This window comes from Streptomyces odonnellii, assembly GCF_000981895.1.
In the GTDB taxonomy this organism is placed as follows: domain Bacteria; phylum Actinomycetota; class Actinomycetes; order Streptomycetales; family Streptomycetaceae; genus Streptomyces; species Streptomyces odonnellii.
In genome coordinates, this window is sequence record NZ_LATD01000033.1 from 1 (window position 1) to 40,508 (window position 40,508).

Below are 40,508 nucleotides of genomic sequence, written 5' to 3' on the forward strand. Positions count from 1 at the left end.
CCACCACCAACCGCACGATCAAACCAACCTAACGAAGCACTACTAGATGAGCAGGGCGCACTGTGGTGATCGGCTAGGGTGCTGCGATGGCAACGCCCCCTGCTTCGGAGCCCTACGCCCGGCACGTGTTAGCCCGGATGGCGGACTACTTCACTGACGAAGGCACACCGTGGGCGCGTCGGCTGTGGGACATAGGGTCCGTGCTGGCCCTGGAAGAGTTGTGGGAGGCGGGTTACTGGCAGGCCCACGGGGTGCTCTCACAGACCGCCTGTGACTGGCAGCGTAATGAGCTCAACGCCTTGATCGGTCCCGATCGAGGCCTTGGTGACAGGGAGCTGCGCAAGGAGCTCACCGAGCTGCTGAAAAAGTCGCTGCCGGATCCGAGCCCCGCCCGCCGCCGACTCAAGGAGATCATCGGCCACGTGCGGGCCGGCTACCTGGAACGCTGGGCAGCCGCCGTGAATGTTCCGGTCGAGGAGCGCGTCAAGCCGGAGCGCTACTCCCGCACCGTCGCCTCTCATCTCCTGGACCTGGGATACAGCGCCAGCCATCTGAAGGCATGGGCGAACGATCTTTACCAGGCGCGCGCAACCACGGCGGACATCGCAGACAGCGCCGCAGAACTCGCCAGGACCCCGGCCAGCATGTTCGAGGTGCTGGTGGTGCTGGAGAAGGTGCCCAGGCGGGAGCTGGCAGAGCCGCTGGAGAACTGGCTGGGCAAGGGCAGGGTCGTGAGCTGGCTGCGCGAGCAGGGCCACGACACATCGGGTGTCCGCCCCGGAGGCGGGTTTGTCTACCAGGTCCGGGCCCGCGACCCCTTCAGCGCCGCCGAGCAGGCGCGGCAGCTGGTGGAGCGCATGACCGCACGCGCCCAGTTCCTGCGCAGGGACCGGGGAGGTGTAGAGCCTCTTCCGTATATCTGGGTCGCGGGTCACGCGAAGCCTGTCCCGCTCGAACCCCCGGCCCGTGGCGCGGATGTCCTGACGCTGGTCAACGAGGGGCACCTCTACCGCATCACGAGTCAACGCAGCCGGACCGACGATGCGCTGGAGCTCGCGGCGGCGGTCAACCGTGGTCCGATGGCTCCGGCTGTCGCCGGGGCCTGGGCCGCTGTGGAATCGCTGCTTTCGCATCCGGATGATCCCAAGGAGAACGAGCGCTCGGGCAAAGCGGTGGCAGCCGACCGGATGGCGGCCATCATCGCCTGCTCTTGGCCCCGCGCCGAGCTCACTGCCCTCGCACACCGACACAGGCCGCGGGAAGCTGATGACCTCACCCGCGCAATCGCGGCTTGCACGGCGAATCAGGAACGCGCCAGGCTGGTCGTCGAGGCATTGCGCACCACAGGAGCCGGGGCACTGGACTTCACCCGGACGCCCACCAAATACTCCGACAACCCCGCTGCCCAGCGCATGGCCGACCTGGTCCAAGACCCCCGACCAGTTCTGAACGACGTCGCGGGAGCCTTTCGGATCGCGCTGCGGCGCTTGTACCGCACCCGGAACATCATCCTGCACGGCGGCGCCACCCAGGGCGTGGCACTGGAAGCGTCGCTTCGCACCGCCGCGCCGCTGGTAGGCGCAGGCCTGGACCGCATCGTGCACGCCGCGTACGCCGAGGACCTCGCTCCTCTAGACCTCGCTGCCCGAGCCGAGGTAGCCCTCCAGCTTGTCAACGGCGAAACCGGACTCTCCGTGGTCGACCTACTGGAGCCCGTCTAAACACACCTGAATCGTCGGCAGTCACGCTTATGGGGGACATGAGTAGGCCGGACGGTAAGAGAAGTGGCCGCCGCTGCGGAGGCCCAAGGCGTCCGTCAGCTGCTAAGCCGGTCAGCGGACTCCCTGTCCAGCCGATCCCGGGACAGGTGCGATGGCCGCTCTCGGGAGAGCGGCCATCGCGGACCGCTATCGCCTCTGCTCGAAAAGGACGAGGAAGGGGGAGACATACCCCGAGGCTTCCAGCGGGGTGGTGTGCCCGAAGATGATCAGCACGACTCCGGCCAGCAGCGCGCTGCTGTACATGTAGATGATCGCCGGATCGGTTCCGTGATTGCCTTCGGCGGTGGTGCCGCTATCGGACATACTGGAGAAGCTCCTGTTCAATGCTGGACATGGGTGCGGTTACTCACAGCGACTAGGAACCCTGTGAGACCGGGAAGGCGGTCGGGGTGGCATCGCATGCCCGTGCGATTCATCCCGACCGTCAGTCATGGGTCGATACGAAACCTCCGTCTTCGCGTGGCCATACGACCTCGATGCACAGGGATGCACAGAGATCGAGCAGGTCCTCTCGCGGCTGCGAGGGCAGGAGTACCGCGAGGGTCGGCGTGGGGTTGAAGAATCGCCGGAAGTCCAGCAGCTTCCCGATCGCCTCACGCACAGCCGTCCGGGTTGCGCTCCCCTTCGCCTCGATCAGCCGGTTCTCCGTGGAGTCGAGGAGATCCACCCGGTAGGGCGTGGTCTCGCCAGCCAGTGTCAGCTGAGCTTGGGTGAGGCTGCGCCCCGATGCCCGCAGATGCGCGGCGTAGCTATCTACCAGCTGCGCTTCGGTGTGCGCACGCGACGGGCGAATCTCCGAGGTGTGCCTGGCCTGGTAAGTCGGTTGCAGTTCGACGATGCGCACCGTCGGCGCTGGCGTCCTGGGGAGCTGCGGGCCCCCATCGGCGATTGCGCCGACGGGCCGAAGCCGAAAGATGATCACGTTGCGGTTGGCCCCCTCCTCGTCCGGGGCGTCCGCAGAGTAGTACGGAGTCTCGTCGTCCAGGCGGAAGCGACCCAAGTGGCGATACAGAGGAGCCCCATCGGTCTGCCGATTCGGGAGCCGGTGGAACACGTGCAGCGTGCGGTTGTCTTCTTGGTGGCGCAGAAGGGAGCGGTTCCCTTGCGTCATCGTCTGGTTGCCGCGGGCGCCTTGCCCCATGAAGTGGAAGGTCCCGTCGTCGCCCCACCCCGTGTAGTCCGAGGCGGGCGAACTGTCCATGGTGAAAAGCATGACCATCCGCGACGCTGAGGAGGGAGCGATGCCTCCCTGCGGGGTCCCGCCGAAACGGCGGTGCAGTTCGCGCCGTGTCAGTTCCTCGCCCACTATCAGCTCTGCATCGGTCATGCCCTCACCTCCCAGTGCAGAGGGTACCTAAACCAGGTTGGTATTCGACCCTGCTTTCCTCGGAAGGGAGCTCACATGAGGCCCATTCCATGCCGATAATTTATGGATGAATCTGAATAAAAGGTGCACTTGTGCATCCGGTCTAGTTATTGATTTGTTATTAAGCGTGACGGTCGGCTGGCCCGCGTCGCCGCGTGGTCCGGTGTGGGCGTGTCGTTGCGCTCGCGCGGACGGGTTCCGTTGGGGGAAGTGGCTGATTAATGGGCGTCGATTGCCGATCGAACAACGTGATCGGGACATTCCCGAGAAGTGATGTAGGCCTCAACTCATCTGGTCTGTCCTGTATTCAGTGCACCGATAGCCTCAATGGGGCACAAGCCGCTGTTGGTCAGCACCCTGCCGTATCGAGCGGGGGAGGCCTAGCGACAGGGTTGCTGGCGAAGGCCACGGCCGGGGGGAGAGACCTGTGGGAGTCGCCGCGCGTACCGGGGGCGGACTGCTCTTCGGAGAATCGTTCGGGCGGGTGCCGGTCGTACTTGAGGGAGTGCCGGAGGGACTGCATGCCGTCACAGTCCCTACACGGCGAGACGGACAGGACAGGCTGCCTCGCGACCGACGGCGGAAACTGAACGTCACGCGGGTGGACTTGGTTCCAGCTGGCGAAGTGCCCCTGTTCGGAGCGCCCGAAGGGCTGTCGCCGTCGCACCTGGTGTGGGTCCTGGACTCCGGTCGACGCGAATGGTCCTCCGTCGTCAAGCGGTTCGGCGCGCAGGCCTTCGAGGTGACGGCCGATCTGGTCCGCTGCGGGGCGGTGATGTTGCGTTGCGAGGTCGACGAATTGCTCCAACTGGGGCGCCCCGTGCGCTGGACGTTGACTCAGGCATGGCAGGAGCAGTCGGAAGATCGCCTGGCGGAACTGCGTGGGGCCCGTGATCCGCGCCGTGCGCGTCGCGAGCTTCTGCAGGTGATGGAACCGGTTGAACAGCTCGCACAGGAGCGGCAGATTCTTGCCGCAGTCCCCGAAGTAGCGGGGCTGGTCGTTCCCGCTGGAAGCCGCGTCCGGACGGCGGCGTGGTCGGTCTACGAGGCCGCGGTCCGGGCCGCAGCGCAGTGGTGGGAGCTGCGTGGTCAAGGTGAGAAAGAAGTGACCTTGAAGCAGCTGGCCGCGCACGCGCTGGGCGGCTCCAAGACGTGGACGGCGCAGCAACAGGTCGGGTTTGCCAACCTCATCGGCATGGACTTCGAGGACGCAGTCCGTGAAGAAGACACCGACCTTCGGGTGAAGGGGCCTCTGTCGTGGCACATCGGCGAGGTCGCCGCAGACGCCGCGGTCGCCCGGCCCTGGGTCGGACTGCCCTCGCAGGGCATCCGAGTGATCGGCCAGGCCCAGTGCAGTGCCCGCGGTGTACTGGTGATCGAGAACTCCGACACCTTCGGAGCCGTGTGCCGCAGACTGCCGGAGCTGACTGAACACTGGCTCTGTGTCTGGGGCGCCGGCTACGCACGCGATCAGCTCGTCACGTTCCTCCAGTGGCTGCAGCCCAGGCCGATCGTCGCCTGGTGTGATCTGGACGCTGACGGCATCGGCATCATCGATGACCTGTCCCGTCGGCTCGGCACACTGGTGCACGCCGTCGGAATGGACGTGGACCTGTGGCGCGAAGGCCCTTACCGGCGGCGTAAGAATCCTGAGCAAGACAAGGCCCTTGACGCCGAACACGCCGCAGAGCTGGCACAGCGCGTGACGGGCCCTCTGCGCGAGCTGGCCCTCGCCGTCGCCGAGAGCGGGGAGTCGCGAGAGCAAGAGACGCTCTACCTCTCCGTTCTCCCCCGTCTGCCCGAGCTGCTGGAGCCCTTCCTCCACCTGCCCGTACCTGGGCCCGCCCAGCCGAGCCAGGAGAAGACACGGTGACCAGCGGCCAGCTGCCCTTGGACGAACAGGACCAGGTGCTCCTCGCCCCCGGTCAACGGCTGATGAACTGGCGTGCATTCTTCGCACCGTTGGCAGCCCACCGCGAGGCACTGGTGACGGACCCGGAACTGGTCCGTCTGGCCGCGGACGTCGTCGCAGTGTTCGCCGAACACGCCGCCTCCAGCGGACTGACACGAAACCAGATGCGGGAGCATCTGGGACCTGGCGGAAGGGGGTGGCCCTCAGCCGTCCTGGATTCACGGCTGTCGCTGATGATCGACATGAGTTTCCTGGAGCCCTACGTACTCAAGAAGCACCAGGACCGCTACGTCATGCGCCCCGCCGGCCTTGCCGGCGCCATCGCCGCCGAACGCCTCGCCCTGCACGGGGGAGTCGACGAACTCATCGGGCTGCTGGACCGTACACGCGAGTTGCTGGAACGAGACGACCCAGATCCCGCCCCCGTGCTGCAAGCACTGCGCACATGCCGGCACGGACTGACGGTCTTCGCACTGGACCTGCAGCGGCAGGTCATCATGGCCACGCCCGCAGAACTCATCAACGCCCAGCGCCAGCACGACCACACCGACTTCTCCCGTCAGGTGACAGACCTGAACGAGCTGGTCACCCGGGCCTTCTCCGGCGACCTCGTCCTGGAGGACGCGGCTACCGCGCTGATCGAGGCCGCACAGTTCTACCGCGAACAACTCCTCGCGGCCATCGACAAAATCCTGGAGCACGGCGGCGGAAGCCTCAACCTGGACGTCCTCACCCCCGCCGAGTACCTCCACCTCGCTAAGACCGCCGGCGTCGACCGCCTCGGACACTTCGGCGAGTTCCTCGTCGCCGACACACCCCCGGTGTGGATCGACGGCCAGCACGTGATCGACACCGCAGCCTCGTACACCCCGCAGCGGCCGCCACGACCGCGTCCTGCCCCGCCCCAGCCGACACCCGATGACGACGCCGATCCCTTCGCCGCCCTGGACGACGCCACCCAGCACGAGATCCTCCGCCAGGAGATCCTCCTGGAGGATCTCCTCGGCGGGCAGCAGCACACAGACCTTGCCGACGTACTCGAAGCACGAGGCTGGCCCGGAGCCGGGCGACTGCTGGTCGAACTCCTGGCAGCCGATGCTGATCCCCTCGTCGACTGCCACATCGAGATCGCCGTGCCAGTACGCGTCGATCCCGCTGCCAAGGTCACCTACCTCCACGACATCACCCTCCACGCCGGAGCCGACGCGGGAGGCCACGACCATGACAGGTGACAGCGCCCCACCGTCCCCGTCCGCACTCCTGCTGGCCGCCATCCGCGCCGCGGGATCAGTCGCCGCCCCCCGCAGTGCAGCCCTGCTCAAGGAAACCGCCGATGCCGCCCAAAGAGCGGGCCGGACCGTGCTGCAGCTCCGGGCCGCAGGGGAAAGCATGATGACGCTGCGGCTGGGGTGGCCCGCCGGCAGCGCCCCCGACATCGAGGTGCTGGGGGACCAAGCTCCCGCCGCTCTGGCCCGCATTCCCACTCTGGTCTGGGCTTTGTGCCTGAAGGCCGCATGGCCCGATCCCACGCTGCCGCACTACCCCGGCCAGCCCTTTTCCGCCCAGCTGATCGAGACCGCCTGCGCGCACCTGGGCGCGGATTCCAAGAGCGTCTCCACCGCTCTGGAGCGCCTACTGCCCGGGCGCGGTCTCATCGTGGCGGTCGGCCCGATGCTGCATCTGGGGCCCGCCGTGGCCACGCTGCCCGGTCCCACCATCGCCGCGCTCCGCAGAGGCCACCACCGGCTGCCGGACCCCTATCAACAGCACACCGCACACTCCTCACCCCATCCCCCACAGGCGCACGCTGACGATCCGAACACCGCCACCTCGCCGCACGAACTCACCCCGCCCGACGAAGCTCAACACAGCAGCGAGCACATCAGCCGCAGCATCGTCACTGCCCTGGAAACCGCACGAGGTCCACTGCCCCCACGCGACCTGCCGGCCCTCAACGACCCCGACATCCGTGCCCACGTCCAGGCGGCCTTGGCCGACATCGGCCGCACACTCATCCGCACACCCCAGGGCACCTGGACCACCGGATACCCAGACCCTGTCGCCGAAGCACTCGCCGCGGCCGGGATCGGCACCCTGAGCCCGGCCGAGCGAACCGTCCTCGCCCTGGTCCTCCTGCACACCGTCGCTCTGCCACGAGCCCAGGGACGCCACACGCACCCGCAATGGAACGCCACCCAGCATTCCGTCACCCTGCGCGAACTCGCCCGCAACCGCACGCTGACCAAAACCACGATCCGCGAGGCCCTGCGCACCCTGACCGCGGCAGGGATGCTCGACACCACAGGCCAAGGAAACTACGTCCCCGGCCCGTGCCTGCAACGCCTGAGCGAACCCAGCATCGCCTCCCTGTGGGAGGACCTCATCCTCGCCGGCCGGCCCGACGGCCACCTCGCCCGAGCCATCGCACGGCGGCGCCAAGCCGCCCGCCCCACCGCCCCGTTCCAGGAGCACCCGTGACCATCCCGACCGGCCCCGACAGCCAGCTGTCCACCGGCATCATCGGCAGCCGGCAACTGGTCGCCGTCCAGACCTTCGCCATCGCCCGGCTCACCAGCGACCCGGTGGCACTGATTCCCGGCACCTTCATCGCCGTGACAGGCCGAGGCCCCAAGGACTCCAACGAGTCAGGCAAGACCAGCTTCCTCGCCGCCGTGGCGCTGCTCCTGGGCGACCCCGAATGGCAGATCACCAGCAACGGCACAGCCAATACCGTCAACCTGCTCTTCGAACCCGTCATCGCCGGGGCTTCCACCCAGCTGGTCGACGCAGCCGACCGGGGCTACATCGCCGGCGTCTTCGCAGAATCCGACGGCAGCCGCCCGCATACCGTCTGGCTGCAGATCAGCAACGACTCACCCCATGTCCAAGTACGCCACCATACCGGCGTCCACCTGCTCACCGACGGAACCGACGACGAGCGTCACCGCGCAGCACCGGCCTTCTACCAGCAACTCGGTGTCGAGGCATTGGGCTCCAGCGAATACGCCACACAGCTTTACGGCCGATCCCCGAAGGTGCTGGCCTACGTGGCGTCCCGCGGGCAGGTACGCTCACGGCCCTCCCTGCTCAAGCTCGAAGCCGGCACCTACTCACCCGACCACATCGGGGATGCCCTGATCACCCTGTCCGGCCGCTCCAGCCTGCTCGAACACGACAAAGGGCAGCGCAAGGCACTGGACGACAAGCGAGACAAGTACGCCAAGGCCCTTCAACGGCACGAACAGGCACTCGCCCGGGAGGACACCATGCTCCGCGAGGCAGAGGCCCGAGACGAACTCCGCCGTAAGGTCGGCAGCGCCGAAGCAGACCGCCGCGCCGCCCTGGCCCGCATCCTGCTGGACGAAACCGCACAGCTGCGCAGTGCCGAGATCCTCCTGCCCCAGACCGCGGCAACCCTCAAGACGACGACCGATCTTCTGAGAGACCTGGAGTCTCAGAAGACCGACGCCTCCAACCTCACCGGACTCGAGCAGGCCTGCGAAACAGCCGAGCAGACCAAGAACCAATGCCTCACCGACTTGACCAACGCACAGACCGAAGAACGCCGCCTGGTAGAAGAACTCGCCAAGGCGCAAAAGGTACTGGACGAGGCCCGGACCCTCAGCGCCGCCCATGCCGGCGAATCCGCGGCCGCGCTCCAGGAACAGCTGACCCTGCTCGCCCAGCAGACGGCAGAAGCGGAGATCAACCGCGGCATCGCCCAACGTGACACCCTCAACTACGCAGACCAACTCAGCAAAGCCGAGCAGGGACAAGCAGGACTCGTCGGAGCGGTCCTGCACGTGCTGGCCGCCGAGGAGGACATCACCGGCGTCGGCCTGCTCGACCAGATCGACCTCGATGACCAGATGCGGGACAGGTGGGAAGCCGCCCTTCACCCGTGGCGCGACGCCGTCTGCGTAGCACACGCCGACCTGCCCGCCGCCCTCACAGCATTGACCGCTCTGCCCGGCGCCGTCCTGATCACCGAGGACCCAGACAAGGCCCCAACCGCCACCGCACCCACCAGCCAAGCGACCACGTGGCCAACCGGCATCCGCTCGGCGCCAGAACCTGCACACCAGTTCCTGCACGCACTCGCCGCCCAGACCCAATGGACCCAACAGCCCCCGCACTCCAGCGTCGACGCCCTCGGCGTCCACATCGTCGGAGCCTTCCCCAACCCGACCGTGGGGCGGGAAGCCTTGTGCGCCCAGCTGCGCGCCCGACACGACGAGGCCCTGCTCAGCCAGCAGAGAGCGGAGAACCTCCTTGAGCATCTCGCACGCCGCGTCACCCTGGCAGAGGCTGAACTGACGCGCGCCCAGGCCTTCGAAGCCCTACCGCAACTGCTGAAAGACCACAGCGAAGCCACTGACAGACTCACCCACAGACGTCACATGCTTCCCCAGGTCGCAACCCTTCTCGAGGAGGCAGTGGACGCCTGGGCCATGGCCAAAACAGCCCTCAGCGGCCGAAAGCAACGGATCGAAGAACTCGAGCGGCGCATCCGGGAAACGAAGATCACACTCCAACACTGCGACCGTGAGTGCCGCGACCAAGAGGCGGTCATCGAACGAGACGGCGCCAGCACCGCGGCAGCCGACCTGGGACTGGACGCTGAAGCTGCCCGTACGTTGCTGAACTGGCCCGCAGACTGGCTACCCACGCAGTACACGCAGCTTCTCACCGAAGCACCGCTTCCACCCGCCGCGCCCCACGGCGAACCGCCCCGGGAACGGCGCTCCGCCGTCCAACTCCACATGGCCGCCAACGCGACCGTCGACGGCTGCATGGTCGCCCTCTCCCTTCGGGCGGCAACCAGCGGCTACCCCACCGTCACCCTCGCTCACGCCAGCCGCCTCGACGACGCCGACCCCGATGCGAAAGCCGACACAGCACTCCAGGCACTCAGCGAGTGGCTCACCGACAACGAGGCCGCCGACGCCGACATCCACACCACCGTAGAGAAGGTGCGTGCCGAACGCCTTGAGGAGAACGCCTTCATCTCCCGCTCGGTGGAGACCCTCGCCGAGGAACTCCGCCGCACCCAGGAAGTCATCACCCAACGCGTCGCCGGAGCCCTCGACAACATCACCACAGCCCTGGACCAACTGAACCGCGACGCCGGCCTCTTTGGCGCAGACCTGCACTACCAGATCGACCCACCCACGGACACCGACCACAGCTGGCGCTGCTCCGTCACACCACGGTGGCGACGCAACCCCAACGGCCCGATGCTCGCGTACGACACCGTCACCAACACCGCCCAGGAAAAGCTCTTCTCCATCCACCTCGTTCTCGCCGCTCTCCTGGCAGCCCCTCACGCCCAAGGCCGAGTGCTCGTCCTGGACGAACTGGGCGACTCCCTGGGCCAAGAACACCGACGCGAAGTGCTCAGCGCGATCACCAATGTCGCCACTGCCCACGGCATCACCGTCCTGGGTACGTGCCAAGACACCCTCATGCGAGACGTAGCCCCTGTATGTGGGCAAATCCTCTACTTTCAGTACCCGTCAAAGTCCGAATACCTCAACCGGCCTACACGCATGTTCGGATATGACTCTCAAGTCGGCCGAGTGGAGCTCACCGCTGAACAGCTGACACGACGACTCACTCGCTGACACGGCCCTGACGGCAAACGCGACATTTGCTGCCAGATGTAGCGAAGCGGTTGTACCTCCGAATCAGGGCGCGCGGCGGGTGCTATCGGCCCGTCCCGGAGCAGCGTGATCAGGCTGATGCCTCAAGGGCGCCGGCCTGAGAGATGCCCATGACCTCATAGAGGGAGTCGCCCCATGTAGCCCAGCGTTCCAGCTCCGTTGCACCGATCAAGTGGATCGCGTGATCGTTGGCGAAGTCGCGAGCCGGCTCGGAGAAGGAGCCGTTGGTGACCATCAAAGCGATGTCAGCCTTGTGCTCAAGACGAGCGGTCCCATTGAACGTCTGGACGTTGGTGCTGGTCACGGTCTGCCTAGCCGCCCTGCTGGTCTGCTTGCACTGCACCACCACACGCCGGCCATCCGGAGTCTCAGAGATGACGTCCGCTCCCCTGTCCCCGGTACCGCCATGATTCCGGATCACCTTCATTCCGTCGCGATGGGTGAGCCACGCGACGAGAACCTCGAAGTCCTTGCCGTCGAACTGCTGGATACGCCCCAGGGAGTAGCTCTCCTTGCCCTGGGCGAAGCGGGCCCGTCGGTCGTCGACAACGGCCAAACGGTCGATCTCCGCGAGTGTTCGTTGGTGCATGGTTTCAAAGCGGTCTGTGCTGGGCGCGATCTCGTCCCACTGTTTCGTGATGGTGTTCAGCGGGGAATCGACGCGGCCTGGAGCGTAGAGCGTGGACAGGTCTTCCTTGGGGAGTCTGCTGAGTTCCTCGAAGGCCAGGGTTGCCTGCTGCAAGCAGCCTCCGATGAGGTCGAGTTCTTCGTTCATCGTTGTGGCAAACGCCGCGAAGGTCGAATCAAGTTCGACCCGAGTGAAGTCCCAGGTGCGCCCACGAAAGCGTGAGCCGCTCTTGAGTTCCTCAAGCTTTTCAAGATTCTTGCGGAGGGCGTCTGCGTGCCCGCGCAGCGCGGTGCAGCCTTCGCGGCCAATGGAGATCTCTTGTACCCACAGGTACGCAGCGAGCAGGTCGGCTTCGTCGGCTTTGCCCAACGCGTCGCCGATCCAGCTGCGTACGTTGCGGTCCGGATAGCGGGGAGGGACGACACGAGCGCTACGATCAATCATCACCGGGGGAGCGTATACGCGGCCACTGACACCCCGGTGCGGCTTCCCCGGGGCGATACCTGATGTGTGAAGCGGACCCTGCTTTGTCGCTGGTGTGTAGGCGACGACCGGTCGTAGCCCAAAGGCATTGCCGTCGACTATGTCCAGTCGGCTATGGCCTTGGCCGAAATCTGGGCTGTGTCGAAGTGCCTGACCTCCGCGACCAAGAAGGCTGAGGAAGCTGCCGTGCCGGTGCTGGAGGTAGTCAGCCAGCCATTCCGATCCCACGGAAGCAACTCGTCGCGATCCATAGGGAGCGTCAGGGCTGGCTGAGCAGGCGTTGTTGGACAGAGCTGACGAATGAGGCGCGCTCTTGGGAGTCCACGGTGTCCTTGGCCCAAACCGCGGCGATGGCTTCCCAAACTCGATCAGTGCGCACGCGGGGCCCTAGGCGCTCGGCCACGCGGCGGGTCCAGGCGTGATGGTTATCGATCTGTCGCGCGTCGTCAACGGCTTGCAGTAGTTCACCTGCTCTTACATCCAGGCGCATGGCTACCTTCTCCCACGCGGGCTCGTCCAGCGCGTCGAACACCTCCTTCTCTGGAGCCTGGGACCCCGGCAGAGTGATACAGCCCGCCTCGGCACGCTGGTCGGCGTCCAGTACCCCGAGCGACACGCCTGGAAGACGTCCATGTTCCGCAAGTCCGCCCAGGGTAGTCACCGTGGAAGCGGCTCCTACAGCAAGGATTTCGATCCGGCGGCCCAGATCGGGATCCTCTTGGTTGATCAAGGCATCGATCAGAATGCCCGCGTAGTCGTCCTCGCAGAACAGCACAAGCTCTGGGTGATCTATGTCGTCCATCAATGACATAGCAAACTTGGCGGTCACGCCATAAAGAACATCGCGCCCTCCTCCGCGATGGGTCTGGATGTACACGCGGGCCTCAGTAGGTAGCTGTTCCATGATCGTCGCAGAGTGGGTGGAGAGGATGAACTGCATTTTCCTCTTTTCGGCGATCTGGAAGAGTTCTGCCATAAGCCGCCGCTGAGCCCGAGGATGCAGGGAGGCTTCCACTTCGTCGATGATGATCAATGAACGGTCGGGAGCGGCACGGAGCAGCTCGACAAGGTCGGCGGTTGCGTCCTCGCCGGCGCCTTGATGGAAGTTGGAATATTCGCCTGCGCCCGTGTTCGGAACGCCAACTTGCTTGTTCTGGTACGTGGCCATGCCGCTGGCTGTGTAGGGCCTGTTCATGATCCGGGACAGCAGGCTCCGGTCCGCGTCACTGAACGGAGTAACTGCAGCAGTGAAGTTGGCCTGCGTGGCAGCCTTGCCGTAGCCGATCTGGGTATTGACGGGCTGGGTGCGGCTGATGTCGAGGAAGTACAGAGGGCGAGGAAAGCGGTCAGGCATACCCCGCCAGCGGCTGGTGAGCTTGCGCAAAGTCTGAGTATCGATCTTGCTGCCCCTGCGGATCTGATAGGTCAGAGTCACACCCTGAACCGTTTCCCAGGGAGTATTGGGAAAGAAGTCGTCGGGGTAGAAGGTCGCTCCGCCGCTCTGCTCGGCGGTGTAAGCAGCAGCTGCAGCTTTAAGGACCGTACTCTTACCTGCGCCGTTTTCTCCAGCGATGGCGACAACCGGGAACCGGAATTCGATGTTTTCCCCGTTCCAGCCGCGCAGGCCTTCAATCTGGACCGCGTCGAGGAACAGAGGCCATCCCTTGCCTGTGTTTCTGGCCGTGTTCCATTCGTGAGTCAAGGAGTTCAGGGTGGGCAATGGCCGGGGGCGAGCGATGTGCACGTGTGTCTCTTTCCACTGGTCTCTGCCAGACGATGCAGTTCAGTTCGCCAGCACCGGAGGCGGGGATGTTGCGCAGGTTGAGTACGCACGGACTGCAGTCTGGGACGCAACAGTAGGTGCGGGTGATCGCGGTATGCATGGTCGTTGTGGGCGTAGCAAGGAGTTCGCCTCGGACGAGCGCGATGACGGTTCGAGTGGCCTCGTTGAGGGTTGCGAGGAATGGGTCCGCCACGAGAAGGGAGGGTATCGCGCAACAGGCCGGGGAAAGGAGTGAGACGGGTGTCGGCAGTGGTGCGGTGCCCGAGCCGTCTCTTGGAGCAGATTCAGCCCGCAGCGGGGGCCAGGGGCGGGGTGGGCTCGTTGACGGCCCGTAGCAGTTCCCGCAGGCGCTGGCGGTCGTCGGCGAGGTGGAGTAGGCGGTACGACTTCTTCGCGAAGAAGATTCCTTGCACCGGTGCAGCGAGCGCTCCGACGCGTCGGGCTCGCTCTTGGAGCGGCAGCTCAGACAGCCACACACCACGCGCGGCCACGACGAACCCTGTCATCAACCCATGCAGGTCCAGTGGCCGCGAGGGGTAGGTCAAGACGTATTGCTCGGCGTGGTCGATGAGATAGCGGGTTGACTCCTCCACCTGCGACGCCCAGCGGTCGCACTCGCCTTGCATCCGGCCGCGCAGTGGTTCGTCTGTCTCCTCAGGGTTCACGTTCTCCAGTCGGGCTGTGGCGGAAAGGATCGTCAGGAGGTGTCCCGAGAAGGCATCCCGCGCGGCCCAAGCCGCCTTGATCCGGACTGACCTGGCCTCAAGGCGCGGAGCGAACCGCGACAACGCGAACGTGGTCACCATCGCGGTAATCACCGCGATGAGCATCGTCTTCATCCAAGGGTCAAGCACGGGTACTCCGAACGTAGTCCCGGCGTTGTTGCCGGACGTGGTGTACACCGGGGCGATCGGTTTCTACCACGCCCGGGGCCGTCACGCTGGCAGCTTCGGGCCTCAGCGTCACTTGGCCCGGGAGTCGCCGAATTGCCGGCTGGCTCGGCAGGTCGGTGCGCTTCACGCCCCTCGACACGCCGGAGTGGTTCACTCTGGCACACAAAATACTGGCCATGGTGTAACTTCCTCATCGTGAGTGAACACCAGGATGTCATCATGGAGTTCGGTGACGCCGGTCTCCTGGCTGGCGTGCGCTGGGCGTATCTGGCGGCTACCTCTCGGGCTCTGGAGACATACTCCGAGGCCGACGGTCACGACGCGGCCTTGCTCGGCAGCCTCAGGTACACATTGTTCCGTGATCGACTCGACCGCGTGTTCGCTTGTGAACGTTACGCGGTGCGTTCCGGCAACGACGACGCCGACCTCGACCTGCTGTACGACCAGCTGTCCGAACGTGACATCGACACCATGCCGCAGCTGGATGCGGGGCTGGTACGACGAGCCGACCTCAACGGCAGCCCCGGCTGGGCGCATGGTGAGCGTCGATTCCTGCTCGCCTCGTGTGACTTCGGAGAACTTGACCGACTGCCGTGGCCCCGCAAGAGCCCGACCAAGCAGCAGGTAGCCAGGCAGCGTACTCCCGAGCCACCGCAGCCCTCACTGTTCGACGGCTTGGAGGCAGAGGAGTTCGGCGGTCTGGAGATGCTGGCGACAGAGCCGGAACTGGACCTCGAAACGTATGTCGTGGCCCACAGTCTCGACCCCCTCAGCGGACGGATTGAACTGGTTCTCGGGCGTCCCCGCCTCAATACCGGCGGGGGACAGGCATGGCACTGGCGGCACGACATCCTCAGCGCCCCGCCGTCCGACGGCGGACGCCGCACGGATGACACCCCGCTCCCGACGGGGCCGAACACCGTGCCGGACGCACCCGTTCGTCTGCGCCGGCCGATGCACGAACGCCCAGGCAACCGTGCTAGTGGTGAAGGGTGAGTACTCGTACGTCTACGCTCGACCGAGCGGCGGAGGTCGCCGCGCTCTTCGACAGTGCCCGCCTCAAAATGGCGAGGCACCTGGCGGGCCTGCGCAAAAGCGACCTAGCCGCTCTCGTCGACAAAAGCCCAACCGCGGTGGCGGCCTGGGAGTCCGGAGCCAAACGGCCGACAGCCGCCACAGTGGCACAACTGGCACTGAGTCTGTCAGTCGACCCCGGGTTCTTCGCGATCCGTGCAGAGGACGTCGCCGCCCTCTGCACGGCACCGCACTTCCGCTCGCTCCGCTCCACCAGCCAGCTGGCCCGAGACCAGGCCTACGCCTACGGCCAGCTCGCCGTGGACATCACCAACAGCCTTGAACGGCACGTCGAGTTCCCCGATTCTGCCGTCCCCAGCTATCCCGTGCCAGTGGACGACCCGGACGGCAACGGCCCGGAACGTGCCGCCCAACTCCTGCGCCAGGAATGGGCGATGGGGGATGGCCCTGCTGGACACCTCGTCAGAATGCTGGAGAACCACGGCGTGCTCGTCGTCTTCAGCCCTCCACAGACAGCATCGGTCGACGCCTACTCGTTCGACAGCAAACTGCGCCCTGTGGTCGTCCTCAACCCCATCAAGCGGGACTACTACCGGCAGCGCTTCGACGTCGCGCATGAGCTGGGACACCTGATGATGCACAGCGACGCAGAGCCGGGCGGGCGCATCGTTGAGGCCCAAGCCCATCGCTTCGCCGCCGAGTTGCTCATGCCGGCCGATCAGATCCGAGACCTGCTTCCCGCCACCATGGGCGGCGCTGCCTGGCAGACACTGGCCCGGCTCAAAGAGCAGTGGGGCGTCAGCATCCAGGCACTTCTGTACCGTGCGCGATGGCTCGGCAGACTCAGCGACACGTCCTACCGCAACGCTATGACGACCATCTCGGCCCGTGGTTGGCGCCGGAACGAGCCGGGCTTGATCAGCGCTATCGAGCAGCCGTCCCTCTTGCCAAGAGCCGTGGAGTTGCTGACGCAAGAAGGCATCGACGAGTCCCAACTGGTGACGCAGTGCCGCATGCCGACGGAGCTGTTCCGCACGGTGACGGCCCGGACGCCGGACAGCGAATCGCCTGCCCTGGCACCGTCGCCAGGCAGCCGCCAGCAGGCGAGCGGACGAGTGGTCTCCCTGCTGGAACACAGAGGGCGCCCCTAACTCCACGGAACCGCACAAAAGTGCCACCAGTCCGCATGCGGAAGGCAGCTGGAGCAACCTGATCGTCACTGGCCACTGACGTCCAGCCCCGTACGTCTTTCGTCCTTCGAATCGGGCGGATAGCCCTTGGCGCGCAGCCAGCTGTCAAGGGCGAGCGCGACGATGTCGCCGTGGGGGATGTCGGTGTCGGCGTTACAGCGGCGGATGCGGCGTTGGAACTGGAGGACCTTGGGGACGGCGTAGTTGAGCTGTCCGCGTTTTGTGTGCCGGTTACTGATGATGTCCATGGTGTCGGCGTGCGGCGTGAGGACGTCGTCGCGCGGCTGGAACTCGGCGTCGAGGGCGTCCGCGATATCACGTAGTCGGGCGGCGTAGGGGGAGCGATCAGGCACGAGAGCTGCTCCAGTCGGTCTGGCTAGACGGATAGCTATCCGCCTATTGGGCTATTGGAATAGTCGGCAGGGGCGGCCGCACCCCGACACGGGGGCGGCCGCCTTGTGTACTGCGGTCGGGTTTAGAACCCGCGAGCGGTGAGCCACTCGTCCAGCGCGACAGAAACGATGTCGCCGATGGGCAGGTGGTCGAGTTCGTTGTCCAGCGCGAAGCGTTTGATCCGCTTCTTCAGCTTCAACGCGGCGGGGACCGACGAGTCGAGACTCTCGCGTGTGATGATGCGCTGGTTGAGGACGACGGCGGCCTCGGGGATGTTTTCGGGACGGCCAGGACCGTGGGCGTAAGGTGCCCCCTCGCTGGGCGCCTCCTGCGGTCGAGTGTCCTGTGCCTGTTGGGGTGCAGGAGCGTGGGGCCTGAACGGGAACGCCGTGCTGGCCGCCGCCGGAGGGACCGCCTGGCGGACGGCGACCTCGGCGGTCGGCGCCGTGCCCGAAACTGCGGACGCGGCATGGAACGAGCTGTGCAGCCCATCGAGTTCGGCTGACTGATCGGGCTGGCTCCCAAGCGCTCCAGACTGGGGAGCCGAGGCCACCGGCGGTGGCTGCCGCTCGGCCAGGCCGTCGGCGGATTCCGTCCCCGCCTCGGCAGTATCGACGGTTTGTGTCAGATCCTGAGCCTGTGCCTCGAAGGCAACCGCAGCAGGAGCGTGCTGAACCCGCGCTGCGCCAGCAGCAACCACTTCGCCCTGGTCGGTGGCCTGTTCAGCGGCGAACTGCTCTGGCGTGAGCTCGGCAGCCGGCGGAGGGGGCGGCGGGGTCGTCTTCTTGGCCCCGCCCAGGGCCCGCCCGCTGGTGCGACGGGCCGGAGGCCTCTGCCTCTCGTTCTTCTCGCTCATGCCTCGGTCAGCTCCTTCACCAGCTCGGCGTACTCGCTCAGCTCCGTCGGGATCTCGCCGAAGGCCTCCATGTAGTGCACCCAGGAGTGGATGGTGGTCTCGGCGAGCGGGAACGCTTCATCGCGGCCCGGGCCGATGCCCTCGCCCTCGGCGGGCTCCAGCAGCTGGCCCTTCGCCCGGCTGGGCAGGCTGGTGCGGTCGTCGGCCTTGACCATGACCACGTGGGCGGTGACGCCCTGCTCGTTGCGGGCGGCGGCGCGCTCGGCCTCGTCGAAGGTGGCCACGAGCTTGCGGCGCTCGATCTTGGTGGGGGCGACCGGTACGAGCAGCAGGTTCGCCTCGGTAACAGCCTCGTGGAAGATCCGGGCGCTGCCGCCGCCGGCGTCGACCACGATCGCGCCGAACTCGGCCCGCTTGGTACGGATGTACTCAGCGATGTCGTCGAACGGGTACCGCTCGACCACCAGGTTGGCGGGGATCTCGAAGCCGGCGGCCTGAGCGACCTTGAACCAGTCGTAGGCGGACTGGCTGGTCGCGTCGGCGTCCAGCAGAAGGGTCGGTAGGTCGAGGACGACGGCGTAGTAGAGCGCGATGAACCAGGCGGAGGTGGTCTTGCCGGTGCCGCCCTTGAGCATGCCGACGACGATGACGAAGGCGTCCCAGGCGCTGGCTGTGGCTGCGGCCAGGGTCTTGGTACGGGTGTTCTCACTCACGTGTTGTTGATCTCCTGAATCGGGAAAGGTGCGTTGACTTGGGCGCGCCAGCCAGAAGGCCGCCGTCCAGGGGGACGGGTGCGGTCGGAGGAGGGGCTCGTGCTGCAGGGCGGGATCCGAGATGGCATGCCCTCGGTCCCGCAATCTGCCGGGCCTGGCCGGGGAACCGCGCGGGGGTGCTCATGACCGCCTTTTCGGGGTGCGGGCCGGTCCGTGGTTGTGCTGGGGCCGCATGCGGGTGCCGGCTTGGTGCAGGAGCCGGTAGACGGTGGCGACGGAGTAACTGCACTCCTTGGCGAGTTCCGGAACCGTGGTCCCGGCCTCGTAGCGCGCCCGCAGGGACATCGCAAGCCTCTGCCGCTCGGCGTTCTGTGCTGCGGAGCGCATCCGCAGCGTCTGCTGCGTGGTGCGCACGGTGCCGCCGGCCTCGATCAGCAGACGTCGGGCAGCACGCCTCGTCTCTCCCGCAACCGTGGAGAGCTCGGTGAGGGTCGCGCCGTGCTGCTCGTACAGGGTCCGCAGATGGGCCGCGAGGCGTTTGCGTGCCTGCGGGTCCTGATGCATCCGACGTGTTTGCCACGACGTGCGCATCATGGTGCCGGCCTCGTGTAGCCGATTGAGGACCGTGCCATAGGACAGGCCACTGCTCGCCACGAGTTGGTCCACGGTGGAACCGGACTCGTACTGCTCCCGAAGTGCTTGCGCGGTGTCCTGATCGTCGTGATCGGCCTTGGGTGGAGGGGGTGGGTTCACGCTGCGGACTCCCATTCGCTGCGGGCTTCGGCATGGGCGTCGGCCAGCTCGTCGTAACTGCGCTGGTCGGCAGGGGTGATGAGGATCAGCCGTCCATCGGTGGCGATCCGCCAGTCGGGAGCGGCGCGGCCCGTGACCGGATCGAGGACACAGCCGTCCGGGGCGTGCCACGCGGTGGGAACCTCGTCGGGGCGTGGCGCGGGGACCACGACCTGGCGTCCGTCGCGGACGAGAACCACGGCCTTGCTGCGGTGCTCCGACAGCAGCTCCAGCGCCCGTTGGTACGCCGCGCGCTCGGCGGCATGCACCGCCTTGCGCCGGGACGCGACGCCCGCGGTCCCGTGTCGCGTCGCGACTGCGTCCCAGCCGCGGGCCGGCTCGGCGATCTCTTCGGCCGCAGCCTCCGGAGGGAGGTCACCGAAGCCCTCCAGAGCATGAGGTGCCAGGGTCCAGGTCTCACCGCTGTGGTGGACAAGGCCGTGGTCGGCCAGGCGCCGCAAGGCGCGGTAGAGGGTGGCGCGGGAGACGGAGGACGAACCGACAAGCTCGGCGACCGTCTGCGCCGCACGGGCGTGCAGTGCAGCGATGATCACCAGTGCGGCGCTGCCCAGACCGTGGTGGGCGAAGGCGTCGTGGCCCATTAGCCGGCTGATGACGGTGGAGTCGAGGTCGGCCGTCGTGCCCGTCTCAGGGGTGGGCCACTCCTCAAGTGCCGGGTCGGGGGGGTACTGAGTGGTCCGGAAACGAGATTGGGGAGCGGGGGTGCTGTGGTGGTCGGCCTTGCCTTCGGCGAGGTACCAGGTCGAGCCCTCGCGGCCTTGGCCGACTCGCAGACGTCGCAGCCAGCCTCGCGGTTTGAGGACGGTCTCGTAGACGACCCGGAGGGTCGTGCGGGAGATGCCTGCCTCTTCTGCCGTCTGCCGCTCGCTGGCGTGGTGCAGAGGGCCGCCTGCGATCTCGGCGAAGTTCAGATGCGCACGCAGTACCCGCAGCGCGGTCCGCCCACGTTCCCCGCGCCAGGGCGTCGTCTCAATCCGGTCACGTAGCGCGGAAAGAACTTCGTACGTGTGCTGGCGCGACTCCATGAGTCTCGTGCTGCTGACCGCGGCCGAGGCGCTGGTCCATACCCGGCGGATGTAGTCCAAGGCGCGTGCCTGCCCAGAGCGCAGCACGATGTGCCGAGCGTGCCGTCCGCCCTCGTGGTCGGGATGCAGCAGCAGCCGCGTCAGCTGGTCGACGGTGCCGCCGGCGCGAGCGACATGGCAGGCGATGGCCGCCGTGATTCGGTGCCCGTGTTCGGCCGCGCCCTGACGGTCCGCGCGCAGGACCAGGGTTTGGCCGTCGGAGGCGAGCTTGCTGTAACTGCCCGCCGCATAGCGGCCGGTGAGGTCGCCGAGCAGAATGAGATCGGCTGCGGCCGTAGGCAGCTGGTGAGGGCCCAGTCGCTCGCCTGGGTGAAATGGCCGTCGGGAAGAACCTGTCTGGTGGGTGCTGTGTGGCACTGTGGAGCCGTCCCGCAAGGACAGAGACGCCACCCAGGCCCGCTAAAACCACGGGTGGTGTCCGGTACCGACCTCCAATCGGTGCCAGCGATGCCTCCAGGATGGCCATCCTGGAGGCATTCGTATGCCTGGCCCCGGTGCTGGAGGCAGACGTCCCCATCGCGGCTCGACCGAGGTCGATTCGGAGTGCGGTCAGCTGGTTCACGGCCTGATCAACACCGTCCGACCTGGGCCGACTCGGAGCCAGATCAGAGGGCGATTGCCTCTGACCGGCTCCGAGCGGCTCGGTTCGAATCGGGGTCGAATCAGAGCGGTTTCCTCTGACTGCCTCCGGTCGCCTCTGCAACCCGACCTAGCAGGTCACAACCGATACGCCCCACGAAGCCGCAGGTCAGAAAGGTGCGTCAGGAATACCCGGCGTACAGCCCGACTCGTCTGCCATCACCTGCGGCTTTTCCTTGGACAGGGCCTCCGACCTGCGTCGGAGGCCCTGTCCGATCTTGCGGGAGTTTGCCGCGTCAAGGCGGCGGAAGGTCCCTGGGAAGTCCCTCGGATAGGACTGAAAGTCCCTGAGAAGTACCTGGAGCGGAGGGGCGGATGTCGGCTTTGAGCTGGGCTGGGTGGCGTTGAGGGTCTCGTAGGCACGGGTGAGGCGACTGTTGACGACGACCTGCTTGCCCAGACCTGCCGCTGTGCCGGCCTTGAACAGGACACTCTGGTACGGCCCAGGTCCGCCTCAGTTCTGCCTCTTCGTATGTGAGCAGGCAGCTTGCTGGCCGCCCTGATCCATCTGCGTAACGAGTGTGAAAATGGGCCGCGTATCACCCGACGCCGATGACGCCCTGTCGATCCCGCTCGGCTGACGCGGATTACATCGCTGCACAGGGGCTTCCTGTAAAGGAGGCAGCGCACCGGCCGGGCGTCTGGCGAAATGGGCTCGCCGTCCTTGCACACGGTGCCGACGAGACAGCAGGCCATGGCCGTCTGGTTGATGACCTTGCCGCAGTCGCGGCCGTGTACCCAGCACAGTGGGACGTACGTGAGCGGCTGGTGATCGCCCCCCGTCCATGGGCGTGGTCGAGGCATATCCGGACCATCCCCGGCTGAAGCCCGAGGATGTCCTTGGCGTCGGGGTCGACGAGCTGGGCGGCCGTGTGGGACAGCAGGGTGCGGGCCTGGGCGACTGTACGCCTGACCGACTGCATGGCGCTGACTGTGCGCTGCAAACGAGAACTTGATGAGCATTACGGACTCGCCGCCCCGCGCGTCCCTCGCCACAAGGGCGTCGCCGACAAGGGGATCGGCGTCTCGCGATGAGGCGAGGGCTGCTGCACATCCAACGAGGCAACGTCGGTTCTGATGCCTGTGTGCCGAATCTGCTTGCCATTATCGGTTGCGCAGATAGATGGCCTTGCTTCATGGAAATTTGGATTGGAGTTCATCGAGTGGCGGGTTTTTCTGCTGCTTGGGGAGTTTTTCTGGATATGTCGTTGAGTCATCTCCCGTCGGCCTTCATAAAGTGCTTGTCATGTGCAGGAAGTTGATGTTGTATGGGCCTGCTCCTGGGGGGGGCTTATCGAAGTTTGATATGGAAAGAGGGGTGTGCCTGGTGCGTGGGCGTGCGCGAAGGCAGCGAGGATCTGCCGACGGGCAGGGCTGTCGGGCGCCGTGGTGTCTGGTGAGGACGGCTTTTTGTGCCTTGCGAAGGCAAGAAGTGGATTCTCTCCACCCCCGGCCCAAGGATGGCCACGGTCCTGCCCGTCCACCGGGCTACTGGCCAGGCAGATCGGATGGGCTGGCGCGCAGGGTGGCGCGGGGGTACGGAACTCAGGAACGGTCTGGAACCCCGGCGAGCAGACGAGGCGCCTGACGTCGAGCCGGGCCAGTAGACCTGTGGAGGCTTGAAGTGACGCACGGTAAGGTGCAAGCGTACTATCGGCGTGAGCACGGAGATAACCCAGTTTTGATTCAAAGTCCAAGTGACGTTGACTCTTTGATCGACGTGCTCCTTGCAAGTCGGCCATCGGAGAACTTGGCCGCGCTGCACAGCTTGGAACGTCCGCTCATGCCGGCAGGGGTTCCGGACCACGAGCTGCTCGTTGGAGTTGACGGAGACCTTCAGGTCGGAGTCCTCAGCTTCATGGACGACGGAAATTTCGTCTCGCTTGATTCTTCGAAGGGGCGAGGAGAGATTTCCTACTCTATTATGGGGAATGCGACAGAATTTCCGAGTCGTTCGGAAATCCCCATCGCTCTTGTGCGTCAGGCTGTAAAGGAGTTCTTGTCCTCCGGGGGGCAGCGTCCAACGTGCATTCAATGGCAAGAGCCAGAGCTCTGGTGATCTGTCCTTCAGTTGTAGACCTGCTGCGGCGGTGATCGGGGTAACTGATCGCTGTTGGTAGGTGATTGGGCCGATTTGGCCTGTTGGTGACGGACGGTGAGCGGAAGGCGGTCAACCGGAACAACTTCAACTCCTACGTGTGTGGAAGCCCGCTCTGGCCAAGGCGAGTCACGCGGACGGGTCCAGTATGTGGGAGCCGTCCCGGGAGCATGGCTTCCACGATCTGCGCCCTTCTGCGCCTCTACCTGGGGCGTGTGGAAGACTCATAGAGCAGCCGGGCTGATTCCCAACCTCTGTGGGAACCAGCCCGGTTTTTGCGTTACCCGGTCGGCTGTCGTCTGACAGCACCGGGGTGTGCTTCGAGGTGATCGATGACCATCTGCCGCAGTGCTCCGGGGCGAGCCGCTTCTTCTCACCCGGAAGGGTGATCGGTTGTGTGGGTGCCGTCTGCCGCTCGGTGCTTGGCTGTGGGGCAGGGGCGCCCTCCTCCGAGTTGTCGTTGCTGCCCTCGCCATGGTCGTCGTCTTCGCGGTGTCCGGTGTCCTGCGGGGGTGTGTCCTTGGGCGCCTGGGTGACAGCGGCGTCCGTGCCGCGCCGCTGCGGTCCAGGTGGCAGGGGCACGCACGGGGCGGGGCTGTCGCTGTCCGGCTTCGGGCTGTCCGGGATGGAGGATTCGGGCTGGGCGCTGGGCGGCTCGTGCGTGTTGCAGTTCTCGTCGTTGTTGGTCTGCGGAGCGGGTGCGGCGTGTCAGCGGTCGGGGGCGCGGCGGGGCCGTTGCGGCCGCCGGGGATGCGTACGGCGAGGCCGTTCTGTTCGAGTGTGGTGAGGGCTTTTCCGGCGGTGGAGCGTCCGGTGCCTGCGGCGAGGGCGAGTTCGGCGGCGATGGCTGGTTCGGCAAGGCCGGCCAGTTCGGTGTAGATCGCGGCCGGTGCGCCGGTCAGTCCGGCGCAGTGGCCCGGGGGTGGGGACGGCGTGGAGCGTGCGTGTGCTGTCGGTCATGGTGTCGGACATGAGGGACCTTGTCTTCGTGTAGGTGTGGTTGAGGTCCCCGTCCGGGGTGCGGACCCGCTGTGGGCGGGCCGTGTGTGTCCGCCGGGCGCGTGCGCATCGCGATGTCTCCCGGTGGGCATGGCCGTGGCGCGAGCGGGTTCACGGTTGCCCGTGGTCCCGGTCGGTGCGTCGGCCACGACCATGGATGCTCCGCTCCGGCAGGAAGCCAAGCGGGCCGGACGTGTTGGGATTGGACCAGATCAGAGGGGTTGCCACGGGAGCCGGGGGCTACGGGGCGGCGGGTCACGTCGATCGGTCAGTTGTGTCGGCAGAGGCTCGGTATTAGACCCGATCGGCGTCGGGCAGATCGATCGGGGACGGGCCGGAAGAGTTCATCCAGCCGGTTGTGGCGAGTCCGGGCGCTGGGTCAGGAGTTGTTCACGGATCTGGTGGGCCCGTCGTGGTCCGATGTGTAGATCGGTGCGTGGCCAGACGCTGACCGGTTTCCGGTGGCGTGGAGGGCAATGTTGTTCAGGGTGATGGCGCGTGGCCATACGTCGGCTTCTGTTGCGCCGTCGTTGATCGGTTGGGAACCGCGGGCTGATGGATAGCTGTGCGGTGTGCGGTCGCCTGTGTGGGGCCCAGCGTGGCCTTCGACGTGGGCGGTGAGGGTAGCGGCTTCGGCGCGGTGGCCCGCAGTCCTGTCGACTGCGTTTGGGGTGTTGGGCGGATCGGGCTCGGTGGTAGCCGGATCGGGACGCTCTTCGATCTGTTCGGGTGTGACGAGGGTGTGCAGGGCGGGGGCGTCGGTGCGACCGGCAGGGCCGATCTGGTCCAGGAGGTTGGTGCCGCATCGTCGGTAGGCAGCGATCGTTTCCGTGAGGGCGATCAGGAGCAGGGCCGGTGTCAGGTGGAGCAGCACGGCTGCGGGATCGGCCTGCCGTGGTCAGTCGATCTGCCCATCGGGCCAGAGTCTCCCCCAGCCGTTCATCAACGCAACGAGCGCTCAGGTGGGGTTCGGGATGCGTTAGGCGGGTGCGGGTGAGGTAGTTGCGATCGGCGTACAGACCGAAGGCGGACGCGATCACGTGAGCCTGGTCGCGTGCCGCATCCTCAGCCCGCTCCGTCTTGGGGTGGAGGCGGCGGCGTAGATGAGAGTGCACTGTCGCTGGAGGCCGGACTGCTTCGCGATCGTGTGCCTTGCGCCGGCACCGTGTTCGAGATCGTGCTTGTTGGTGGCGGTGGGCCGAGTGCCGTGGGGGAGGAGCGCGGCCGGGGCCGGCAGTCAGTGTGTCCGGCCTTCAACCGTCCGGCCTGGCGGCGAGTTCGGCGTACGGCTCAGCGGGAGACGGGGGCGGGCCAAGACCTGCACGCGGGCGGACTCGTCCGCCCCATGCCGGTGGCAGCCTGGAGCAGTGTGCGGAGCGGGTCGGAAGCGTGGTCGGTGCGCAGGGGGCCGGATGTCGGGGCGTGGCGGGCCGCAGCCGTCGCGCGGTGACGGTATGTCCGTACAGGAGCATGGGTGCGGGCTCGTCGGCTCGAGTGTGCGTGCCGTGTCGGGCGGCTGTCGCCGCACGGCGCACCAGACCCAGCGGCACCGGGCCGCAGATCCATAGGCACGCGCGGTCCGGTGTGGAACCTGACCTATTCGACGGCGGGGTGTGTCCGGCCAGTGGTGTTGCGACGCCACCACAGGTGCAGCAGCCCCGGCGAGCTGCGCCCACGAGACTTCACCCCCTTGGGGGCGACGGCGGGCGTGACCTATGCCAGCGGGTGCGGTCGTGCACGCGCTGTGCACCGCAGTCGTTCCATGTGACGTCAGTGCAGGTCAGGCGGCCTTGTGGCGAGGTCCTGACTGTCCCCGGCGTACAGCCCGACTCGTCTGCCACGCAGGCAGAAGAAGCCCCTGATCTGGAGAAACATCAGGTCAGGGGCTTCCTTGTCGTCGGAGTGATCCTTGAGACTGCTCACTCTTTGTGACTGGTTCCGGGTGTTTCTGGCTGCCGTGTGGCGATCGTGTGGCGCTGAACGGTCCGCCCGACGCGTCACTGGGACAGGAGTCTGGGCGCGAGCGCAGCCCAGTGCATCGTCCCTTGGTGCCGACACTTATGCGACTGGGGAACGAGTTCCAAGATCCGAAGAGTCACCCTCACGGGCGGCGAGCAGGTCCGTACTCCAGACGTTACATCCGCTGCGCCTGACAGACCTCCGGCCGGGTTCCTCCGGCACCCCTCAAGACGGAGACCAGCGACATGAGCTGCCCCGAGTTTTGTAGCGGCCGATCCTGTTTGTTTCAGGCTGCGTTCGGAGTGGCCAAGGAACGGTAGTAAGCCGCCTCGAACTCCTCGGGCGGGAGGTAGTCGAGAGCAGAGTGCAGGCGCTCGGTGTTGTACCAGCCCACCCACTGCACGACGGCGCGTTCGACCTGGTCAGCGTCCCGCCAGGGGCCTTGGTGTTCGATCAGCTCCGCCTTGAAGGTCCCGTTGAGTGCCTCGGTCATCGCGCTGTCGTACGAGTCCGCCACGGAGCCCACCGATGCGGCGGCGCCGACGTCCATCAGCCGCTCGCTGTAGCGGATCGACACGTATTGGCTGCCGCGATCACTGTGATGGATCAGGCCCGATCCCTTCTTGATGCCCCGGCGCCACAAGGCCATCTCCAGGGCGTCCAGAGGGAGATCGGTGCGCATGTGGGTCGCAAGCTGCCATCCCATGATGGTCCGCGAGTAGACGTCGAGGACGAATGCGACGTAGACCCAGCCGGACCAGGTCCGGACATACGTCAGGTCCGCAACCCAGAGCTGGTTCGGCCGGGTCGCGGTGAAGAGCCGGTCGACCAGGTCCGGCGGGCGCGGGGCGGCCGGCTCGGGGACCGTGGTCCGGCGTCGCCGGCCGCGGATGGACCGCCCCGCGATCCTTGTCGGCCTGCACCTGCGCCAACAGCGTGTCAGTACCAAGACATTCGGAGCCGCCAACAAGACCCAGATGGTCGAAGTCCTCACCGCCCTCCATACACACCCGGATCCGCAGCAGCCCTGGCGCATCAAGATGTACAACCGCCACACGCACTCCTGGCAGTCCCTTCCGCAGGGGGAGTCCGCCTTCGGCGCGGGACCGATCGGTGTGGAAGGACACGCCCGCCACAAGGAAAGCGCAGGGCTGGCCCGCGAGCACATCAAGGCGGCACTGCGCATCCTGCCCGCCCAGACCCCACTCGTCATCTTCGTGGACACCGAAGCCTGCCGGACCATCTGGCCCGGGTTGCAGCACGCCCAGCTCGGCAACGGCCCACTCCCAGGAGACGGCCTTGACGACGACGGCCGCCCGATCGCCGTAGTCAGCATCAACACCTCGTACGGCGAGGTCCCCACCCCAGTCGATCGCTCCGACGCCCGCCGCCGCGACCCAGAGCGGCCCGCAGCTCCCGATGACTGGCTCCACCAGCGCACTACGGCGGACGGCAAGGTCACCAGTTGGTATCTCGCCCAGAAGTCACGCACCTACGACGGTTTCGGTCAGACCGGCAGCAACGGCAGCACATGCACCCGCTTCACCATCCCCGAAGAGCTTCAAAAGTCTCTTCTCCGTAAGGACTGGCACAGCTTCACCGCGACCCAGATCACTGTGCCTCGGCCGGACGGCCACCAACCACAGGACCTAGCCGCCGCACTCTGCCACCAGTCCCTCGCCTGGGACGCCCGCACCCGCCACCCGGTCCCCCTCCACGTTGCGGGCGCGGTTGACCGTAACCATCCGGAGTACCGAGGCGTCAGCTTCGAGACCGAGACAGCAGAGGAGAACGACGAGGACGCGTCCTGACCGGTCCGACGCCGAGGCCGTCAGCCAGCTGCGGTTGCGGAGGAGCCAGCCCAAGCCCGGAGACTGCCGCTCGTCTAGGCCCTGTCCGGCCGATCTTCGCGGGCCCGCGACGCCTGGCACGGCACCTCGCTGCGTTGTCGGAGTCGCCCGAGTACGTCCAGTACACGGGCGATCCTCCGCTTTCCGATGCACCGCACCAGCCGCCCCGGGCTGATCCACGAAGATCGACCGGACAGGACCTAGGGGCTGGATGACACGATGCGTAGCAATCGGTGGGTTGTACGAGCAAGGCCGCCTATCACACGGGGGCGGCCCCTTGCTGAGACGGGGTTTCTGTGTGTTCTGTATCCCGCCGCCCCGCGAACTCACCCGCGTCGGCCGAAAGAGAGGCCGCACAGGCTCCCGCAATCCGTGCAGGATCCAACCGCAGCGTCTACTCACATTCGTTCCCCTGCCCAACTCGCCTCGTAGGACACGGCCTTAACCGAGGCGATGCGTGCGCCATGCGTGGTCCCCCGGCTACGGTTGGTTTCCAGGCCGAGGCGTGTGATCGCCCGGTGGGCGGTGCGTGGGAACGGGGAAGCGCAGGATGCTGGAGCTCATATCGCTGGCGACGGTTACGGCAATGTTGGGGACCGTGGCTGCGGGGATGGGTAACGAGGCGGGAAAGAACGTAGCCCTGATGATCGGCGGGTTGGCACGTCGGATCGCAGGGCGGGAGGTTCCGGCCCCCGAGCGGCCCGCCGAATGGGAGGGACTGGCCCGGCTGTTGTACGAAGGAGCGCTGCGCAATCCCGAGTACGCCCGGGGGCTGGCCGAGGCGGAAGCGGTGGTCAGCAGGGCGTTGGCCCAGGTGCGCATCCGTACTTCTCCGCAACTGCCCGACGGTCTCAGGGGTTTCGTTGATCGTGACAAGCAGATGCGGCAGCTTACGCGTGAGGCGTCCCGCAAGTTCGACGGACGTGCTCGAAGGGTTCATCTGTACGGGCCTGAGGGGATGGGCGGCACATCCCTCGCGCTGCGATGGGGCTGGCGCGAACTGCAGCGGTACCCGGACGGGCAACTGTACGTAGACCTGGCCCGGGTACCGGACCCTGCCATGGCTCTCCGACAAGCCCTGCGCAGCCTCGGACTGGACTCGGAGGACATCCCGCCGGGGTTGGAGGAGCGGATGGATCTCTTCCGCCGGCTTGTCGTGGACCGGCGGCTGCTCATCGTTCTCGACCACGTTCAGACAGCCGCGCAGGTGACGCCTCTGCTCACCTCGGCGCCGGAAGTCTTCACTATCATCGTTGCCCACCGCCGTCTTCCCCAGGCGGACGCCGAGCCGATCGAGGTGGTGCCGCTGCCCGAGAGGTACGCCGTCGAGCTGCTCACCGAAGTGGCGGGCAAGCGGACCGTTCAGGAAGCCCGCGCCCGCGCCATCTTGCCGCAGGTGCTCGCCCAATGCGGCGGATCTCCGTACGCGTTGAGGACGTTCGCGTCGCTGCTGGAGGCGCGCCTGAGAGAGGAAGACGGCCCCACCATGCTCGGGAACGAGCCCGCCTACGCTGCCGCGCAGGAGCAGTACCGCACGCTCGGGCCTACGGCCGCCCGGCTGTACCGCCTGTCGGCAGTCTGGCCCTGGCCGGCGCTCGGACCGGCCGTGGCAGGAGCCATGGCCGAGGTCGGGGAGGCCGAGGCGGCCCGTCTGCTCGCCGAGTTCGTGGAAAGGGGGCTACTGGAGGAGACCGGCACCGGCCGCTACCGCTTCCGCCCCGCCGTACGACGGCACGCCGAGCAGGCCGCCGTACGCGAGGACGGCATTCCTGCCTGCTCCCGGGCCGTGGCGCGCGCGGTGGAGTTGCTGTTGTCGCTCGCGGTGCAGGCCGACCGCGCCGCCCTGCCGGAACGCTGGCACGTGGGCCCCCTGTTCACCGCGCTGCCTCCTGGCGCCTACGCGTCCAAGGGCGAGGCGATCGCCGCCCTCGGCGCCGAGCTGGGCAACCTCGTTCAGGCGGTGTTCGCTGCTGAGGAGTATCGTCTCGGCGACACCGCGTGTCAGCTGTGCGAAGCCCTGTGGGCCTTGCAGCTCAAGGACGGACGCCATGAAGAGATCCTCCCGGCGCTTCGAGTGGGCACGAAGGTCGCTGACGACATCCGTCCCGGCACCCGGATGGCGGGGCGCATGCACACCCTTCAGGCGATGGCCCTGATCGAGTCGCGGCAGTTCGACGAGGCGAAGATCCAGGCGGAGAAGGCCGCGGCGGCCGAGCGGCAGGCGGGGCACCTGCGCGGGCTGGCGACCGCCATCGAGACGCTGGGCCTTGTGCGGCTGGGGCAGTGGAGCTTCCCCGATGCCCATGACTTGTTCGTCGAGGCGGATGGCATCTGGCAGCGTATCGGTCCGGGAGACGACGGCTACGGTGACAAGCCCCGTGCCCGTGCTCTTCTGAAGCGTCACCGGGGGCGCGCGCTGAACGGTCTCCATCTCCTCGACGAGGCCGAGGAGTTGTTGATGGAGGCCCTCGCGTTCTTCCGAGAGGAGGAGCCCTACAACACCGCCCGTACGCTCACCGATCTGGCGGACACGTACATGTGTGCCGGGCGGCAGTCAGCGGCGCTGCCGCTGATCGACGAGGCGACCGACGCGCTCGTGGGCGAGAACGCCCACTACCACGTCAACCACCTGCGGGCCCTGCGCGAGCGCTGTGTCAGCGGGGACCGGGGCCGGCCTGAGTGACCGACACCTGGTGGGCGGTCTGTCCGGTCCACACCGTCAGACCGTCTGTCAGGTCTGCGGGGTCCTTGCCGAGGGCCAGCCAGGCATGCAACGCGGAGGCGTATGCGGCCGGGTCGGCCGCCTGCGGGTCGGCGTCGAGACGCAGGAGCGCTCCGTCCCTGGTCCGCACCACGCAACTGCCGGCGGCCGTGACGTACGTGGCGAGTGCGCAGCCCGGGTGGCGTTCCAGCACCTCTGCGGTCCAGTACTCGGGCGGGCCGAGCCTTGGGTCGTCGGGTGAGCCGTATCTGAAGATCACATCGGCGATGGCAAGGAGACCGGGGTCGAGGGTGTCCTCGTGCACCGCCGTGTGAGCTTCGCCCTGGCCCTGCGGTTCATAGCGTGGATCGGCGTAGCGGGTGACCGATACCTCGGTCGCGCCCAGCACACTCGTCAGCACCCGCAGCGGAGAAGTGCGCACCGGCGGGTCGTACGAGGGCAGCGGCAGTGGGTCGAGCAGCGCCGACGCCGTGGGCTCGGGTATCCCCATGACGTCGTAGAAGACGCGGCGCAGACGGGCGGCTGCCTCACCCGGGGCTGAGGTCGTGAACTCGGCAGGGCCACTCATGGGTTGGTGCGCGGCCAGCAGAGTGTCCAACTGTGGTCGCAGCGGCGCGTATGGGTCCAGCCGTGGTGCCTTCCGTACGAAGTCGGCCACCGGTGAATCGGCGGCCAGACCTGCGAGCGCCGCGGCTCCGAGCAGGACGGGGATGCCGAGGGCCGCGGCGTAGTACGAGACTGACCCAAAGTCCCCCAAAATGACGTCCGCTGCCAGCAGCGCCTGCTGCCACCCCTCCAGCGGATCCACCAGCGTAAGGCCGCCACGTTGCGCTCTGTCCATCCATGATCGGATTTGTCCATGCCCATGGCTATGCCAAATATTGGGATGCAGTACGGCTGCGATCCGGTACTCGTCCGCCGCGAGTTCGGCGGTCAGTTTCGGCAGCAGAAGCGGCAGCACGTCCTCGTCGCCGCCGTCCCCGAACAGTGACTCCGGGTTCCACGTCGAATTCAGCAACACGAGCCGCTGCCCGCGTTTTACGCCCAACGCCCTGCGGAAGCGCTCGCGATACGGGCGCGCTGCCAGCATCCGGTCGAAACAGGGATCTCCCGCGAGTACTGCTGTCGGGGCCGCTTCCGGGCAGGCGTTACGCAACCGCTCGATCTGTTCGGGGTGCGACAGCACCAGCACGTCCGCGACCGGGGAGCCATTCGCCAACAGCCACTCCGGCGAAAGCCCGAAGCCGGTCTCCGGTCTCCGGTCTCCGGTCTCCGGTCTCCGGTCTCCGGTCTCCGGAGCCTTTTATTGTAGCCCGCGCCATGGGAAATTATGATCAATTCACCTTGAATGGCATGGATTTCGCCGCCGAAACTGGCTGCCAGAGCCAGATCCACCGGGGTGCACATTGCCTGATCCCAGGGCAGCACTGGCACACCCACGCGCGTAAGCAACTCGCTCACTCCTGCCTGGAACGGCGAGGAGCCAGTGCAGGTCGCGAGGAGTTGCACCCGCAAGTCATCACGGAACAACGGCAGCACATCCAGCAAGCGGGTGGCCGAGGTGACGTTGTGGACGATCAACAGCACCTTCCGGCAGTTTCCGCGCGTTGCCCAGCCAGCTGCTTGGCGTCCGACCGGCACGCGGAGCCATTCTGTCCGTCCCGCTGTCACTCTGCCCCCTTGTACTCCGCATGGCGCCACCACCCGTATGAGCAGCCTAACCAAGCCGGTGAAACCGCACGTAGGGGCAGCGTGACTGGTTGATGATCCTGATCCGGACGGGCAGCCGGTAACCCCGGTAGGCGATGCAGTCCATCAGTGAGCCACCTCGACCTCGCCCGACGCGGTCAGGCCCTCGTCCAGTTCGGCGTACAGGTCCCGCAGGTAAGCCGAGGGCGCGCCAGGCATCGCCAGGACCGACGGTTCGCTCCCGATGCTGTCTCCGGGCCGAAGCCTGGCTCACAGAGCCGGGGTTGCCCAGTCGTCTGGGCGTTGTTGATCCGCTGACGTGGACGCGGGAGACTCCCCGATGACCGGGGTGCCCCTCGGCCAGCACATGGGCACCGGCGCCACCGTGTGCGGGGATCCCATCTCCTGGTTCACCAGGGCCCCTTACATCTCCAACCCGTCGCTGTCCATGCTCGGCATGCCGGGCCTGGGCAAGTCGACGCTCGTCAACCGTATGCTGATCGGCCTCGCCGCGACGGGAGTCGTGCCGCTCGTCCTCGGCGACCTCAAGCCCGACTACGCCGACACCGTGCGCGCGCTCGGCGGGCAGGTCATCTCGATCGGGCGCGGAGTCGGCGGCAACATCCTCGACCCTGGCGCGCTGGACGTCGTCGGCCGGCCGCTGGCGGTGACGGCGGACGACTGGCGCGAGGAGTACGCGTACGACGCCGCCGGCAACCAGACGGCATGCTCGTGGCCCGACAAGGCTCCCCACTCCGAGAGTCGCGGCGAGCGCGCGTACGACGGCACCCGGCTCCGCACGGCCGGCGGCGTCAGTTACACCTACGACGCGGCGGGCCGGGTCACGGAGCGCCGGAAGAAGCGACTGTCCCGCAAGCCCGACGTATGGCGCTACACCTGGGACTCCGAGGACCGTCTGACCGCGTGCACCACGCCCGACGGGACGCTGTGGACATACGCCTACGACCCGCTGGGCCGCCGTATCGCCAAGGAACGCCGACCGCCGACGGGGCGATCGCCGAACGGACGCTGTTCGCCTGGGACGGATCCCGCCTCGCGGAACAGTCGGGCGGTGCCGACGGGGTCACGTTGACATGGGAGTACGACGGTCACTGGCCGATCGCCCAGTACGAGCGCAAGGCGCTCCCGCAGGACGAATTCGACTCCCGTTTCTTCGCTAAGGGCTGTCCCGTAATCGCTGGTGGGTCAGCGCGCGGCGTCAGATGGAGGGGGTGCCTCCCGTGCCGTTCAGGCTACGGGGGAGCATCGCAAGGCGGAGGGACGTCCCCATACTGGGCGTATGGGGATGTTCCGACAACGCGGCGAGGTGCCGTAGCTGTCGTCGCGCGCCCGCCATGGATTACGGGACAGCCCTTGGCGTCTCGGACCTCGTGGGCACCCCTACCGAACTCGTCGACGAGACCGGGAAGGTGGCCTGGAGCGCACGGTCCACAAGCTGGGGCATCACCGCGTGGAAACCGGGCGGCTCCGCCTATACGCCGCTCCGTTGTCCAGGGCAGTACGAGGATCCGGAAACAGGGCTGCGGGACAACTTCTTCCGCCATTACGACCCGGAGACCGGGCGCTATGTCACGCCGGATCCACTCGGGATCGCGCCCGCGCCGAATTCCCTCACCTATGTGCACAACCCGTATACATTCTGCGATCCGCTCGGACTGACGCCCTGTCCGCAGTTCAAAGGGCTGGGATGGCTGACGGAGAAACAGATCGGCCGTCCTTCCTTCCGCCACCAGCGGACCGTCACGCATCAGGATTACGAACAGCAGTGATCCTGCCGGACGGCCGGGAGGTGCACGTGGACGGCGGCCCGGCGAACGACTGGATCACGGAGGCCAAGTGGACGGGCGGGGACCACGAGAGTGAATGGGAGAAGTCCCCCTACAATCCGGAGCACAAGTTCTACCGGGAATCGAAGATCACGGACCAGGCGGAGAAGCTCCTCGCGCTGAACGAGGGGCTGGGGGGCAAGGGAGTGCGTTACATGGTGTCCAATGAGTGGGGCGCCGCGCATGTGAACGAGGTCCTGGCCAGAGTATTCCCGGAAGCGGTCGCCAGTGGAAAACTCAAGGCTTATCACGTACCGGGCAATGGCATGAGTGGAATGAGCGCATGGCTGTAGTGGTCGATTTGTTGGAAGGCATCCGGAATCGTGTGCCGCTGACCGGCGAGAGCGTGGCGGCGGAGTTCGCGGCCCAGGGCTGGGAGGCCGGCGGACGACCGAGGAACGGCTTCGAGGCGTCGTGGGACAAGGACGACGTCGGAGGCTGGATCCACCCGTACAACGGCGGTGTCCGCGTCAAGTTCACCGTATGGATGCGGGACACGGACGAGGACACCGGCTACTTCGAGGACCTGGACGCGGTGTACGAGGAGGGCGAACGGGCGCTGGCCGCCTTCCTGCCCGAGATCGAGTCCTCCAGCCTGGCCGCCCACCTCACCGGGGCCGAGGGCACGGAGGAGGACGCGGACGAGTTCATCGCGTACAGAAAGTGGACCTTGGACGGCCGAAAGCTGATCGCCGGGGTCATCCAGGAGGACACCGACCTCCCGGTCCGCGTCATCGTGGCCCTGGAATAGCGCGGCGCGCGGTACACCGGTACGGAGGTGGTGGCCGGGTGGGCGGCTTTTGTGCGTCGGCGCTGCCCCGAATTTTGATTGGTTGCGGAACCAGCGATGAGTTCGGTCGGGCCGGACAGTCTCATCATTTGTTGTTGACAGCAGAGGAGGAGCGCATGGCGCAGCTACTGAGAGTTCAGAACTTCAACGTCTCCAGTGACGGCATCGGTGCCGGGCCCGCGGAGGACCAGACCCTGGAGAGGCCGTTCGGGTTCGAGCGGCACGACAGGCTGTTCGCGTGGTGCGGGGCCACCGCGAGCTGGCCCATGCGTACCGATCCCGGGGGCAGCCGGGGCCTTGACGACTACCTCACGCGGGACTACGAACGCAATATCGGCGCCGAGATCATGGGCCGTAACAAGTTCGGGCCGCAGCGTGGGCCCTGGCAGGACTATGAGTGGCGTGGCTGGTGGGGGGAGAAGCCGCCGTTCCGTACGCCGGTGTTCGTCATGACCCACCACACGCGTCCTTCGATCACGCTCTCCGACACCACGTTCCACTTCGTCGAAGGAGACCCGGCGACGATCCTTGAGCAGGCGCGCGAGGCGGCGCAGGGCAAGGACGTCAGGCTCGGCGGCGGGGCCAGCACCGTCCGGCAGTTCCTGGACGCCGACCTTGTCGACACCATGCATGTGGCGGTCTCGCCGCTGAAGCTCGGGTCCGGGGTACGCCTCTGGGATTCGCCCGACGAGCTGCTCGACCGGTTCCACATGGACGTCGTGCCCAGCCCGAGCGGCGTCACGCACCACCTGTTCTGGCGGAAGTAACCGGGTCGCAGTGCCGACCCGGGTCCACGGCGCCGACCCGGGCCGGCCGTCCGCCTCTCGCCAGCCGTCTGCCTCTCGTCGACCGGCGGCGGACAGGACCTAGCGGGGCCCGGAAGTGCGCAGCGACATCGTCGTCAGTCCGATCGCCACCACCGCCATGGCCGCGCCCGCCCAGGCCGTCGACGCGAAGCCGAAGCCCGCGTCGATGACCACTCCGCCCAGCCAAGGGCCGGACGTATTGCCCAGGTTGAAGGCGGCCGTGGTGGTGGCCGCGGCGAGGGTGGGGGCCGCGGCGGCGATGTTGAACATACGGGCGTTCAGCGCCGGGGCCGTGTAGAACGCCGAGACACCGAGCAGGAAGGTCAGCGTCACCACGGCGTACGGATTCGACGCGGTGAGCGCCAGCAGTACGAGCAGTACCGTCGACGCGATGATGCCGCTGAGCGTGACGCCGAAGAGATGGGCGTCCGCGTACCGGCCGCCCAGCGCCGCGCCCGCCAGCGCGCCGACGCCGAACAGCCCGAGCACGCTCGGGACCCAGCCGCTGTCCAGCCCGGCCACGTCCGTGAGCAGCGGGGCGAGATATGAGAACGCGCAGAAGACAGCGCCCCCGGAGAGCGCGGTGACGGCGATGGAGAGCCAGATCCGACGGTCGCGGTAGATGGTCAGCTCCCGCCCGACCCGCGGCTTCTCGGCCGGTGCCGGGATACGCGGGATCAGCGTCACAACACCGGCCAGCGCGACCGCGGAGGCCGCGCCGACGGCCCAGAACGCCGAGCGCCAGCCGAGGTGTTCGCCGAGGAACGCGCCCGCCGGTACGCCGAGTACGTTCGCGATGGACAGCCCGCCGATCATCACGGCCATGGCGCGGGCGCGCGCGTGGAGCGGGACCATCGCGATGGCGACGGCCGCGCCGACCGCCCAGAATCCGGCGCAGGCCAAGGCGCTGATCACCCGGGACGCGAAGAGCACCTCGTACGTCGGGGCGAGCGCGCCCATGACCTGGCCGAGGCCGAAGACGGAGATCAGGGCGACGAGCGTGGCACGGCGGGGCAGCCGCAGGGTGGCGACGGCGAGCAGCGGGGCGCCGACCACCATGCCGATCGCGAAGGCGGATATGAGGAGGCCGGCGGTGGGGATGGAGACGTCCAAGTCGTCCGCGAGCGGCGGCAGCAGGCCGGACAGCATGAACTCGCTCGTACCGAGGGCGAAGACGGCGAGGCCGAGTACGTAGACGGCGAGGGGCATGGGCGTACGTGTACGAGTACGGGTACGCGTGCCCGCATCGGCGCTCGGGGGCTCGCCGGGAAGTTCGCGGGGGAGCTTGCTGGTGCCGGCTTCGGCGTCGGGGCTTGCGGCGTGGGTGCGGGCGTCGGTGTCGGCGGAGTCCGGCATGACATGCGTCAACGTCGCAGTAGGGCGTTACATTCCCGGGGCCCGCTCGTTGCCCGTGGCGTTGTGGCGCTGGAGGATACGTGCCGCCGTGCAGGCCGCTACCACGCAGAACGCCACCGGGAGGAAGAAGGTGAGGTTCAGCGGGATGAAGTGGGTGAGTGGGCCGATGATCGCCGGGCCGGCGAGCATGCCGAGATAGCCGAGGCCCGCGACGCGGGAGACGTTCGTGCCCGCGCTCTCCTGGTCGGCGTGGCCCGCCGCGCTGAAGAGCTGGGGCACACAGCCCGAGAGGCCGATCCCGAAGACCGCCCAGCCGACCAGGGCCAGGGGGATCCACGGGGAGAGCGCGACCGCGGTCAGGCCGACGGCGCCCAGGGCCGCGCCGTACCGTACGACGGCCACCGGGCCGAAGCGCGCCGCCACCCGGTCCGTGAGCAGGCGGCCGACCGTCATGGCCGTCGAGAACGCGCCGTACGCGAAGGCCGCCGTGGCGGCCGGGGCGTCGAGGACGTCCCGCAGGGCCAGCACGCTCCAGTCGTTGGCGACGCCTTCGCAGAGCATGAGCATCAGAGCGAGTGCGGCGAGGGCCCAGATCTGCGGCGGCGTTTTGCGTGACACCTGGTCGCGCGGCCGAGTGGTGTGCGGTGCCGTGTTGCCGCTCGGCCCCATGTCGTGCGGCGTTGTGTCATGCGGCGGTGTGTCGTTGTGGGGTGCCGTGTTGCCCGGCTCCGCGCCGTGCGGTGCCGTGTTGACCTGCCCCGTGTCGTGCGGCGCGGCCGCCGCCGACGGCCGCAATAGCAGCGGCCCCGCGAGCGCGGTTACCGCCAGCGCGAACACACTCACCGCCGCCAGCGTCATGGGCGCGCTCCAGTGCCAGCTCAGTGTGCGGGCGCCGACCAGTGCCGCCAGGACTCCGCCGACCGAGAAGAAGGCGTGGAAGGCGGACATGACAGGGCGTCCATAGCCGCGCTCGACCTGGATGGCATGCGTGTTCATGCTGACGTCCAGACAGCCGTTGCCGAAGCCGAGCACGAGCAGTGCCGCGCCCAGCGTCCAGACGTTCGTGGCCAGTCCCGGCAGGGCCAGCGCCGCCCCGCACAGCGCCGCGCTCACCGGTACGGCCTTCCGCGCGCCGTAGCGGTCGGTGAGCGGTCCGACGAGCTGCATGCCCGCGAAGGCGCCCGCGCCGAGCAGCAGCAGGAGCCAGCCGAGCACGGCGTGGCTGACCCCGGCCCGGTGTTCCACGACCGGGATGTGCACCACCCACATGCCCAGCACGAAGCCGTTGAGGGTGAAGAAGCCGAAGGTGGCCAGCCGGGCGGCCCGCAGCGATCTCGCCACGCCGGACTTCCGTAGACCCGTCTTCCGTATGCCCGTCTTCCGCGTGCCGGACGACCTCTTCACGCCCGTTTCCGCCACGCCCGTTTCCGCCACGCCGGTTTCAGTCACACCAGTCTCCGTCATGCCCGTCTCGGTCACGTCGCTTTCCTCACGCCGCTTCTCTCCATGTCGGCGAACATAACAAACAAACCTGCTGTTCGTAAGATTGCCTATCGCACATCGATTGTGTTCAATGGGGGCATGGCAAGCACAGACCGACTGAGGCAGATCACCGATGCCGTACGCGCGAGCGGCCGGGCCAGCGTCGCCGAGCTGGCCGAGCTGACCGGCGCCTCGGAGATGACGGTCCGCCGCGATCTCGAAGTCCTCAGCGACCAGGGCGTCCTGGAGCGCTACCGCGGTGGCGCCAGAAGCCTGCTGCTGCGCGGCGAGGAGCCGCCGTTCGCGCTCAGGGCGCAGGACGGTGCGGAGGCGAAGCGGCGCATCGCCGCCGCCGTCGCCGAGCTGATCGCCGACGGCGAGTCGGTCGTCGTCGACAGCGGTACGACCTGTCTGGAAGTGGCCCGCGCGCTGGAGCACCGCAGGCTGACCGTCATGCCGCTCTCCCTCCACGCCGCCAACGCTCTGACCGGCGCCCCCCGCCTGAAACTGCTGCTGCCCGGCGGAGAGCCCCGTACGGGCGAACTCGCCCTCACCGGCCCCCTGACCGAGGCGTCACTCGCCGCGCTCCGCTTCGACACCGCCGTCATCGGCTGCTGCGGACTCTCCACCGCGGACGGTCTGACCGCGTACGACCTGTCCGACGCCGCGGTCAAACAAGCCGCGATCGCCTCAGCCCGCCGGGTCATCGCGGTGGCGGACGCCGCGAAGTTCTCCCGTACCGCGCTCGCCTTCGTCGCACCGGTCTCCGCGCTGCACGCCGTCGTGACGGACGAGGAGGCGCCGTACGAGGAGACGGGAGCGATGGCCGCGGCGGGTGTGACGGTACGGCGGGTCTGACCGTGTGACGGTACGGCGACTGCGCGGCGGCCGTGACCGCGGCGGGCCTGACCGCGTGACAGGAGTGCCCGTACGGCGGGTGTGACCGCGCGACCCGTCTGACCGTGCGGCGGGTGTGACCGTACAGCGGGTGAAAGGGATGATCCTCCAGTGGTGGGAGGAGCCGCCGAGCCATGACAATGGGGACGCGACGGCGGCCCGGTACCGGCGGCGGCCCTCGCGTACGACGGGCAGGTTCCGCGTACCCCATGTCACGTCGGCCGAATGCGCGAGGAGCGACCATGGCTGGACAGTTCGAGGCGACCACGGAGATCGACCGGCCCATCGAGGAGGTGTTCGCCTTTCTCGCCGACGGTACGAACGACCCGAAGTTCAGCCCCCGCGTACAGGCGATCCAGAAGACCCCGGACGGGCCCACCGCCGTCGGAACCGTCTTCCGCAGCACGGTCAAGGACGCCGGCATGACGACCAAGCGGGAGATCCGGATCACCGAGCTGGAGTCGCCCACCAAGATCCGCTGGACCGAGACGTCCAAGAACCTCGTCACCTCGGCGGACGGCGGTTACGACCTGGAGAGCACCGGCGCGGGCAAGACGCGGGTACGGATCTTCAACGCCCTTGAGGGGCACGGGATCGGCAAGCTGCTGGTCGGTGTCGCGCTGAGCGCGGCGCGCAAGGACGCGCGCGCGTTCGCGGCGCGGATCAAGAAGGCCGCCGAAGCGTCGTAACCTGCCGCCCGTCCCCGCTGCCCGCCCCCCGCTGTCCGACCCGCCCGCCGCGTGGGCCCCGGTCCACTCCGGGGCCCACGCGGCGGGCGGG

Annotated in this window: 31 protein-coding genes and 2 pseudogenes; 17 read left to right on the forward strand and 16 right to left on the reverse strand. The window is 67.3% G+C overall.

Annotated features, from left to right (window positions below; all coding sequences use genetic code 11):
• The first annotated feature begins 137 nt into the window (after positions 1-137).
• The gene (locus WH07_RS40230; RefSeq protein ID WP_052744251.1) at positions 138-1,721 is read left to right on the forward strand and encodes a hypothetical protein; all 1,584 of its coding nucleotides are present in this window, start codon (positions 138-140) and stop codon (positions 1,719-1,721) included.
• A 186-nt stretch (positions 1,722-1,907) separates the two neighbouring features.
• Here the strand turns inward: WH07_RS40230 and WH07_RS39575 are convergent, their stop codons facing one another.
• Complete coding sequence (locus WH07_RS39575; protein WP_157877232.1) at positions 1,908-2,084, reverse strand: hypothetical protein; 177 nt, start codon at positions 2,082-2,084, stop codon at positions 1,908-1,910.
• Positions 2,085-2,205: 121 nt separating this feature from the next.
• A complete protein-coding gene (locus tag WH07_RS05300; RefSeq protein ID WP_046495939.1) occupies positions 2,206-3,108 on the reverse strand; it encodes a hypothetical protein in 903 nt (300 codons plus the stop codon).
• Between the two features lie 664 nt (positions 3,109-3,772).
• On the opposite strand from WH07_RS05300, the gene WH07_RS05305 reads away from it, so the two are divergent.
• Genes WH07_RS05305 through WH07_RS05320 form a run of 4 tightly spaced genes read left to right on the forward strand, consistent with a single transcriptional unit; the run spans position 3,773 to position 10,683 of the window.
• Positions 3,773-5,020 (forward strand): Wadjet anti-phage system protein JetD domain-containing protein, encoded by a 1,248-nt coding sequence (locus tag WH07_RS05305; protein ID WP_052744253.1) that lies wholly within the window; start codon positions 3,773-3,775, stop codon positions 5,018-5,020.
• On the forward strand, positions 5,017-6,291 hold the full coding sequence (locus tag WH07_RS05310; protein ID WP_046495943.1) for a hypothetical protein: 1,275 nt from the start codon (positions 5,017-5,019) through the stop codon (positions 6,289-6,291). Before WH07_RS05305 ends, WH07_RS05310 begins: the two co-directional genes overlap by 4 nt.
• Positions 6,281-7,537, forward strand: coding sequence for a hypothetical protein (locus tag WH07_RS37100; protein WP_157877236.1), 1,257 nt, complete (start codon positions 6,281-6,283; stop codon positions 7,535-7,537). Before WH07_RS05310 ends, WH07_RS37100 begins: the two co-directional genes overlap by 11 nt.
• Positions 7,534-10,683: a coiled-coil domain-containing protein gene (locus WH07_RS05320; protein ID WP_046495945.1), complete on the forward strand. Its 3,150-nt coding sequence runs from the start codon at positions 7,534-7,536 to the stop codon at positions 10,681-10,683. Before WH07_RS37100 ends, WH07_RS05320 begins: the two co-directional genes overlap by 4 nt.
• 109 nt (positions 10,684-10,792) lie before the next feature.
• Here WH07_RS05320 and WH07_RS36080 read toward each other — a convergent pair whose 3' ends face one another.
• From WH07_RS36080 to WH07_RS05335, 3 genes are all read right to left on the reverse strand, one after another.
• Positions 10,793-11,794: a restriction endonuclease gene (locus WH07_RS36080; RefSeq protein ID WP_079022957.1), complete on the reverse strand. Its 1,002-nt coding sequence runs from the start codon at positions 11,792-11,794 to the stop codon at positions 10,793-10,795.
• A 298-nt stretch (positions 11,795-12,092) separates the two neighbouring features.
• Complete coding sequence (locus WH07_RS05330; protein ID WP_198533725.1) at positions 12,093-13,535, reverse strand: ATP-dependent nuclease; 1,443 nt, start codon at positions 13,533-13,535, stop codon at positions 12,093-12,095.
• 365 nt (positions 13,536-13,900) lie between these two features.
• Positions 13,901-14,455, reverse strand: a complete 555-nt coding sequence (locus WH07_RS05335) for a hypothetical protein (protein WP_046495947.1) — start codon at positions 14,453-14,455, stop codon at positions 13,901-13,903.
• Positions 14,456-14,704: 249 nt separating this feature from the next.
• Here WH07_RS05335 and WH07_RS05340 point away from each other — a divergent pair, with 249 nt between their 5' ends.
• Both WH07_RS05340 and WH07_RS05345 read left to right on the forward strand, forming a co-directional pair.
• Complete coding sequence (locus tag WH07_RS05340; protein ID WP_046495949.1) at positions 14,705-15,505, forward strand: hypothetical protein; 801 nt, start codon at positions 14,705-14,707, stop codon at positions 15,503-15,505.
• Positions 15,502-16,695: a helix-turn-helix domain-containing protein gene (locus tag WH07_RS05345; RefSeq protein ID WP_046495951.1), complete on the forward strand. Its 1,194-nt coding sequence runs from the start codon at positions 15,502-15,504 to the stop codon at positions 16,693-16,695. Before WH07_RS05340 ends, WH07_RS05345 begins: the two co-directional genes overlap by 4 nt.
• Positions 16,696-16,760: 65 nt before the next feature.
• Here the strand turns inward: WH07_RS05345 and WH07_RS05350 are convergent, their stop codons facing one another.
• From WH07_RS05350 to WH07_RS05370, 5 genes are all read right to left on the reverse strand, one after another.
• On the reverse strand, positions 16,761-17,087 hold the full coding sequence (locus WH07_RS05350; protein WP_046495953.1) for a hypothetical protein: 327 nt from the start codon (positions 17,085-17,087) through the stop codon (positions 16,761-16,763).
• A gap of 122 nt (positions 17,088-17,209) precedes the next feature.
• Entirely contained in the window at positions 17,210-17,983 is a 774-nt protein-coding gene (locus WH07_RS36085; protein WP_052744257.1) for a hypothetical protein, read from the reverse strand.
• Entirely contained in the window at positions 17,980-18,696 is a 717-nt protein-coding gene (locus WH07_RS05360) for a ParA family protein (protein ID WP_046495955.1), read from the reverse strand. Before WH07_RS05360 ends, WH07_RS36085 begins: the two co-directional genes overlap by 4 nt.
• A gap of 180 nt (positions 18,697-18,876) precedes the next feature.
• Positions 18,877-19,464, reverse strand: coding sequence for a helix-turn-helix domain-containing protein (locus WH07_RS05365; RefSeq protein ID WP_046495957.1), 588 nt, complete (start codon positions 19,462-19,464; stop codon positions 18,877-18,879).
• Complete coding sequence (locus tag WH07_RS05370) at positions 19,446-20,951, reverse strand: transcriptional regulator (protein WP_232788727.1); 1,506 nt, start codon at positions 20,949-20,951, stop codon at positions 19,446-19,448. The genes WH07_RS05365 and WH07_RS05370 overlap by 19 nt, the downstream gene beginning before the upstream one ends.
• Before the next feature lie 1,921 nt (positions 20,952-22,872).
• Here WH07_RS05370 and WH07_RS42085 point away from each other — a divergent pair.
• Positions 22,873-23,292, forward strand: coding sequence for an Imm1 family immunity protein (locus WH07_RS42085; RefSeq protein WP_408645803.1), 420 nt, complete (start codon positions 22,873-22,875; stop codon positions 23,290-23,292).
• A gap of 1,417 nt (positions 23,293-24,709) precedes the next feature.
• Here WH07_RS42085 and WH07_RS40235 read toward each other — a convergent pair.
• The 3 genes from WH07_RS40235 to WH07_RS39585 all read right to left on the reverse strand — a co-directional run bounded on the left by WH07_RS40235 (position 24,710) and on the right by WH07_RS39585 (position 27,283).
• Positions 24,710-25,204, reverse strand: coding sequence for a hypothetical protein (locus WH07_RS40235; RefSeq protein ID WP_198533726.1), 495 nt, complete (start codon positions 25,202-25,204; stop codon positions 24,710-24,712).
• Positions 25,205-26,100: 896 nt separating this feature from the next.
• Positions 26,101-26,253, reverse strand: a complete 153-nt coding sequence (locus WH07_RS39580; RefSeq protein WP_157877242.1) for a hypothetical protein — start codon at positions 26,251-26,253, stop codon at positions 26,101-26,103.
• Between the two features lie 322 nt (positions 26,254-26,575).
• Positions 26,576-27,283: an IS3 family transposase gene (locus WH07_RS39585; RefSeq protein ID WP_232788728.1), complete on the reverse strand. Its 708-nt coding sequence runs from the start codon at positions 27,281-27,283 to the stop codon at positions 26,576-26,578.
• Between WH07_RS39585 and WH07_RS39590 the strand changes: the two genes are divergently transcribed.
• Both WH07_RS39590 and WH07_RS05385 read left to right on the forward strand, forming a co-directional pair.
• Entirely contained in the window at positions 27,180-28,100 is a 921-nt protein-coding gene (locus WH07_RS39590) for an RNAseH domain-containing protein (protein WP_198533728.1), read from the forward strand. The two genes, WH07_RS39585 and WH07_RS39590, sit on opposite strands and share 104 nt — an antisense overlap.
• Positions 28,101-28,794: 694 nt before the next feature.
• Complete coding sequence (locus WH07_RS05385; RefSeq protein ID WP_232788729.1) at positions 28,795-30,822, forward strand: tetratricopeptide repeat protein; 2,028 nt, start codon at positions 28,795-28,797, stop codon at positions 30,820-30,822.
• Here WH07_RS05385 and WH07_RS05390 read toward each other — a convergent pair.
• Positions 30,794-31,951 (reverse strand): hypothetical protein, encoded by a 1,158-nt coding sequence (locus WH07_RS05390; protein ID WP_046495986.1) that lies wholly within the window; start codon positions 31,949-31,951, stop codon positions 30,794-30,796. The genes WH07_RS05385 and WH07_RS05390 overlap by 29 nt on opposite strands.
• Before the next feature lie 918 nt (positions 31,952-32,869).
• Between WH07_RS05390 and WH07_RS41705 the strand changes: the two are divergent.
• The 5 genes and pseudogenes from WH07_RS41705 to WH07_RS05415 form a co-directional block, all read left to right on the forward strand.
• Positions 32,870-33,193, forward strand: a pseudogene (locus WH07_RS41705) (ATP/GTP-binding protein); the annotation flags it as partial.
• 237 nt (positions 33,194-33,430) lie between these two features.
• Positions 33,431-34,235 (forward strand): annotated as a pseudogene (locus WH07_RS42090) (RHS repeat-associated core domain-containing protein); the annotation flags it as partial.
• Between the two features lie 101 nt (positions 34,236-34,336).
• A complete protein-coding gene (locus WH07_RS05405; RefSeq protein WP_046495962.1) occupies positions 34,337-34,690 on the forward strand; it encodes a hypothetical protein in 354 nt (117 codons plus the stop codon).
• Positions 34,681-35,148: a hypothetical protein gene (locus WH07_RS05410; RefSeq protein ID WP_046495964.1), complete on the forward strand. Its 468-nt coding sequence runs from the start codon at positions 34,681-34,683 to the stop codon at positions 35,146-35,148. The genes WH07_RS05405 and WH07_RS05410 overlap by 10 nt, the downstream gene beginning before the upstream one ends.
• A gap of 155 nt (positions 35,149-35,303) precedes the next feature.
• Positions 35,304-35,954, forward strand: coding sequence for a dihydrofolate reductase family protein (locus WH07_RS05415; protein ID WP_046495966.1), 651 nt, complete (start codon positions 35,304-35,306; stop codon positions 35,952-35,954).
• A gap of 99 nt (positions 35,955-36,053) precedes the next feature.
• On the opposite strand, the gene WH07_RS05420 is transcribed toward WH07_RS05415, so the two are convergent.
• Positions 36,054-37,202 carry a Cmx/CmrA family chloramphenicol efflux MFS transporter gene (locus WH07_RS05420; protein ID WP_046495990.1) on the reverse strand — a complete coding sequence of 383 codons (1,149 nt, stop codon included), beginning with the start codon at positions 37,200-37,202 and terminating at the stop codon, positions 36,054-36,056.
• A gap of 174 nt (positions 37,203-37,376) precedes the next feature.
• Positions 37,377-38,690, reverse strand: coding sequence for an MFS transporter (locus tag WH07_RS37125; protein WP_046495992.1), 1,314 nt, complete (start codon positions 38,688-38,690; stop codon positions 37,377-37,379).
• A gap of 240 nt (positions 38,691-38,930) precedes the next feature.
• On the opposite strand from WH07_RS37125, the gene WH07_RS05430 reads away from it, so the two are divergent.
• Positions 38,931-39,689 (forward strand): DeoR/GlpR family DNA-binding transcription regulator, encoded by a 759-nt coding sequence (locus WH07_RS05430; RefSeq protein WP_046495969.1) that lies wholly within the window; start codon positions 38,931-38,933, stop codon positions 39,687-39,689.
• Between the two features lie 281 nt (positions 39,690-39,970).
• Complete coding sequence (locus WH07_RS05435) at positions 39,971-40,417, forward strand: SRPBCC family protein (protein WP_046495971.1); 447 nt, start codon at positions 39,971-39,973, stop codon at positions 40,415-40,417.
• Positions 40,418-40,508 lie beyond the last annotated feature (91 nt).

Excerpts from the sequence above, each read along its gene's own strand:
- WH07_RS05390 (WP_046495986.1), bottom strand. The coding sequence starts at position 31,951 with ATGCTGGCAGCGCGCCCGTATCGCGAGCGCTTCCGCAGGGCGTTGGGC.
- WH07_RS36080 (WP_079022957.1), bottom strand. The coding sequence starts at position 11,794 with ATGATTGATCGTAGCGCTCGTGTCGTCCCTCCCCGCTATCCGGACCGC.
- WH07_RS05415 (WP_046495966.1), top strand. The coding sequence starts at position 35,304 with ATGGCGCAGCTACTGAGAGTTCAGAACTTCAACGTCTCCAGTGACGGC.
- WH07_RS05430 (WP_046495969.1), top strand. The coding sequence starts at position 38,931 with ATGGCAAGCACAGACCGACTGAGGCAGATCACCGATGCCGTACGCGCG.
- WH07_RS36085 (WP_052744257.1), bottom strand. The coding sequence starts at position 17,983 with ATGAGCGAGAAGAACGAGAGGCAGAGGCCTCCGGCCCGTCGCACCAGC.
- WH07_RS05300 (WP_046495939.1), bottom strand. The coding sequence starts at position 3,108 with ATGACCGATGCAGAGCTGATAGTGGGCGAGGAACTGACACGGCGCGAA.
- WH07_RS40230 (WP_052744251.1), top strand. The coding sequence starts at position 138 with ATGGCGGACTACTTCACTGACGAAGGCACACCGTGGGCGCGTCGGCTG.
- WH07_RS37100 (WP_157877236.1), top strand. The coding sequence starts at position 6,281 with ATGACAGGTGACAGCGCCCCACCGTCCCCGTCCGCACTCCTGCTGGCC.
- WH07_RS39590 (WP_198533728.1), top strand. The coding sequence starts at position 27,180 with ATGGACCGCCCCGCGATCCTTGTCGGCCTGCACCTGCGCCAACAGCGT.
- WH07_RS05365 (WP_046495957.1), bottom strand. The coding sequence starts at position 19,464 with ATGGGAGTCCGCAGCGTGAACCCACCCCCTCCACCCAAGGCCGATCAC.
- WH07_RS39575 (WP_157877232.1), bottom strand. The coding sequence starts at position 2,084 with ATGTCCGATAGCGGCACCACCGCCGAAGGCAATCACGGAACCGATCCG.
- WH07_RS05335 (WP_046495947.1), bottom strand. The coding sequence starts at position 14,455 with ATGAAGACGATGCTCATCGCGGTGATTACCGCGATGGTGACCACGTTC.
- WH07_RS05410 (WP_046495964.1), top strand. The coding sequence starts at position 34,681 with ATGGCTGTAGTGGTCGATTTGTTGGAAGGCATCCGGAATCGTGTGCCG.
- WH07_RS05420 (WP_046495990.1), bottom strand. The coding sequence starts at position 37,202 with ATGCCCCTCGCCGTCTACGTACTCGGCCTCGCCGTCTTCGCCCTCGGT.
- WH07_RS05435 (WP_046495971.1), top strand. The coding sequence starts at position 39,971 with ATGGCTGGACAGTTCGAGGCGACCACGGAGATCGACCGGCCCATCGAG.